This is a genomic window from Aurantibacter crassamenti, from assembly GCF_016811105.1.
GTDB classification, from domain to species: Bacteria; Bacteroidota; Bacteroidia; order Flavobacteriales; family Flavobacteriaceae; genus Aurantibacter_A; species Aurantibacter_A crassamenti.
This window is the reverse complement of sequence record NZ_JAFBGM010000001.1, coordinates 1,549,797-1,607,467: the sequence shown is the minus strand read 5'-3', so window position 1 is coordinate 1,607,467 and position 57,671 is coordinate 1,549,797. Positions and strand designations below refer to the sequence as shown.

General features: G+C 35.9%; 39 protein-coding genes (2 of these 39 cut by a window edge). 35 read left to right on the top strand and 4 right to left on the bottom strand.

Annotation, left to right across the window (positions count from 1 at the left end):
• On the bottom strand, nucleotides 1–187 hold the 5' portion of the coding sequence (rhaM, locus tag JQC67_RS06555) for an L-rhamnose mutarotase (RefSeq protein ID WP_203252028.1). The gene continues 128 nt to the left of window position 1, outside the view; 187 of the gene's 315 nt are visible here — the first part of the coding sequence; its start codon is at nucleotides 185–187; the stop codon falls past the left edge of the window.
• 280 nt (nucleotides 188–467) lie between these two features.
• On the opposite strand from rhaM, the gene JQC67_RS06550 reads away from it, so the two are divergent.
• The 7 genes from JQC67_RS06550 (at nucleotide 468) to JQC67_RS06520 (ending at nucleotide 13,108) form a co-directional block, all read left to right on the top strand.
• On the top strand, nucleotides 468–3,215 hold the full coding sequence (locus tag JQC67_RS06550) for a glycosyl hydrolase (protein ID WP_203252027.1): 2,748 nt from the start codon (nucleotides 468–470) through the stop codon (nucleotides 3,213–3,215).
• A gap of 1 nt (nucleotide 3,216) precedes the next feature.
• Nucleotides 3,217–5,013: a prolyl oligopeptidase family serine peptidase gene (locus JQC67_RS06545; RefSeq protein WP_238934508.1), complete on the top strand. Its 1,797-nt coding sequence runs from the start codon at nucleotides 3,217–3,219 to the stop codon at nucleotides 5,011–5,013.
• 136 nt (nucleotides 5,014–5,149) lie between these two features.
• Nucleotides 5,150–6,586, top strand: coding sequence for a glycoside hydrolase family 28 protein (locus tag JQC67_RS06540; protein WP_203252026.1), 1,437 nt, complete (start codon nucleotides 5,150–5,152; stop codon nucleotides 6,584–6,586).
• A gap of 72 nt (nucleotides 6,587–6,658) precedes the next feature.
• The gene (locus tag JQC67_RS06535; RefSeq protein ID WP_203252025.1) at nucleotides 6,659–7,591 is read left to right on the top strand and encodes a sugar phosphate isomerase/epimerase family protein; all 933 of its coding nucleotides are present in this window, start codon (nucleotides 6,659–6,661) and stop codon (nucleotides 7,589–7,591) included.
• A gap of 175 nt (nucleotides 7,592–7,766) precedes the next feature.
• Nucleotides 7,767–9,923, top strand: a complete 2,157-nt coding sequence (locus JQC67_RS06530; protein WP_203252024.1) for an outer membrane protein assembly factor BamB family protein — start codon at nucleotides 7,767–7,769, stop codon at nucleotides 9,921–9,923.
• A 180-nt stretch (nucleotides 9,924–10,103) separates the two neighbouring features.
• Nucleotides 10,104–12,491: a TonB-dependent receptor domain-containing protein gene (locus JQC67_RS06525; RefSeq protein WP_203252023.1), complete on the top strand. Its 2,388-nt coding sequence runs from the start codon at nucleotides 10,104–10,106 to the stop codon at nucleotides 12,489–12,491.
• A gap of 56 nt (nucleotides 12,492–12,547) precedes the next feature.
• Nucleotides 12,548–13,108: a YceI family protein gene (locus JQC67_RS06520; protein ID WP_203252022.1), complete on the top strand. Its 561-nt coding sequence runs from the start codon at nucleotides 12,548–12,550 to the stop codon at nucleotides 13,106–13,108.
• A gap of 1,219 nt (nucleotides 13,109–14,327) precedes the next feature.
• On the opposite strand, the gene JQC67_RS06515 is transcribed toward JQC67_RS06520, so the two are convergent.
• Entirely contained in the window at nucleotides 14,328–15,047 is a 720-nt protein-coding gene (locus JQC67_RS06515; RefSeq protein WP_203252021.1) for a ribonuclease activity regulator RraA, read from the bottom strand.
• Between the two features lie 11 nt (nucleotides 15,048–15,058).
• Nucleotides 15,059–16,024 carry a sugar phosphate isomerase/epimerase family protein gene (locus JQC67_RS06510; RefSeq protein ID WP_203252020.1) on the bottom strand — a complete coding sequence of 322 codons (966 nt, stop codon included), beginning with the start codon at nucleotides 16,022–16,024 and terminating at the stop codon, nucleotides 15,059–15,061.
• A 197-nt stretch (nucleotides 16,025–16,221) separates the two neighbouring features.
• On the opposite strand from JQC67_RS06510, the gene JQC67_RS06505 reads away from it, so the two are divergent.
• From JQC67_RS06505 to JQC67_RS06410, 20 genes are all read left to right on the top strand, one after another.
• On the top strand, nucleotides 16,222–18,543 hold the full coding sequence (locus JQC67_RS06505) for a chondroitinase-B domain-containing protein (RefSeq protein ID WP_317198361.1): 2,322 nt from the start codon (nucleotides 16,222–16,224) through the stop codon (nucleotides 18,541–18,543).
• Between the two features lie 10 nt (nucleotides 18,544–18,553).
• Complete coding sequence (locus JQC67_RS06500; RefSeq protein ID WP_203252019.1) at nucleotides 18,554–19,609, top strand: polysaccharide lyase family 7 protein; 1,056 nt, start codon at nucleotides 18,554–18,556, stop codon at nucleotides 19,607–19,609.
• A 55-nt stretch (nucleotides 19,610–19,664) separates the two neighbouring features.
• Entirely contained in the window at nucleotides 19,665–20,882 is a 1,218-nt protein-coding gene (manD, locus tag JQC67_RS06495) for a D-mannonate dehydratase ManD (RefSeq protein WP_203252018.1), read from the top strand.
• 40 nt (nucleotides 20,883–20,922) lie between these two features.
• On the top strand, nucleotides 20,923–22,062 hold the full coding sequence (locus JQC67_RS06490) for a Gfo/Idh/MocA family protein (protein WP_203252017.1): 1,140 nt from the start codon (nucleotides 20,923–20,925) through the stop codon (nucleotides 22,060–22,062).
• A gap of 12 nt (nucleotides 22,063–22,074) precedes the next feature.
• A complete protein-coding gene (locus JQC67_RS06485) occupies nucleotides 22,075–23,829 on the top strand; it encodes a sodium:solute symporter family transporter (protein ID WP_203252016.1) in 1,755 nt (584 codons plus the stop codon).
• A 44-nt stretch (nucleotides 23,830–23,873) separates the two neighbouring features.
• Complete coding sequence (locus tag JQC67_RS06480) at nucleotides 23,874–24,668, top strand: hypothetical protein (RefSeq protein ID WP_203252015.1); 795 nt, start codon at nucleotides 23,874–23,876, stop codon at nucleotides 24,666–24,668.
• 140 nt (nucleotides 24,669–24,808) lie between these two features.
• The gene (locus JQC67_RS06475; protein ID WP_203252014.1) at nucleotides 24,809–27,142 is read left to right on the top strand and encodes a polysaccharide lyase 6 family protein; all 2,334 of its coding nucleotides are present in this window, start codon (nucleotides 24,809–24,811) and stop codon (nucleotides 27,140–27,142) included.
• A 52-nt stretch (nucleotides 27,143–27,194) separates the two neighbouring features.
• Entirely contained in the window at nucleotides 27,195–29,396 is a 2,202-nt protein-coding gene (locus JQC67_RS06470) for an alginate lyase family protein (protein ID WP_394369464.1), read from the top strand.
• A gap of 47 nt (nucleotides 29,397–29,443) precedes the next feature.
• Complete coding sequence (locus JQC67_RS06465) at nucleotides 29,444–29,818, top strand: cupin domain-containing protein (protein ID WP_203252012.1); 375 nt, start codon at nucleotides 29,444–29,446, stop codon at nucleotides 29,816–29,818.
• A gap of 56 nt (nucleotides 29,819–29,874) precedes the next feature.
• Nucleotides 29,875–30,642, top strand: coding sequence for an SDR family NAD(P)-dependent oxidoreductase (locus JQC67_RS06460; protein WP_203252011.1), 768 nt, complete (start codon nucleotides 29,875–29,877; stop codon nucleotides 30,640–30,642).
• A gap of 168 nt (nucleotides 30,643–30,810) precedes the next feature.
• On the top strand, nucleotides 30,811–31,563 hold the full coding sequence (locus JQC67_RS06455; RefSeq protein WP_238934506.1) for an SDR family NAD(P)-dependent oxidoreductase: 753 nt from the start codon (nucleotides 30,811–30,813) through the stop codon (nucleotides 31,561–31,563).
• A gap of 452 nt (nucleotides 31,564–32,015) precedes the next feature.
• The gene (locus JQC67_RS06450) at nucleotides 32,016–35,192 is read left to right on the top strand and encodes a SusC/RagA family TonB-linked outer membrane protein (RefSeq protein WP_203252010.1); all 3,177 of its coding nucleotides are present in this window, start codon (nucleotides 32,016–32,018) and stop codon (nucleotides 35,190–35,192) included.
• Nucleotides 35,193–35,203: 11 nt separating this feature from the next.
• The gene (locus JQC67_RS06445) at nucleotides 35,204–36,532 is read left to right on the top strand and encodes a RagB/SusD family nutrient uptake outer membrane protein (RefSeq protein ID WP_203252009.1); all 1,329 of its coding nucleotides are present in this window, start codon (nucleotides 35,204–35,206) and stop codon (nucleotides 36,530–36,532) included.
• 235 nt (nucleotides 36,533–36,767) lie between these two features.
• Complete coding sequence (locus JQC67_RS06440) at nucleotides 36,768–37,469, top strand: FadR/GntR family transcriptional regulator (protein ID WP_203252008.1); 702 nt, start codon at nucleotides 36,768–36,770, stop codon at nucleotides 37,467–37,469.
• Nucleotides 37,470–37,695: 226 nt separating this feature from the next.
• Nucleotides 37,696–38,997 (top strand): MFS transporter, encoded by a 1,302-nt coding sequence (locus tag JQC67_RS06435; protein WP_203252007.1) that lies wholly within the window; start codon nucleotides 37,696–37,698, stop codon nucleotides 38,995–38,997.
• A gap of 27 nt (nucleotides 38,998–39,024) precedes the next feature.
• Nucleotides 39,025–39,786, top strand: coding sequence for an SDR family NAD(P)-dependent oxidoreductase (locus tag JQC67_RS06430; protein WP_153755660.1), 762 nt, complete (start codon nucleotides 39,025–39,027; stop codon nucleotides 39,784–39,786).
• 21 nt (nucleotides 39,787–39,807) lie between these two features.
• Nucleotides 39,808–40,848, top strand: coding sequence for a sugar kinase (locus JQC67_RS06425; protein ID WP_203252006.1), 1,041 nt, complete (start codon nucleotides 39,808–39,810; stop codon nucleotides 40,846–40,848).
• Between the two features lie 17 nt (nucleotides 40,849–40,865).
• The gene (locus JQC67_RS06420) at nucleotides 40,866–42,089 is read left to right on the top strand and encodes a 6-phosphofructokinase (RefSeq protein ID WP_203252005.1); all 1,224 of its coding nucleotides are present in this window, start codon (nucleotides 40,866–40,868) and stop codon (nucleotides 42,087–42,089) included.
• Nucleotides 42,090–42,094: 5 nt separating this feature from the next.
• Nucleotides 42,095–42,763 (top strand): bifunctional 4-hydroxy-2-oxoglutarate aldolase/2-dehydro-3-deoxy-phosphogluconate aldolase, encoded by a 669-nt coding sequence (locus tag JQC67_RS06415; RefSeq protein ID WP_203252004.1) that lies wholly within the window; start codon nucleotides 42,095–42,097, stop codon nucleotides 42,761–42,763.
• A 5-nt stretch (nucleotides 42,764–42,768) separates the two neighbouring features.
• Nucleotides 42,769–44,043, top strand: a complete 1,275-nt coding sequence (locus tag JQC67_RS06410; RefSeq protein WP_203252003.1) for an Nramp family divalent metal transporter — start codon at nucleotides 42,769–42,771, stop codon at nucleotides 44,041–44,043.
• A gap of 48 nt (nucleotides 44,044–44,091) precedes the next feature.
• On the opposite strand, the gene JQC67_RS06405 is transcribed toward JQC67_RS06410, so the two are convergent.
• Entirely contained in the window at nucleotides 44,092–44,727 is a 636-nt protein-coding gene (locus JQC67_RS06405) for an RNA polymerase sigma factor (RefSeq protein ID WP_203252002.1), read from the bottom strand.
• Between the two features lie 358 nt (nucleotides 44,728–45,085).
• On the opposite strand from JQC67_RS06405, the gene JQC67_RS06400 reads away from it, so the two are divergent.
• From JQC67_RS06400 to JQC67_RS06365, 8 genes are all read left to right on the top strand, one after another.
• Nucleotides 45,086–46,525: a GntP family permease gene (locus JQC67_RS06400; protein ID WP_203252001.1), complete on the top strand. Its 1,440-nt coding sequence runs from the start codon at nucleotides 45,086–45,088 to the stop codon at nucleotides 46,523–46,525.
• Nucleotides 46,526–46,625: 100 nt separating this feature from the next.
• Nucleotides 46,626–47,909: an enolase C-terminal domain-like protein gene (locus JQC67_RS06395; protein WP_203252000.1), complete on the top strand. Its 1,284-nt coding sequence runs from the start codon at nucleotides 46,626–46,628 to the stop codon at nucleotides 47,907–47,909.
• A gap of 37 nt (nucleotides 47,910–47,946) precedes the next feature.
• Entirely contained in the window at nucleotides 47,947–49,143 is a 1,197-nt protein-coding gene (locus tag JQC67_RS06390; RefSeq protein WP_203251999.1) for a mannonate dehydratase, read from the top strand.
• A gap of 251 nt (nucleotides 49,144–49,394) precedes the next feature.
• The gene (locus JQC67_RS06385; RefSeq protein WP_203251998.1) at nucleotides 49,395–50,612 is read left to right on the top strand and encodes a FecR family protein; all 1,218 of its coding nucleotides are present in this window, start codon (nucleotides 49,395–49,397) and stop codon (nucleotides 50,610–50,612) included.
• A gap of 70 nt (nucleotides 50,613–50,682) precedes the next feature.
• Nucleotides 50,683–54,141 (top strand): SusC/RagA family TonB-linked outer membrane protein, encoded by a 3,459-nt coding sequence (locus JQC67_RS06380; protein ID WP_203251997.1) that lies wholly within the window; start codon nucleotides 50,683–50,685, stop codon nucleotides 54,139–54,141.
• A gap of 10 nt (nucleotides 54,142–54,151) precedes the next feature.
• On the top strand, nucleotides 54,152–55,696 hold the full coding sequence (locus JQC67_RS06375; RefSeq protein WP_203251996.1) for a SusD/RagB family nutrient-binding outer membrane lipoprotein: 1,545 nt from the start codon (nucleotides 54,152–54,154) through the stop codon (nucleotides 55,694–55,696).
• Between the two features lie 81 nt (nucleotides 55,697–55,777).
• Nucleotides 55,778–56,887 carry a bile acid:sodium symporter family protein gene (locus JQC67_RS06370; RefSeq protein ID WP_238934504.1) on the top strand — a complete coding sequence of 370 codons (1,110 nt, stop codon included), beginning with the start codon at nucleotides 55,778–55,780 and terminating at the stop codon, nucleotides 56,885–56,887.
• A gap of 29 nt (nucleotides 56,888–56,916) precedes the next feature.
• A protein-coding gene (locus JQC67_RS06365) for a mandelate racemase/muconate lactonizing enzyme family protein (RefSeq protein ID WP_203251995.1) crosses the window boundary here: on the top strand, nucleotides 56,917–57,671 show its 5' portion. 523 nt of this gene lie beyond the right edge of the window; 755 of the gene's 1,278 nt are visible here — the first part of the coding sequence; its start codon is at nucleotides 56,917–56,919; its stop codon lies off the right edge, out of view.

Here is a 57,671-nt window from a genome sequence, read left to right as displayed (position 1 = left end):
CAAAATTATCAGCTAATTTTTGAACAGCAAATAATATTGAAGTTTCTTGATCTAAAAAAATACTATAATCCGAAATCCCTGATGCAGAAAGCAACGCAGCCAATTCAGGCCAAATTTCATCATGTCGTTTTTTGTATTCTTCTTCGAAGCCAGGTTTCAACTTCATCTTAAAAGCATTAGTTTTCATATCCTATTTTAAAAGTATTATAGCCCATCCTCTTGAATTATTTATACCAATAGAATAAATAATTATCCGACGATAAAGTATTTGGTAAGATACCAAAATATCTAAAAACCATCTCTGTAATTACTACACTGAAAACCATAACAGTTCGGAACAGCTATTGAGCAACATTAATTTATATTTGATAGCATTCGAAAATATTTATTCAAGTCTAAAGTCGGCTTTATTTAAATCAATACAACTACTTGACAATAAGCCGTTTTTAAGTCTAAATTGAAATTATATGCTTTTTATAAAAACCAACATTCTTAAATTCATTCTACCTATAATCACATTCCTTATTGTTTTTCAATCTCAAGGTCAAAACTCATTTTTTAATGAAATTTCTGGCTCAAATACGGCAAAACCATGGACGCGTTGGTGGTGGATGGGTAATGCGGTAGATAAAGAAGGTATCAAACAAAATCTTATTGCAATTCAAAACGCGGGCTTAGGTGGTGTTGAAATTGCACCAATTTACGGGGTAAAAGGAGAAGAAGATAATTATTTGAAATTTCTATCGCCACAATGGCTTGAAATGCTAGATTACACCATAGCAACCGCGGATAGCCTAGGCTTACAGGTAGATATGACTTTAGGTACTGGATGGCCTTACGGCGGACCACAGGTTACCATTGAGAATGCCGCGACACGTATAATTGTTGATAGTATAGTAGTTAAAAAAGGGGCGCGTTTTTCCGAAAAAATAATTCCCTCAAATCCAAAAGATACGCTTAGCGCAAAATTAAATTATGTAATTGCCTATGGTAAAGATGGTAGCTATTTAGATTTAACTTCTAATCTTAAAGACAACAGCTTAAATTGGAAAGCTAAGAAAACGGATTATACCTTGTATAAAATTTTTACTGGAAAAACGGGACAGAAAGTTAAACGAGCTGCTCCTGGTGGACAAGGTTACACGGTAGACCATTATTCAAAAACTGCTCTAGAGCAATATTTGTCTTGTTTTGATAAAGCTCTATCAAAAAATGGTAACGGACTAAGAGCAATATTCAATGATAGTTACGAAGTGTATCACACTGATTTTACTCCTAATTTTTTTGAACATTTTTTAAAAAATAGAGGTTATAATTTAAAACCACATTTTCAGAAATTATTTTCTAAATCGGACACAGATTTATCAAACAGAATTAAAAGCGATTATAGAGAAACCATTTCTGATTTACTTTTAACAGAATTTGATGAACCGTGGACAGCTTGGGCAAACAAACGCGGTTTAAAATCTAGACTACAAGCGCACGGTTCACCAGGAAACCTTATAGATTATTACGCTGCTGCGGATATTCCAGAATGTGAAACCTTTGGATCTATGCCGTATGACATTGCGGGTTTTAGAAGAGAAAAAGAAGATATTAGAGAAGGTGATGCTGACCCGGTTATGCTAAAATTTTCTTCATCTGCTGCTCATATTTCGGGCAAACCTTTAGTTTCTTCAGAGACATTTACTTGGCTTCGTGATCATTTCAAAAGCGCATTATCGCAATGCAAACCAGAAGCAGAAGATTTACTTCTTAGTGGTGTTAATCATATTTTTCTACATGGATCAACATATTCTCCAGAGCGAGCAGCATGGCCTGGATGGAAATTTTATGCATCTGTAAACTTCAATAAAAACAATACAATTTGGAAAAATGCATCTGCCCTATTTTCATATCTTGAAAATTGCCAAAAATTGTTGCAAACTGGTGCACCAGACAATGATGTTTTATTGTATTGGCCAATTTATGATGAATGGGATAATTTGCACAATGGCAACCTTTTCTTTCAATTCAAAATTCATTCATTAGATGAATGGCTACATAACACCCCATTTTACAATCTTGCTACAAACCTTGCTAAAGAAGGTTACGGTACAGATTTTATTTCTGACCGATTTGTAACGCAACTTAGTTTCGAAAATTCTCTTTTAAAGACATCAGGCGGAAATTATAAAAGCCTTATTGTGCCAGATACAGATAATATGCCATTGGCAACCTTGACAAAATTAATTGAACTTAAAAAACAAGGGGCGAATATTATTTTTGAAGGATTACCAGAAACAGTTCCGGGTTATGGTGATTTACAAGAAAAAAACAAAGTTTTAGCAAATTTGATTTCGGAAAATAAATCGCTAGTAAAAGTCGAAAAATCTATTAACAACACTTTGGCTGCTGCCAACATATTCCCAGAAAGCATTGTAGATTCTGGCCTAAAATATATTCGAAGAACTATTGACGGTGAAAAATTATACTTTTTGGTTAATCATACTTCTAAAACTATTAACGGAAATTTTCCATTTCAATTTAATTCAGAAAATGTATTGTTATACGACCCATTATCCTTAAAAATTGGCAAGGCAAATTCGAATATTCAAAACAATACAACCATAGTACAACTTTCTATACCATCAGGAGGCTCTCTATTTCTAAAAACAGAAAAAACTTCAGACGCACCAAAATGGCAATATTTTGTAGAATCAGAAATAAAACATCCTATAAAAGGCGATTGGCAACTTCGTTTTCTTGAAGGTGGACCAGAATTGCCTGAACCTAAAACTTTAACAACTTTAGAATCCTGGACTTCATTTGGCAATAAAGAAGCAGCATTTTCTGGTACTGCGCAATATGAAACTACGTTTACAAATCCAGATGAAACTATTCAAAATTGGAAATTGAAATTAGGCGATGTAAGGGAAAGTGCTAAAGTGTGGGTAAATGAAAAATATATTGGCACTGTTTGGGCAAATCCTTTTGAAATTCAAATCGATAATTTAAAGAAGGGTCAAAACAACATACGTATTGAAGTGACCAACTTGCCAGCCAACCGTATTAGAGCAAAAGAAATGCGCGGTGAAGAGTGGAAAATATTTCATGAAATAAACATGGTGAATAAAGATTATGAAAAATTTGACGCCACGCTTTGGAAACCTACTCCTTCTGGTCTTTTGAATGATGTATCTTTAATTCCTTTAAAAACACAAAAAGAAAACTAGTATGAGAATTATGAAATTGACATGTACCACTTTATTGTTACTAATTTCATTTGTAGGACTTTCACAAAACTCGGTTATTTCTTTGTGGCCAAATGGTGCACCTGATGCTATAGAAAACAAGGAGTATATTGAATCATATACCCATGATGCATTAGGCGATATTCGTGGAATAGGCAAAGTTTCTAACCCAACCATTACTCCATTTTTAGCAAACGCTGAAATAGCAAATGGAACTGCGGTAATTATTTGTCCCGGTGGAGGCTATTCACATTTAGCAATTAAAAAAGAAGGTTACAAAGTAGCCCAATGGTTAAACAAATTAGGCATTTCAGCTTTTGTTTTAAAGTACAGAATGCCTACTAACCAAACAATGAAAGATAAATCTAAAGGCCCTTTACAAGACGCACAAGAAGCCATTCGATTAGTACGACGCAACGCAAAAAAATGGAATATAAATACCGATAAAATTGGAATTTTAGGATTTTCAGCTGGCGGTCATTTAGCTTCTACCCTATCAACCCATTATAATGACAAAGTATATACTCAGGAAGACAATCTTAGTGCACGGCCTGATTTTTCGGTTTTAATATATCCGGTAGTATCAATGAAAAATGGTACAACACATCAAGGTTCAAGGAAAAATTTAATTGGCGAAAATCCTTCCGCAGAATTGATTTCATGGTATTCCAATGCAAGTCAAATTACAACTGAAACACCACCTGCTTTTCTAGTTCATGCAACAGATGATAAAGCTGTACCCGTAGAAAATAGCATTGAGTATTACACTGCACTAAAACAAAATAATATTCCCGTAGAAATGCATATTTACGAAAATGGTGGTCATGGCTTTGGTCTTGGTAATTCCGGCACAAATACAGATTGGCCGAAGAGTCTTGAAAAATGGTTTTTAGAAAAAAATTATATTAAGAACGACACTGTTTATGCATTTTCTTATTTCAAAGGAAATGGCGAAGACGGTCTTCACTTGGCCTATAGTGAAGACGGATACAAATGGCAATCACTTAAAAATGACGCCTCTTTTTTAACACCTAAAGTAGGTAAAGACAACTTAATGCGAGACCCATGCATAATTAATGGTGGTGATGGAAATTTTCATATGGTATGGACGGTTAGTTGGACAGACAAAGGAATTGGCTATGCCACATCAAAAGATTTAATCAGTTGGTCTGAACAAAAATTTATACCTGTAATGGCACACGAGCCTGGCACTAAAAACACTTGGGCACCAGAAATTAATTATGATAAGACTAGTAATAGGTATATGATTTATTGGGCAAGTACTATTGAAGGTCGATTTCCTGAACCAAAAAGCGCAAAAGAAAATAAGTATAACCATCGAATGTATTATACTACCACTGCTGATTTCGAAAATTTCTCAGACACAAAATTATTATACGAACATGGCTTTAACGTAATTGATGCAACAATTAAAAAGGTAGACGACACTTATGTAATGTTCTTAAAAGATGAAACTGTTGAACCTACTCAAAAAAACATAAAGGTAGCTATGAGCAAAAATCTTGAAGGACCTTATAGCAAACCAAGTGAACCTATTACTGGTGATTATTGGGCAGAAGGTCCTTCAGCAATGAACATCAACGGAAACTGGATAGTATATTTTGACAAATACAAAAACCATAAATACGGAGCAGTAAGCTCTAGTGATTTAAAAACCTGGGAAGATATTTCTGATGAAATTAAATTTCCTGAAGGAACAAGACACGGCACTATTTTTAAGATTACAAGAAATCAGCTTAAAGCGCTAAAAAAGAATTAAACAACAAATTAATTTTTTTTAGTCTCCGTTTGAATTTGAAAAATTATACTGTTGAACCACAATAGAAATTGATTTAAAAACACAAAAACTATATATCATAAAAGTAAAATTGACCATCACATTAAGAGAAAATATCATGACAATTAAAAAATATTACAACCTAAAAACATTAGTATTGCTATTTTTATGTAGTTCGATGTTTTTTATAGGATGCAAAGAAAAAACTACTTCAGAAAAAAGTAATCCATGGGATAAAATGGACTCGATACTAGCAAGTGTCGTTCCACCAGCCTTTCCTGATAAAACATATAATATTCTAGATTTTGGAGCAATTGCTGACAGCACTACTTTAAACACAGAAGCTTTTGCAAAAGCAATTAAAAAATGTAATGAAGATGGCGGCGGAAAAGTAATTGTGCCAGCCGGAAAATTCTTAACTGGGCCAATACATTTAGAAGACAATGTAAACTTACATCTTCAAGCGAATTCAGAAATTCTATTCAGCACAAATTTAGACGACTTCCCTATTGTTCATACATCTTATGAAGGCACTGAATTAATGAACTTTTCACCACTAGTTTATGCCTATAAAAAGAAAAATGTTGCTATAACTGGCGACGGTATTTTAAATGGCCAAGGTAGTAACGAGAACTGGTGGCCTTGGTGTGGTAAAGATTCATATGGTTGGAAAGAAGGTGACCCTAAGCAACATACTTCCCTTGAAAAACTAAAAGCAGGCATGTCTGAAAAAGGGGTTCCAGTTGAAGAGCGAATTTTTGGCAAAGGCGAATTTTTAAGACCTACTTTTATTCAGCCTTTTGAATGTGAGAACGTTCTAATTAAAGGAGTAAAAATTATTAACGCCCCATTTTGGGTAATTCATCCTTTAAAATCTACTAACGTAACTGTAGACGGTGTAACAGTTGAAAGTCACGGCCCTAATAATGACGGTTGTGACCCTGAATACTCGAAAAATGTAGTTATTAAAAACTGCACTTTTAATACTGGTGACGATTGTATTGCTATTAAATCGGGAAGAAATGAAGATGGTAGACGCGTAGGTATTGTAAGTGAAAACATAGTAGTACAAAATTGCAAAATGATTGATGGCCATGGCGGAGTAGTTATGGGTAGTGAAATATCAGCTGGTGTACGAAATGTTTTTGTTGAAAATTGTGTTATGGATAGCCCTAATTTAGACCGTGCTATTCGAATTAAAACCAATACCAAAAGAGGGGGTTTTGTAAAAGATGTTTATGTCAGAAATATAAAAGTAGGTCAAGTGAAAGAAGCCGTGCTTAGAATCAATTTATTTTATGGTATCTATGGTACTCAAGAAGGTAGTTTTATGCCAGAAGTTGACAATATCAATTTAGAAAATATACAGGTTGAAAATGGTGGTCAATATGGAATTTTAGCAAAAGGTTATGCTGAAAAACCAATTCAAAATATCACTTTTAAAGATGTAACTATCAAAAAAGTAGATTCTACTTATGCCTTAGAAAACGTAAAAAACCTAAACTTTATAAACACAACAATTAATGGAGTGGTAATGAAATCTAAAATTGATTAATTTTTCAAATTTTGGAATTAATAAAAATGAAACAGATAAATTCGCAGAACAAAAACTTATAAGACACTACTAATGAAAGAATTAAAAATAAATTTATTACAAAAGCATTTAATCATCGCCTTTTTTCTTGTGGCATTTGTTTCCTGTAAAGACAAAGCAAAAAAAGAAGCTGTTACAGAAGATTCAACCGCCGTTACTGAGAAAGCTACTTCCAATTTCGGAGGCTTAGCGCTATATACAGTTAGAGATGACATGGGCACTGATGCTAAAACCACACTTCAAGCGGTTGCAGATGCAGGCTATAAAAATATTGAAGCTGCTGGTTATGCTGATGGTAAATTTTATGGTTTGGCTCCAGCTGAATTCAAATCATTATTAGACGATCTAGATTTAACTCCGGTGAGTAGTCATCAATCTTCAGTTACTCTTGAGAATGCTGACGCCATGATGGCAGATGTTAAAGCAGCAGGTTTTGAGTATTTTGTAGTTCCGATTCCGCCGATGGGAATGTATGCACACGACCGAGGAGGTAAGGGTAGAAGCTTAAATGGAACTATCGAAGATTTTGTAAAAGTATTAAACACTTTAGGTGAAAAGGCAAATGCTGCTGGATTAAAATTATTGTATCATAATCATGATTTCGAATTTAAAAAGAATGATGACGGTGTAGTTATCATTGACTATTTATTAGATAATTGTAATCCGGAATTTGTTGACTTTCAAATGGATTTATTTTGGGTTGTTACAGCAGATGCAGACCCCATTGCATATTTTGAAAAATACCCAGGTCGTTTTAAAATGTGGCATGTAAAAGATATGGATGACCAAGGTAGATTTGCCCCCGTTGGTAACGGCAACATCGACTTCGCTGAGATTCTTGCTAAAAAAGAATTATCAGGAATGGAATATTACATGGTTGAACAAGATAAAACTTTTGATGAAATGAAACCTTTGGAAGCTATTAAAATAAGCCATGAAGGTTTGAAAAAATATGGTTTTAGGTAAACCGAATGCATTTATAATTCTGGTAACAGAATAGTACAAATAAACCTTTCTTATTTAGGCATCTTTAAATTTTAAACTGATTTAAAATTTAAAGATGCCTAAATTGTTTATTATATTTAGTTTTCAAACTGAAAATCAGAACTTTTAAAAAGCTAACTTCGAGATACACCAGTTTATGATTGCTACTCCATTTTTGTCTCGAATAAGCAAATGGAATTTTATTATTATTACGCTTTTCATTTTCACCAATTGCACAACAGAGTCTTCTACTTTAAAAGAAGCTGGTAATGATTGGCCTGTTTATTTGGGCGGAAATAGTAGTGCACAATACTCCCCAATAAACCAAATCACAAGAGAAAATATTGACCAATTAAAGGTAGCTTGGGAATATTCAACAGGTGATGCTTCAGCTGAGGGTAAGTCGCAGATGCAATGCAACCCTATAATCGTTGATGGTATATTATATGGTAGTTCACCCAAACTAAAAATATTCGCAGTTAATGCTACCACAGGCAAACAACTATGGATGCATAACCCAAATACCGAAATAAATTTTGGTATGAATTTTAATCGCGGGGTAACGTATTATAAAGAAGGAAAAGAAGGCCGTATCTTTTTTACAGCTGGTTCTAATTTGTTCTGTTTAGATGCAAAAACTGGTCAACTTGTAAAGCGTTTTGGTACTAATGGCAAAACATCACTTAAAGCCGGTTTGGGCGAGGATGCAAAAGAACGTTTCGTAGTTTCCACTTCTCCAGGCACTATATATCAAGATAAAATCATCTTCGGCACTCGCGTTTCCGAAAATGCGGATGCTGCCCCAGGCAGCATACAAGCTTTTAATGTAAATACAGGTAAACTGGAATGGACATTCAATACAATTCCGCAACCCGGAGAAGTTGGTTACGACACTTGGCCCAAAGATGCTTATAAAAACGTTGGAGGAGCTAATGCTTGGTCTGGAATGAGCTTAGACGAAAAACGTGGAATTGTTTACGTTCCTACCGGATCTGCTTCATTCGATTTTTGGGGTGGCAACCGTTTAGGCGATAACCTTTTTGCGAATTGTATTCTGGCACTAGATGCCTCTACAGGAAAACGAATTTGGCATTTTCAAACCGTACATCATGATGTAATAGATCGAGATGTTCCTGCACCTCCGGCATTGATAACAATAGAACACGATGGGAAGAAAATAGATGCCGTTGCGCAGCACACCAAATCAGGCTTTATATTTTTACTCGATAGGGTGACTGGCGAACCTTTATTTCCGGTGGAAGAAAGAAAAGTACAGCCATCTGATTTGAAAGGAGAACTTACTTCATTAACACAACCATTTCCAATTAGTCCACCTCCATTTACGCGTCAACATTTCACAATGGCTGATGTCACAAATATATCTCAGGCATCACACGATTCGGTAGCCAAACGGTTGGCAACTTTGCGCACTGGCGAACCATTTATTCCACCTAGTGAACGAGGCACTGTTGTCTTTCCTGGTTTTGATGGCGGTGGAGGCTGGGGCGGTGCTGCTTTTGATCCTGAAACTGGACTTTTATTTATCAATGCAAAAGAAATTCCTTGCATTATTACCATGGAGGAAAAAGAAACTACCAAAACAGAGGAAGTTGACAATCCGGGTGCATTTGTTTATCAATCTAGATGTATTAATTGTCATGGCAAAAATATGGAGGGTGATGCTTCAGGCACGTATCCATCGCTAAAAGGAATCGAAGAAAGAGTTACAACAAATGACGCCTTAGAAATAATTAATAACGGTCGTGGTTTTATGCCTGGTTTCAAACACATATCAGAAGCAGAAAAAACAGCAGTTGTTAATTACATATTCGGACTTAAAAATACAGCAACAGATATACATGAATTCGGAAAAGAAGCCAACGAAAGAATTTCAAAATATAACCATACAGGGTACAATCGATTTTATGACCCAGAAGGTTATCCAGCAATTAAACCTCCATGGGGTACATTAACTGCTATTGATTTAAACAAGGGGACGCTGGAATGGCAAGTACCTTTAGGTGAGTACGAAGAACTTACCCAAAGAGGAATTCCAAAAACAGGAACTGCCAATTACGGAGGTCCCGTGGTAACTGCAGGCGGATTGATATTTATAGCATCAACTATTGACGAATATATTAGGGCCTTCGATAAAAATACTGGTGAAGAAATATGGAAATATAAATTGCCAGCAGCTGGCTATGCAACACCCAGCATATACAGTGTAGACGACAAACAGTATGTAGTTATTGCTTGTGGCGGTGGCAAAGGTGGCACAAAATCAAGTGATCAATACATAGCCTTTAGTCTATAAATTTGCAAGACTTAGTCTGGCAAACTATAACAACCCCGATTTCACTTCTATTCACTAAAAAATGAATTGTTTTTAATACTACGTCGTTTACAGTATTAATTCAGTCGGTAACAGAAAAGTGAAATTTCTCTTTTATTTTTTAGGCATCTTTGAATCATCAACCATAATTAGATTTAAAAGATGCCCAAAATATTTTATGTGCTCTTACTAGGAGCTCTATTTTTAAATTTCAATGCTCTAACTGCTCAAAATAACTCCACCACTATTATTGGTAAAGTTGTTGAAGATAATGGAATGCCAATTGAGTTTGCCACAGTTTTAATTGCCAATTCTTCAGACCAAAAGCCAATTGCAGGCACAACTACATTAGAAGATGGTGGTTTCAGCCTAGAAACTACCGCATCTAATTTCTATATTGAAGTAAGCTTTATAGGATTCACCAAAAAAACTATTGAGAACCCTACAATTGTAGATGGAAAAATAGATTTAGGCACCGTTACACTTTCAGAAGATTCACAACAATTAGATGAAGTTGTTGTTGAAGGTCAAGTTTCACAAACAGTTTTTAAGTTAGATAAACGTGTATTTAATGTAGGTGCTGATTTAAGCAGTACTGGAGCTAGTGCCTTAGAAGTTTTAAACAATGTTCCGTCAGTGAATGTTAGCATTGAAGGCGCAATTAGTTTGCGAGGAAGCCAAGGCGTTCAAATGCTCATTAACGGAAAGCCTTCAGTTATAGCGAATGAACAAGGTAATGCCCTTGGCACACTTACCGCCGATATGATTGACAGAATTGAAGTTATCACCAATCCGTCAGCAAAATATGATGCCGAAGGTACATCGGGCATTATCAATATTGTTCTTAAAAAAGATGAGAAAAAAGGACTAAACGGCTCGGTAACATTAAATACTGGCGTACCAAACAATCATAGTCTTGGCCTAAGTCTTAATCGTCGTACAGAAAAATTTAATTTATTCAGTCAAGTGGGTTTCGGTCGCAGAACTTTTCCTAGCGATAACGAAACGGAAAATCGTAATCTTCTTGATAATTCTTATGTAAGTAGCATTGGTCAAAGCGATAAAAATGAAACTTTTTTCAATCTAATTCTTGGTACAGACTATCATATTAATGACTTAAACGTTTTAACACTATCAGGCAACTTTGCATACGAATGGGAAAAAGAAAATTCTAATGCTGACTATAGTACATTTGACTCAAGCAATTCATTAACTGATAGCTTCCATCGAAATGAATTAACCACGGCCACGAACCCTAAATATTCTTACGAACTTCAGTATAAAAAGGACTTTGAAGGTAATGAAGACCAATCATTATTACTTAGTGCAACAGGAAATCTCTTCGCTAAAGACCAATCTTCTGATTATAATAACGTAACCTCTTTTGGTGATGACGAAGATGCGTTACAACAAACGCGTACTGATTTCAAGCAAGCAGAATATACATTTAAAGCGGATTACACCCATCCGTGGGCAGAAAAATACACAATTGAAACCGGAGCCCAATATCAGATAAACGATGTTGCTAATGATTTTGCGATTAGCGATTTTATAAATGGGAGTTTTGTTGAAAACGCAGACTTTACAAATGTTTTTGAATGGGTTCAAAAAGTATTAGGTGTATACAGTACGGCAGCTTATGAAGGTGATAAATGGGGAATAAAATTAGGTGTACGCTTTGAAGACACTGATGTGGGTACATTATTGCAAAACACCAATACTCGTAACGATCAACATTATAGCAATTTCTTTCCTAGCGGACACACTTCTTATAAAGTAAGTGATGATTTTTCTTTACAAGCAGGATATTCTAAACGCATATTTAGACCGCGACTTTGGGATTTAAATCCGTTTTTAAATATTCGAAATTTCAACAATAGACGTACCGGAAACCCTGATTTACTTCCTGAATTTACAGACAGTTATGAAATAACAAGCATTTTCAAAGTAGGCAAGACCTCAATGAATTTAGGTGTGTTTTATAGACATACTGAGGATGCTGTAGAAAGAGTAGTTGATATAATAGTTGAAAACGACACACAAATTAGTATTTCTAAGCCCATAAACGTTGGCACAGACAATACTACGGGTATTGAATTTAACGCTAAATATTTACCAAATAATTGGTTGTCATTCACAAATGATATTAACTATAACCAATTTGTGCGTGAAGGGAATTATGAAGGAACTGCATTTGATTTTACAGGAGACCAATGGTCTACCCGTTTAACCAGCAAAATAAAATTACCAGCAAATTTTGATATTGAGCTTACAGGCAACTATCAATCAGGATATAGAACCTTACAATCAGAAATTTCAGATAATATTTTCATGGATTTCGGCGCCAGAAAGAAAATTTTAAAAGGTAAAGCCATTTTAAACCTTAGCATTCGTGATGTATTTGCATCTAGAATTAGCGAAAGTATTACAACAACAAACAATACTTATTTACGTGATTTTAGCAAAAGAGGTCGATTTATCACCTTTGGTGTAAGCTTTGGATTTGGAAAAGGTGAGGCTATGGAATTTTCTGGTCAAAAACATTTTTAAGACCATGTGAACAAAAATAGAATAGAAACACAACAAACAATTAAACAATTATCGAAATGAAAAAAACAATTTTTACAGTACTATTTATAGCATGTGCGACCTTATCAGCCCAAAGCGAATGGAAAGCAGATACCTCACATTCTAAAGTAGGTTTTGCTATTACGCATCTAATGATTTCTGAGGTTGAAGGTCATTTTAGTGATTTCGAAATTACTGCTACTGCAGATGATGTATTTAGCGAGCCATCATTCAATGTAAGCATTAAAACCGCAAGTATTGACACCGACAATGAGCGCAGAGATAATCATTTACGTAATGCTGACTTTTTTGATGCCCCTGTAAATCCTACTATCACATTCAATTCTACAAGTTTTGAAAAAACAGGAGATAAAACATTCAAATTAAACGGAGAACTATCAATGCACGGCATTACAAAGCCTGTAACGCTAGAAGGTAAACTTAATGGCATTATCACTGACCAACGTAGTAAAAAGTTTAAAGCAGGCCTTAAATTAACCGGAACTGTCAATAGATTGGACTTTAAAGTTGGAGATGACACGGCTACATTGGGTAATGATGTGGAATTGACCATTCATCTTGAAATGGCACAACAGTAAACTTCTATGGGTCAAAACAATTACAACCTTAAGAAATATATTAAATATATAATTTGGTATGTGCTGTACATTGCAGTACTAATTTGGGCTGTAATCAACTAACCTATTTGCTCTAAATCAGAACAGAAACAAGATTGTAAATATCATTAGTGAAATTGAATTTCTTCATTTCATTAATGGTATTATTTTTGGATGTATTTAAAATTAAATACAAATCTACATTAAGAAAATAAGTTGAATTTTCAAATATTTTCACTCGATCTATAAGTCCTAGTTGACTCAAAATATACCTATAAGTATTTTATTTATCGTCTCTTTTTTCAGTTTTTAAATCTAGATTTGAAAAAACACTACATAGCTTTTGGTCAGCAAATCTATCTTACTATTAATTTTTATTAGGTAAAATTTGAATTCATTTTTAATAAAGAATTTCATTTTTTAAAGACTATTTATTGAACAAAACAAACGTATAATTCAATGTTTTTACAATAGAAAAAATTCAACTCTTTTTTGATAAAACAATGAACAATTTTGACGGAAAATTAAAAGATTAAAAACCAACCGTTCTGTTTTTTAAATAGAAAAAATATATAAATATTTGCTAGTTTTTAGCTCCTCAAATGCTTCCTAGTTAATTGTTATGATTAATCACATTTATCTGCCTAAATTTACATAAATGAAACCTCATAAATGGATTAATTTCAGTGTGCCATTTCAAAACTAAAACATACTATATGATTTTATATTGAAATCTAAATCATAATTATACCGAATGTTTAATGTTTTAAATAGATTATAATTTAAATATGAAATATTAATACTTGCAGATTTCAGCTGCAATTTTTATCCAAATAAATATTCAATAATTTTATAATTCGGAGACAAATTTTAACAAATTTAGAGCCAACAATTACACTAAATAAGTTTTGTCAACCAAATACCCGTAAAAGTCATGATTCAAAATATTTAGCAACTTATTAAAATCAATAAAAACACAATACTTATTGGTATTATTTATTGGATTTAAGGTCAAATAATTAGCTTTGGCTAGAATATTCTAAGCAAATTAAATACGCATAAGATTATCTTTATTACGTCCTTTTAAAAGCAAATATTTAAAAAAAATTATGCGAAATAATACAACATAAGAAACCACCAATATTCATTTAAACTATAGAGTGACTTTGTATTTATCGAATAAAAAATTCTTCGATTAAAATTAAATAACCCTACCTGTTTTCCATTTATCGAACTCCGCTTCTATTTTAGAATCAGTTAATGGGTACAGTCCAATAATTGTTCTTCCTTCAACAACGTTCTCCATTACAAATTCTTCAAACAAAGTCATCTGCAAACATTCATCAGCAACTTCATCTGCAATTTGACTTGGCACCACCATTACCCCATCATCATCTCCTACCAAAATATCCCCTGGAAAAACCGCAACGTCACCACAACCAATTGGCTCATTTAACGCTATTGCATGATGCAAGGTTAAATTAGTAGGCGCAGATGGTCTATTATGATATGATGGAATTGCCAAATCAGCTATTTCAGCAGAATCTCTAAAACCTCCATCAGTTACAATACCCGCAACACCTCTAACCATTAATCTTGTTACCAAAATAGATCCAGCGGAAGCAGCTCTTGCATCTTTTCTACTGTCGATGACCATTACCGCCCCCTCAGGGCAGTTCTCTACACCTACACGCTGCAAATTCTTCGGATCTCTAAAAACTGACAAAGGATTTAAATCTTCACGCGCTGGAATATAACGCAACGTGTACGCTTCACCAACCATTGTCGGCTTGCCAGGTTTCAATGTCTGAACACCTTGTATAAATTGCTTTTTTAATCCTTTCTTAAACAAGCAAGTAGCTATAGTTGCTGTACTTACTTTTCGCAGTTTATCTTTTGTCTGATTTAGATTATTACTCATTCTTCTATAGTTTATGCATTACGCCACGTATCTTTCAAATAAGCTAAATCACTTTTCATTTGCTTATAAACCTCTTCTTTAGCAATTGTTATTGTTTTATCGCCATGTTCAGCACCGCCCAAGTCATATTCTAAATGAAGTATAATTGGCACATTCACTTTGTACTTCTTTAAAAGCGCAAAATATCTTTTGAAATCAACCATGCCTTCACCAAGTGGCGTATTAATCGGTTTCCAAATACCATCAACTTCACCCCATTTAAAATCTTTAATTACAATCGATTTTATATAAGGCCGTATTAATCGAAGACCCAACTCCCAACTACTTCCACCTTCAACAACTGCATGCCGAATATCATATTGACTTCCGAAGAATTCGTTGTTTGTAGCTTCTAACATTGGAACTAAATCCCAAATAGGAGCCCCAACATGTTTACCTGCATGATTTTGATAGCAACCTATTAAATTTAACTTACTATTCAACGTCTCTAATTTTTTAAATTGAGCGCCGTACACTTGTTGACTCTCAATAATACTACGTTCTTCAGGATAATCTAACCAACCACTTCGGTAATGCGACAATCCTAATTTACTTGCAGTCTCTAAAACAGTTTTATGTTCAACATTATCTACATCGAGCACATTTGTAGTCATCAAGCTTGCTTTTAGGCCATGCTTTTTCATCGCCGCCACTGCTTTTGGCAAATCTTCAACAACTCGTTCAGGAAGCACATGACCTTTTGGTCGCACAGTTAAATCTAAACCGTCAAAACCGAGTTTACTGGCAACGGAAGACATTTCTTCATAATCAAGAAATTGTAAGTGTTTAGAAAACAAGTGCACTTCTAATTCATTGTTTGTATTTGATAATTCTGATTTAAAAGGATTCTCTACCCCTAGAATGGGCATTGCCATAAACCCTGTGGATGATAGTTTAACGAAATCTCTTCTTGATAATGAAGTTTTCTCATTTTTCATATATGTTTTTATTTATTGATTGAATTTATGTTAAATATTTGTCAGTCTTACAAATATACTTATTTTTGGTCAACCAAACTGGTTTACCAATTTAACAAACCAAACAAACTATCCAATTTTTAGTGAACGTAGCATGCAAATGTTTCAATGCTTTTTTCAAAATGGATTTTTCTTAAAACAGATCAAACAATCTCAAGGTGATTAAAACTAGTTTCTTATTATTAAGTACAGTCCTTCTTCTATATTCTTTTTCTAATAATCCAAAGAAAAAAAGTTTATACGTTAATGACATCACTGAACTACACGAAGCGATTGACAATTCAGGTCCTGGTGATGAAATTATTATGGCAAATGGTGAATGGAATGACATTCAAATCCGATTTGTAGGATATGGGAAAGAGAATCAACCTATCACATTAAGAGCGGAAACAGCTGGCAAGGTAATCATTGGTGGAAAATCTGATTTAAAACTTGGCGGAGAACACTTGGTAGTTAGCGGCCTCTATTTTTTAAATGGTTCATCCCCATCAGAGGCAGTTATTGAATTTGCAATTAATAAAGATACTGTTGCAAATCATTCTCAAGTCACCAATTCTGTAATCTTAGATTTTAACAAAGCACAAAGAAATCAGAAGGATTTCTGGGTCCTATTTAAAGGGCGATATAATGAGCTCGACCATTGTTACATTGAAGGAAAATCTAATATAGGACCTACGATACGCGTTGATTTAGCCGGAAATAAGAGTATAAAGAATTACCATAAAATTCATCATAACTATTTTGGACCAAGACCTCCTAAAGGTGGTCCTAGCGCTGAAACCATACAACTTGGCAATAGCTTTACCTCAATGACTCCCAGTTACACAGTAGTTGAAAATAATTTTTTTGATAGGTGTAATGGCGAAGTTGAAGTTATTTCAAGTAAGACAAATTTTAATGAATTTAGAAATAATATTTTTTATAAAAGCGAAGGTTCTTTGGTAACAAGGCATGGAAACTATTGCATTATAGATGGTAATTATTTTATTGGTGATACTGATTCTGAAAACATTGGAGGTGTACGATTAATTGGAACTGGTCATTGGGTTACAAATAATTATTTCTACAACCTAAAAGGAAAAACTTTTAAAAGTCCACTTGCAGTAATGAACGGAATTAATAAATCACCACTTAATAGATACATACAGGTAACAGATGTTGTAGTAGCGCATAACACTTGGATTAATTGCAAATCTCCTCTGCAATTTGGAGTTGGATCTAATGTAGACCAAAAAGATATTCTACCTGCTTCTGAAATTAGGTCAGAAAGACCTATTCGCACCATTGTAGCCAATAACCTTATTTACAATGATGAGGGAGATAAACAACCAATTATTGCTCATGATTCTTTAGATGGAATCGATTTTAAAAGTAATATTATAAATAATCAAGGAGTTGCATTTTCTGAGATTTCAGGTATAACGACTAAAGATTTTTCTCTTAAAGAAGTAGAAGAAAATGTGTTGATACCCGTAAAAGACCTCTCCGATACGGCGCTCTATAATGGTTTTGAGTTCGACTTAATTACGAACGACCTCTTTGGGAATTCTAGAGCGGATAAAAACGCGGTTGGAGCTATTTCAAGTACCCAAATTAAGAAACCGAATCTTGGGGATAAATCAAAATATGGTCCGGATTGGTTTCTTATTAAACCTTCAGAAAATAGTTCATACAAAACTCATTCAGCCAATTCAACAGCTCAATTAATTAAAGCGATTGAAAAGGCCAATAATGGAGATACTATACTATTAACTTCTAGCAAGTACAGATTAAAAACATCTTTAAAGATTAATAAGAACTTAACGATACAATCGGCCAACATCAATAAAAAGGCCTTAATTCTTTATACGGGCGAATCAAAAACTCCAGCATTTGAAATGAACCCTAAAGGTCAACTTACCCTAAAAGGCATTCTTCTAAAAGGTTCAAAAACACAGTATGCATTTGCAAGTTTAGAGCACAACATGTCTAGCCTTTATAACCTGTCTGTATTAGACTGTGAAATATCTGATTTCAACTATGTGCTGAAAGCTTACAAATACTCCTTTGCAGAGCACATTAAGTTCAAGTCTACCACGATTAAACAATGTAATAATGGCTTAGCGTTATCTGAAGAAACCGACGACAAAGGCGACTACAACGCAGAAAACATTTTAATTAATAATTGCAGGTTTGAAGCGGTCGACAAAAACGTAATAGATTATTACCGAGGAGGTTATGACGAATCTACTGTAGGTGGCAATCTAATTGTAACTAACAACACTTTCACAGAATGTGGAGCGAAAGAGGAAGACGGTATTTTACTAAATACTTACGGTATTATAAATGTAAAACTCTCAGGAAACAAGTTTCTTAACAATTCCGTGAAATATGTTGCGCGTCTCTGGGGAGCAAAAAATAACACGCATTCAAACAACCTAATACAAAATTCAGGGGAGCTTGTTGTAGAAGAAAACCTACCGCTCAAACTAATGTACTAATCAATTCTAAATGAAAAAGACACTAATTACGATAATTATATTTTTATCAATATTGGCGTGTAAAAACAAGCCAAAATCTATAACAGAAACTGCTGAATCAACTGATCAACTTAACAGCGAAAAAAAATACCCAAGTGATGTTATTCCTTATATGAATGAGTGGAAAATTCTTTTAGGTGACGGCACTCACTCAAACGATATAGTTATGTATGAGAAAGATGATTTTTTCTATGTTACAACTGAAAATGAAACGGATTGGGTAGTGTACAAGACTCCTAATTCTGGTGTTACTTCACGTACATCAAGCAATACACGAACTGAATTAGGTCAAAAAAAACATTGGATACCAGAAACAGGAGGCAAATTAACAGGCACATTAAAGGTGCAACATGTTTCTACTTCTGGCGATGCCAGAGTTGCAGCATCATACTCAGTGGTAGTAGGGCAAATTCATAGTGATGAAGGGCACGAAAACGAACCTATAAAAATCTTTTATAAAAAATTTCCTGGTCATACAAAAGGCTCTGTTTTTTGGAACTATGAGATAAATACTGAAGGAGATAATTCAAAGCGATGGGATTATTCAACAGCCGTTTGGGGAGATGACATGTCAGTTGTAGGAGCTACACCTACTTCATATCCGAAAGAACCTGAAAACGGTATTGCATTAGGAGAAGAATTTAGCTATGAAATAAACGTGTACAAAGGTATAATGTATCTTACTTTTTCAAGTGAAGGTCATGAAACTATAAAGTTTTCTAAGAACTTACTACAATCAGATTTCTCTTCAAAATCAGACATTCCACAACAAATATGGTCATTATATGCCTCAATAGGTCGTGACGGAGTTGAACGCAAAAATGCCTATGCCGGCGAAATCCAGTACTTCAAGCAAGGCGCTTACAATCAAACAAATGGAAAATCTCCAGAAGAAAATATTGTTTGGAGTACGGGATCAGAAACTTACAATGGTGATATAGCCAAACAATATGCCAATGGAAGTTATACAGAAGTTTGGTTTAAAGAAGCCACTGTTGGTGAAGGAACAGCTCCTATTACAGAATAAAGTTAATCCTCATAAACACATTTAAAATAAAATGTAAATCACAAGATATATATTCATGAAAATAACTGATATAAAAGTTTTTGTTTGTTGCCCAGGTCGCAATTTTGTTACCGTTAAGATTATAACAGAAAATGGCACTTATGGGCTAGGTGACGCCACTCTAAACGGAAGAGAGATGGCTGTTGTAACGTATTTAGAAGAACATATTGTTCCCTGTCTTATAGGAAAAGATGCTCATCAAATTGAGGATATTTGGCAATATTTATATAAAGGAGCCTATTGGCAAAATGGGGCTGTTAGCATTACCGCTATTGCTGCTATAGACATGGCACTTTGGGATATTAAAGGAAAACTTGCGAACATGCCAGTTTACCAACTTCTAGGTGGAAAAAGTAGAAAAGGAGTTACGGTTTACGGTCATGCCAATGGAGAAACCATAGAAGAAGTTCTGAAAAACTTGGGTACAATGATAAAAGAAGGGTACAAAGCGGTTCGTTTACAGTGTACCATTCCCAATACAAAGGGCACATACGGCACCATGGAGGGCAAAAAAAATTATTATGAATTACAGGGCAATAGGCCCTTACCTCCCGAACAACAATGGTCTACTAACCAATACATGAACTTTATTCCTGAACTCTTTAAACAAGCACGAGAGAAATTCGGATATGACATACATCTTTGTCATGATGTGCATAGCAGATTAACCCCTATTGAAGCATCACGCTTGTGCAAATTATTGGAGCCGTATAAGTTGCTTTTTATTGAGGACGCCGTGACTACAGAAAATGCAGAAGGGTATAAAATCATTAGGGAACATACGGAAACCCCTTTAGCTACTGGAGAAAAGTTCAATACCCTTTGGGATGCAAAAGAAATGATTCAAAACCAATGGATCGATTATGTGAGAACTGCTGTCACCCATGGCGGTGGCTTAACCCCTCTAAAAAAATTGGCAGACTTTGCTTCTTTATATCATGTACGTACGGCACCGCACGGAGCACCAGACCTTTCACCAGTCTGCTTAATGGCACATATGCATTTTAATCTTTGGGCACCCAACTTCGGCGTTCAAGAATTTATCGGTTTCGGCACTCCAGAGCTTAATGAAGTGTTCAACTACAAAATTGAATTAAAAGAAGGCTTGCTTTATATGGAAGACAAACCAGGTTGGGGCGTAGAATTCAACGAAGAAGCAGCTAAAAAATATCCATACAAAAGATCATACCTTCCAGTGAATCGCTTAGAAGATGGAACCCTTTGGAATTGGTAACAATCCAATAAAAGAAACAACAATTCACAAACGTAACAAAATGAATAAAAAATTAAAAGTATTGATATCAGGAACTGGTTTTGCAGGTCAGGGACATACAGATGCATTTCGAGCTGTTGGAGCGGAAGTAGTTGGAATTGTTGGTAGAACTGCTAGCATAGTCAATGAGGTAGCCAAAAAAATGGCAATCCCCTATTCTGGTACTGATTGGCAACAAGCATTGAAAGATTGCAAACCAGATATTGTTTCTATTGCAACTCCTGGGGGTGCTCATTATGAAACAATAACACAGGCTATTGAGTTCGGATGTCATGTATATAGCGATAAACCATTGACTAATAGCGGAGATTCAGCATTAGAATTATACGAATTAGCACAAAAGAAAAATGTAAAAACGGCATTTGCTTCTAGTTTCCGATATATGCCGTGCTTACTACACGCAAAGCAACTTGTTGCTGATGGTGCGATTGGAGAACCTGTAGAAGCTGAATTTATATCTCACTTCAATCTTGAGCGTGACATCCCCTTTGGATGGTCACATCGAAAAGAAGATGGCGGTGGTCGACTAAACAACAATTTCACCCATATGATGTCTATTGCAACCTCGGTAATCGGGGAAGATATCTTATCGATTATTGGAGAAGTGCGTGACGATTTAGGCAAAGCTCCTATTGTTGAAGGCGTACACAACTTTAAAACACGAAGAGACCATATTCCTAAAGACCTAAACGACCCTTCTCTTAAATGGGGTGAAAATAATGTGGAGTGGTCTTATACAGTAATGGCGCAACTAGAAAGTTCATTAGCAAGTAAACCAGTTTCTGTTCTATTTAAACACGGGGGGTTAAACCCTAGATTTAATGAAGATCATATTGTTTTCTACGGCACAAAAGGAGCTATTTATATTAAAGGACATTATGGAATGGGTCCGTTGTATGTATGGGATGAAAATAAAACATGGAAAGAACTTGCCACTCCTCAAGACATAGTCGATGCACAACCAAAAGTTGATGGTGATACAGAACGAAATTGGCAATATCTCGCTCGTGAATTTGTAAAAGATATCAATGGCCAATCTTTCGCACCCTATCAAACCTTCAAAGAAGGAAGTCTGTATCAGCAACTCATTGACTTAATTAGAAAAAACAATAATTGGACAGATGTTCGTCATCTACAATAAAAACGAAAAACTATGTTTTACGACTATATCGTAATTGCGATTTACTTTGTCCTAATTCTTGCAATTGGCGTGGTATTTTCACGAATGGCAAGTAAATCTACCAGTGATTACTTTCGCGGAGGAGGTAGAATGTTATGGTGGATGGTTGGATCAACAGCTTTTATGGCCCAATTTTCAGCCGTTACTTTTACAGGTGCTGCAGGTAAAGCATTCGCCGACGGATTTGCAATTGTAGCGGTCTATATCGGTAATACTTTTGCCTTCTTTGTCGGGTATGCTTTCTTCGTACATCGCTTTCGGCAAATGAGGGTGGATACCCCAACAGAGGGAATAAAAAGACGGTTTGGAGCTCAAAATGAAACCTTTTTTGCTTGGGCCTTGATTGCATTTTCTTTTCTAAATGCGGGTGTTTGGTTAAACGCTCTTGGTGTTTTCACGAGTGCTGTTTTTGACGCGGACATCTCATATACTATTATTGGAATTGGTTTTACCGTTCTTTTTGTATCGGTACTTTCGGGTGCTTGGGGTGTTGTGGCGTCTGATTTTGTGCAAACTTTGGTTGTGGCCGTTGTTTCAATTGCTTGTGCAATCGTTGCTTTGGTTATGGTAGATGGGCCGGTTAATATGATTAAAAATTTTCCAGGAGGATTTCTCATCGGTCCCAATATGAACTATCCTTTAATATTATTTGGAACCTTCATATTCTTTTTGCCAAAACAGATTATTACGATGATGAATCTACATGATTCCTTTCGATGGCTTAATGCAAAAGATTCCTTCAACGCACGTAAAGCTGCTTTGTTGGCCATGACATTAATGGGTGTAGGAAGTATTATTTGGTTTATCCCTCCATGGGCAGCAGCTACGCTATACCCAGATGCCGCAGCCGACTATGCGCAATTAGGCAATAAGGCAGGTGATGCGGTATATTTGGTTTTTGCTAAAAATGCTATGCCTATTGGAACTGTTGGATTATTAATGGCAGGTCTTTTCGCAGCCTCGATGTCTTCTATGGATTCCGCATTGAATAAAAACGCAGGAATCTTCATTCGAAGTATCTATCAACCTTTTCTTGCTAAAAGAAATAAAATTAAAGAAGATGCAAAATTATTACGTCTCAGTCAGGTAGTAAGCTTTATTAGTGGTTTAGGGGTTATAACCGCCGCGCTATTTTTTGCGTCACTTAAAAAGTTAAGTTTATTTGAGTTGATGATGTCGGTTTCAACCATGGTACAAGTACCTATGATGGTGCCTTTAGTAGTTGGAATTGTCGTAAAAAAGACTCCGAAATGGGCTCCTTGGGCCACAATCGCGGTAGGCTTTTTTGTTTCCTGGTTGGTGATGAATGTTTTTACCGCAGAAGTCTGTGCAGGATTGTTCGGTATCGAATCACTTACCTCAAGGGAAATTATCGATATGAATATCATTCTAACGGTTGCAGGCCATGTATTTATCACAGCTGGTTTTTTCTGGGCAACATCACTGTTTTATAATGAAGCAAAAGATGATAACAAACTAGAAACCGACCGCTTTTTCGAGGATTTACAAAGACCCGTTATTGCAGATGGTTTACAAGACGAAGTGGATCGTCAACAGCGACGCAAATTGGGTAACATGGTCATGGTTATGAGTACTGGCATTTTGCTCATGGGGCTCATTCCTAACCCTTTGTGGGGAAGAATAATGTTTGCCGTTTGTGCTCTAATTATATCCAGTATTGGCTATTTGCTAAAGCGAAGTGCAAAAAGTAAAGTTTCGTCTATCTAACTCTTGCCATCATTATGTGTAAAAACTTGTTATAATTGTTTCTCATGCTATTTGTGCTAGGTTCTTGCAAGGAAGTTAAAGTACAACTCACACATGGTACAGATGAATCGGCAGGAGGAGGCCCAGCCTACATTATCAATACACCATCAGCCATATATTATTTGGAAAAAGAGGGAGGCGGCCTTTCAAGTATGATTGATGTTGATGGTGTGGATTGGATTGGATTTCACAACGAAAAAGGTTCAGGGCATAAAGGGGAATACCGAGGTTTTCCGAATGCAATTCATAAACAAGATGGCAGTTATTTCCACGCGATGAATGCAGGAACAGATCCGTCCAGTTCAGTAGTAGAAATAGAAACTAAAGAACATGTTCGAATTACGTTTACTTCGGAAAATGGTGAATGGCAAGGACAATGGGACTTCTACCCTGCCCGCTGCGATTTCACAATGACCAAAATTAGTGCAGGTTATAACTATTGGGTGCAATATGAAGGTGTGCCTAACGGAGAAATGGATAGTACTGATTATTGGTACGCCTCAATTGACACTAAAAAGCACCCAATAGAAGAACCCTTTGTTGGCGATTTACCTGCACCTGAATGGATGGCTTTCGGAGATCAGAATTCCTCGCGTGTGTTGTACATGTTGCATCATGAGGATGATGAATTACCAGACAATTATGTTAGCCGACCCGATATGACCGTACTAGGATTTGGTCGGCAAAACGGTGAAAAAACTACGAAACATTTAAATATGGTTCAAACCTTCTCTATTGGGTTTATAGAATCATCGGATTATTCGATTATAAACCGGGCTATCAAACAAGGACTTGATTAAGTATTTCAAACTACACAACCAATAATAGTTATACATAAACATTACATGTTGTTTTAATTTGACCGATTTTATGTTAATTATTTGTGAGTCTTACAAAAATAAGTATATTTGGTAAACCAAACTGGTTAACCAATTTTAATATGCGACATATATTCAGCTTTTTTTCTTTGATTTTCCTTTTTACTACTATCTCTTGTACATCAGAACAGGAAAAAAATTTAGTGAAAAATGTTACAGAATTTGAAAAGATGCTCAAAACGGCGCAACCAGGTGATAGCATTGTACTTGCAAATGGAATTTGGTTAGATTCAGAACTTTTATTTGAAGCAGAAGGCACTGCTGAAAAGCCTATTACGCTGACAGTTGAAGAAAAAGGAAAAGTAACATTAGAAGGGAATTCTAATTTAAGAATTGCAGGTGACCACTTAATCGTCAGCGGTTTAGTATTTAAGAACGGTTATACTCCTACAAACGCTGTTATCTCTTTTAGAAAAAACAGAGAAGAAATGGCTAATAATAGCCGATTAACAGAATGTGTCATTGACAATTTCAACAACCCCGAACGTCAAGTACAAGACTATTGGGTTACTATTTATGGCAAAAATAACCGCATTGACCACAATCATATTTCTGGAAAAAAGAACTTAGGAGTCACCATGATCGTTGGCTTAGATACCAAAGATAGTAGAGCTAATAATCATCAGATTGATCATAATTATTTTGGACCACGCCCTACGTATGGAAACAATGGTGGTGAAACATTGAGAATTGGCACTAGTCATCATGCCTTAGAAAACTCCAATACCCTAGTAGAATCTAATTATTTTGACAGAACTAATGGTGAGCACGAAATTATTTCAAACAAATCATGTCAAAACATCTTCAAATACAACACTTTTTTTGAGTGTACAGGAACTTTAACCATGCGTCATGGCAACGAAACTTTAGTTGACGGCAATGTCTTTATTGGTAACGGAAAACCTAGCACAGGTGGTGTTCGTGTAATAAATGAAACGCAAACAGTCGTAAACAACTATCATTATGGTTTAACTGGGTACCGATTTAGAGGTGCCTTTGTAATGATGAATGGTGTGCCAAATTCGCCACCTAATCGCTATGTACCTGTTATAGATTCAAAAGTAAATAACAATACGTTTGTCAATTGCAATAATATTCTTTTTGGCGCAGGCAGTGATGCTGAAAGAAGTCAAGCGCCTAGAACTTCTGAATTTTCAGAGAATATTATATATAACGATAATAAGAAAGACATCTTTACTATTGATGATGACATTAGCGGAATTACTTTCAATGACAATATTTTAGGTAAAAACTCAGAAACTAGTATTACCAGTGGTTTTATTAATGCAGATATTAAACTAGAAAAAAACGAGCAAGGTTTCCTAATTCCCACTTCAAATAAGATAAAAACGCAGATTGCTATAAGTCCAAAAGTTGCCACAAAAGAAAATACTGGTACCACATGGTATTCCAAAGCAGACAATTCTATTGCATTGAACTCAGGCAACAATATAAAGGTAGAAGCTGGTATTAATACATTATATGAAATTGTAAAAAAATCAGAACCAGGAGACATTATAGAATTGGAAGAAGGTGGTACTTACCTATTAACCAAAGCTGTTAAAATAAACCATCCACTAACATTTAAAACTTCAGGAAAAATAAAAGCAACCATTTTGTTTGAAAGAATGATGGCTTTCGAAATACAAAACGGAGGAAGTTTGTTTTTAGAGAACATCACATTTGATGGTGCAAAATCACCAGATTATGCTGGTAATTCAGTTATAAGCACAAGCAAAAACTCAATGACTGAAAATTATAAATTGTTTATTGATAAATGTGAGTTCAAAGATTTAATAGTAAACCATTCTTTTGATGTACTAAGAGTTTCTAAAGGAACATTTGCAGACACTATTAGCATTCAAAATTCAACCTTTAAAAATATCACGGGTAGTATAGCTGCATTGGATAAAGAAACAGATGACATTGGCGCTTATAACGTTGAATATTTTTTAATGAAAAACAATTCAATTACTGAGTTACAAGGTGCAGCACTAAGATTATATAGAGGTGGTAAAGACGAAAGTACATTTGGTCCTTTCTTAGAGATAGATCATAACGTATTTGACAAAGTAGGTCATGGTAAAAAAAATAAATACAAATCAGCTATATCATTGTATGGTGTACAAGAAACTGATATCAAAAACAACATTTTCAAAGATAGCAAGGCCATTGACATGTATCTGGTCGTCGGCGAGCCCATTGTTAAAGTCCAAAATAATGCTTTAAACAATTCAGAAAAGCTCATTGTTTCTGGCGACCAGAAATACTTCGTGTCAAACCAATGGAATTTAACTCCAAAATTCTCAGATGAATCAAGGTACACATTAAGTGCAGATTCTCCACTAAAAGGAAAAGCCACTGATGGTTCAGATCTAGGAATAATTACACAATAAAATCATGACACAGTTTCCTAAAAATATTCAATATTTAGTATTTACGATTTTCATGACAGTTTTTACCAATCATGTAAATTCGCAAGAGCACCCTAATCTAATTCTAACTAAATCTGGTGTAGAAAAAATTCGCGCTGAATTAGGCAAAGTTCCATTGTTCGACACTTCTTTAGCGAAGATAAAAGATGAGGTTGATATTGAAATCGCTTTGGGAATTGACACGCCAATACCAAAAGATTATTCTGGAGGATACACACATGAACGTCATAAACGCAACTTTTTAATTGCGCAAAAAGCAGGGGTGCTTTTTCAAATTCTTGAAGACGACACCTATGCCAAATACATTCGCGATATGCTTTTTCAGTATGAAGCTATGTATAAAAATTTACCAGTTCATCCGCAACCTCGTTCTTATGCAAGAGGTAAAATATTCTGGCAATGCTTAAACGATTCAAATTGGTTGGTTTATATGAGTCAAGCGTACGATTGCATCTACGATTGGTTATCAATAAAAGAGCGCAAGCAATTAGAAAAAAAGCTATTTCGACCCTTTGCTGATTTTATATCCGTAGAAAATCCACAGTTTTATAATCGAGTACACAATCATAGTACATGGGGCAATGCTGCTGTTGGTATGATAGGCTTGGTGATGAATGATGATGAACTGATACAAAGAGCATTGTACGGCATCAAAGATGCAAAATTAGATTTCACGGCCAAAGATGATGATGGTGGATTTCTTTATACAGAAGGCAAAGCAGGTTTTTTAGCTAACCTTGACGAACCTTTTTCCCCAGAAGGCTACTATACTGAAGGGCCTTACTATCAGAGATATGCGATGTATCCCTTTTTGATTTTTGCTGAAGGTCTACATAACGTACGGCCAGAACTTAAGATATTTGAGCATAAGAACAGTGTTTTGCTTAAATCAGTAAATACGCTACTAACCTTATCGGATGCTGACGGAGAATTTTTTCCATTGAATGATGGCCAAAAAGGAATGTCGTACTATTCAAGAGAATTAGTTACCGCGGTTGATATTGCATATCATTTTGGAGGTCATAATCCGCAATTGTTAAGCATTGCAGAAAAACACGGCCGTGTACTTTTAGATGATTCAGGACTAGCTGTAGCGATGGGAATTAGAGATGGTAAATCTAAGCCTTTCAAAAAAACTTCAATTAACCTTGCTGATGGCTCCGATGGCAAACAAGGCGGCGTTGGTATTTTGCGCTATGGCGATGAAGAAATGACCTTAGTTTTCAAATATGCCGCACAAGGTTTAAGTCACGGGCATTACGACAAACTTTCCTATTCACTCTACGAAAAAGGCAATGAAGTATTACAAGATTATGGCTTAGCACGTTTTGTAAACATTGAACAAAAAGGAGGAGGTAATTATTTAAAGGAAAACACAACTTGGGCTAAACAAACCATAGCACACAATACGCTAATACAAAATGAACAATCTCATTTTGAAGGTAAATACGAAATTGGCAGCAAACATCATTCAGATTTATATCTCTTTAATGCCGCCAATAATGATGTTCAGGTAGTAAGTGCCAAAGAAAATAATGCATATCCTGGCACAGAAATGCATCGAACGATGGCCATAATTAAAAATGAAAAATTCGAAAAACCTTTTCTTTTGGATATAATGAAAGTTACTTCTGACAAAGAAAACCAATACGATTTTCCATTCTATTTTATGGGGCAGGTAATGAAGTCCAATTTTGAATATGATTCGCCGAATTTAGACATTCTTGGTAAAGACAACGGTTATCAACATTTATACTTAGAAGGAAAAGGAAAACCTTCTTCAGAAAGCAGCACATTATCCTGGTTAAATAATGGTAATTTCTATACGTTGACTACAGCAACCAACACTTCTGATGAATTACTTTTTACACGTTTAGGGGCAAATGATCCTGAATTTAACCTAAGAAGAGATGCAGGTTTTATGATTCGAAGAAAAAATAGTCAGAATACAACGTTTGTGTCAGTTATTGAATCCCACGGAAATTATAGTCCAGTCTCAGAATTCGCAGTGAATTCGAATAGCAACATCTCAAGTGTAGAACTAATTCATGAAGATAAAAACTACACAGCTATTTCGATTAAAGATGTGAAAGGAAATGAGCAATTGTTTCTGCTATCTAATACAGATGCATCGGCATCAAAAAAGCATACACTTTCTATAAATAACAAAGAGTATTCATGGACAGGTGCTTTTCATTATAGCACTATCAATTAATGACAAATTAGTCGGCATAAAATAAATAGTAACGAAATATAAAAATTATGAAACGATTTAGTGAAAAATACATCACCGCAAAAGAATTGGAATGGGAAGAACTTGGCGGAGGAGTTTCAAGAAAATTCTTAGGTTACGATAACCAAATTATGATGGTAAAAGTAAAATTTGAGGAGGGTGCATTGGGATCTCCACATCAACATTTTCATACACAAACTACCTACTGTGTTTCAGGAAAATTCGAATTTGTTATTGATGGTGAAAAGAAAATTGTAGAAGCAGGAGATGGCGTCTATATTGAACCTAATTTATTGCACAGTGCGGTTTGCTTAGAAGCTGGTATGTTGATTGACACATTTAGCCCAGTACGAGAAGATTTCTTAAGTGGAGATGGAGTGTCTTATTTTGGTGACAAAAAATAGATAATATTACTTTTTAAGAACTTACGTAGCAATCAAAATTTTCAAGACAGAATCAAATGAAAAATAAAAAATTAGTAGGAAAAAATGTACTCATTACAGCTGGAGCCCAAGGAATTGGCGAATCAATAACCAGACACTTTATTGATAGCGGTGCAAATGTTGCAATCCATTATTTTTCCAGTGCTCAAACCGCGAATCAATTAACAGAATATGCAACCAGTAAAGGACAAAAGGCAATTGCTATAAGCGGTGATTTAACTAAAGAAGCCGACGCAAATGCATTGGTTGAAAAAACAGTTAATGCACTAGGTAGTCTTGAAATACTAATTAATAATGCAGGTTCTCTTGTTGCCCGTAAAATGCTGAGCGAAATGGACACCGAGTTCTGGAACAAGGTAATGGACATAAACCTTACGTCGATGATGTTTGTTTCGCGAGCTGCTTCTCAGTATCTAGCCAAAAATAAGAATAGCAGTATTGTTAATTTGGCATCACTTGCAGGTCGTAAAGGTGGACACCCTGGGTCACTAGTATATTCTACTAGCAAAGGAGCTATTTTAACATTCACACGTGCGCTCTCTACAGAATTAGGGCCGCAAGGAACAAGGGTCAACGCTGTTGCTCCGGGTCTTATTCTTGGCACTTCATTTCACAATACACATACAACAAAAGAATCAGCGGATGCAACAACGGCCGGTATTCCAATACAACGAGCAGGCAACGCAGCTGATGTAGCCAGAGCGGTTTTATATCTGGCGTCTGAATACGACGGCTTTATTACAGGTGCTACGTTAGACATCAATGGTGGCGTTTACAATATGTAGTTTCAAGACTAACCATATACGCTACTTCTTTTCCAAAGGAAGATTTATTCAGGTAAAAAAAATTGTTTTAAAAATTCTATTTCTAAAGCGATATGTGCACAAAAAAGAGGTAGCAGTTTCATAACTAATTAGGCTAAAAATAGAATTAATTCTTTAAAAAATGGAATTATGAATTTAAAAGGAAAAATTGCCATCGTTACAGGTGGAACCAGAGATATTGGAAGAGCAATCAGCATAAAATTAGCTAAAGAAGGTGTAAAGGTGGTAGCTAATTATTTCAATAACGAAGCCAATGCTAAGGAAACCCTAAATGAAATTGAAGCGGCTGGTGGTACGGCCATTATTGTAAAAGGTGATATGACTAAAAAATCAGATGTAGATAATCTTATTAAAGAAACTACTGCTGCATTTGGAAATTCAATTGATATTTTGGTTAATAATGCAGGAGGCCTAGTTGCAAGAAAAACAATTGCAGAAATGGACGAAACATTCTTTAATAAGGTAATGTTTTTAAACCTCAACTCCACATTTTTGGTATCACAAGCAACTTTACCCTTTATGGGATCTGGCGCGTCTATTATAAACATTGCTTCTCAAGCAGGTAGAGACGGCGGTGGTGGCGGTTCATTGGCCTATGCTACATCAAAGGGAGCAATTATAACCTTCACTAGAGGTCTGGCAAAAGAAGTTGGGCCAAAAAACATTAGAGTGAACTCGTTATGCCCTGGTATGATTGCTACTAAATTTCATGATGATTTTACTACAGATGAAGTTCGTAAAAAAGTAGAAGGCATGACACCACTTCGCAGACAAGGCTCTGCAGCCGAAATCGCAAATACCGTTGCGTGCTTAGCTTCATCAGATACTTCTTTTGTAACAGGCGCTAATATAGATATCAATGGCGGCCTAGCTTTTTCATAACTACAAAAGCGACCATTTTGCTAATCTAGCAACATCTCACCCCCTATAATTACTAAGTTCGCAAAAAACTTAATCATAAAGTTTGAAATTAATTTTTAATTAACAAACAATTAATATATATTTGGTAAACCAATTTGGTTAACCAGTATGGTAAACCAAATATATATTGAATTAACAGTCTAACTCAAATAAAAAAAATCGCCAATGAAATTTTAAAAATGAGCACAAAAAAAAGGACGGGTGCACGCCCATCCTTTCAATAGAAATTATTACTTCATTCTGAAGGGAAGTAATACTCACATGATACCATAGATATCATATTCTGGAAAATTACAACAAACATTTTAATTTTTAGAATACAATTCTATGGTTTAGCACATTTAACATGCATACAGCGTGTTAAATATTAAAAAAAAAATTGACTAACTATATTAACTAAAAATTTAAAATTTATGAAGACTACGTTACTAAAAAGGCTGTTATTGTTTGGAGCATTTCTTTGTTTCTCTACTATATCAGCTCAAACGGTATCAGGTACGGTCACTGATTCAAGCGGCCCATTACCTGGAGCAAGTGTTGTGATAAAAGGAACTACAAATGGTACACAAGTCGATTTCGATGGAAATTATTCTTTAGATAATGTGGATAATTCAGCTACTTTGGTAATTAGCTATATTGGCTTTGCTACACAGGAAGTTGCAGTTAATGGGCAAGGAACAATAAATGTTACTCTCACAGAAGACGCAAGTCAACTTGAAGAAGTTGTAGTAGTTGGTTATGGTACGCAAAAGAGAGCAAACATTACTGGTGCTGTCGCTAAAGTAGGGGGTGATGAAGTTGCGGCTATACAGGCAGCACGTGTAGATGATGCATTAGCAGGTAAGTTGCCAGGTGTTTTGATTCAAAACCAAAGTGGTGAACCAGGTGCTGATCCAAAGATTCAAATTAGGGCAGCTTCATCGCTTTCTGGTGATTCAAGCCCATTGATTGTTGTGGATGGCTATCCCATTTCAGGAAGCTTGGCAACAGTAAACCCGAACGACATTCAAAGTTTAGAGGTTTTAAAAGATGCCGCCTCCGCTGCCATTTATGGTTCTAGGGGAGCAAATGGTGTTATTTTGGTTACCACCAAACAGGGTAGAGCGGGTAAAGCTAAATTTAGTTATAATGCCTACACAAGCTTCTCACGGAAATATGTAGGAGATATTGAAATGCTTAAGACCCCAGGAGAGTGGGCCGATGAATTAGAAACAAGTGCCTATGATCTTTCTGAAATTGATCCTCTTCTATTGAATTATAGACAAAATGCCCTCAGAAATGCCCCTGATGTGGTAAGCATGGAAGAATGGCTTTTCAAGAATGGTTCTACACAAAGTCATGACTTCAGCGTTAGCGGGGGTAGTGAAGATTTAAGAGCCTTTGCCTCTGTTGGGTATATGAAAACCGACGGTATAGTAATAGGACAGGGTTTTGAAAGAATGAATGCCCGTTTGAATGTTGATGCTAATTTAGGAGAAAAAATTCAGGCCGGAGTAAGTTTTAATGGATTCTATGGTAAGCAAGATATTGTGCCTCACGAAATGAGAGATCTCTTAAGATCATATAGCATTCATCCTATTTATCATACCCAAGCGTCAATTGATTTCGTCCAACAATTGGATGGTCAAAGACAGGCATTATTTGATTCAGGGTTTACAGGCAACAATTTTGGCAACACATTTGATAATGGTTATAGGGGGACGGGTAATATTACCTCAAGTATCTATGATTTACAACCAGGTGAAATTGCGCATGAATGGCATTATGGTAGAGAGCAAAATGGTATTGGTGGATCAGGGGATGCAGGTCCAGCGGCAAAATATGACAATGCCCGAAGATATCAAACAAACTATTTTGGTAACGCCAGCACTTTTCTACAATACGAACTTTTCGATGGGCTAAAGATTAAAACCGTTTTGGGTGGAGATTTTAGAGATACTGAGACTTATTTTTATCAAGGAACTTTGGCTGATGCTCGCGAACGTTCCAATCAATCTGATTTGGATATCTCGAATATCAGAAGATCTTCCGTATTAAGTGAAACTACGTTGAGCTACACTAAAGTAATCGGCAAACATGACATAGCTGCAGTTGGTGGATATGAATTACAAAATAACTATATCAAGGGAATTAGTTCAGTTGGAACCAATGTACCAATTGGTCTACCGCAGAATTATGGTCTATTTAATCCTGCAGACGTGATTTCAACGGAGATAGATGAAACTAGGTCAAGAAGAAGTGTTTTCGGAAGACTTCAATATGCGTTTGATGATCGATATTTATTAACTGCGTCAATCAGAAGAGATGGTGATTCCCGTTTTGGGGCTAACCAGCGTTTTGCAACATTCCCCGCGCTTTCAGTAGGTTGGAATATACATAATGAATCTTTTTTAAAGGGTAATGAAACTTTGAGCCAATTTAAACTGCGTTTTAGTACAGGGTCTTTAGGTACTACTTCATTCTTAGGTTCGTATGACGCATTGAGTTTATTGAGCGCTGCGCCAACTTCTACCGGAACCGGATTTCTTATTCCTAACAATGTAGCTAACCCTGATTTAACCTGGCAAACGAATACAGAAACCAATTATGGTACTGACTTAGGATTTTTTAATAATCGACTAAGACTGGGTGTAGATTATTACACCTCCGATATTGAAGACATGTTGATTAATCAAAGCGTCTCAGAAGTATTCGGTGTACCCTCTGTTGTGCTTAATCGTGGTAATATAACAAGTTCTGGTTTGGAGTTGGAACTAAATGCAAGTATCATACAAAAGGAGGATTTTTCTTGGAGTATTGGCGCCAACTTATCTACTGTCAATCAAGAAATCACCAGTCTGGGTGATTTGGATGAACTACCTTCTGTAGTTTATGGTGGACCAAGTGGTAGAGGCCCTCAGTTTAGAAATTATGTCGGTGGAGAACTGGGTGAAATGTGGGGGTATGCAGTGACCGGAGAGGTTGAAACCATACATATTGCAGATCCATCGAGAAATATCGGTTACGGTAGCTCAGAATGGTATGTTGTAGACCAAAACGGTGATGGTGAGATTGACGAGGACAATGATTACGTCAAGTTAGGGTCCGCTACTCCAGATTTTTATTGGGGATTCTCTAGTAATTTAAACTATAAGGCTTTTGATTTGGCAATTCAGTTCCAAGGATCTCAGGGAGCGGAGGTTTACAATATCGATCCGATTTACTGGAAATCACAATTTGGTGGTAGACTACGCGATAGTTTTGATGCTAATGGTGATGGTATTGCTGATGCTAGTGGCAAGCATTATCAACAGACCAGAAATGCACATGGTTCAGGTATCCAAGATGCATCGTATTTAGCCTTGCGAAACCTAACTTTAGGGTATACGCTTGATTCGGAATTGACTAGCAAAATAGGTTTAAGTTCATTGAGAATATATGCTGCGGGCACCAATCTGTTGTATTTATTCGGTGATAATTACACTTCATTTAACCCTGAAGGGGTAGAAATCGAGAATGGAGGTTATCTCGGCCCAACAACTTATGGGTATCAAGAAGGTGCTAGCCCAATTGTAAGAAGCTTTACTCTTGGTTTAAATGTTAATTTCTAAATAATAAAAAAATGAAAAATATATATTTAATATTGGGATTATTGCTGATTATTACGGCATGTGATAATGATTTAGACCAATTGCCACCCAAACAATTAGAGTCAAGTTCTTTGACCGACTATGCCGGTGTTTTGAATGCGGCGTACCATTATCAGACGGCCACTCCAACTCCATTGGCGATAATGGGTGACTTTAGAGCTGATAATATGTTGATGGATGAAGAACCCTATCCTGCATTTGACAGATTCAATGCAGATCTAGCAGGTGGCGATTTAGTAGAGCAATTTTTTCGACCGTTCTATATCAATTTGTATAAGGCAATTTTAAGTGCGAATAATGTTATTGATAATTCGACGGATGGTACTCAAGTAGCTGAAGCTAGATTTGTTAGAGGATTGTCTTACTTCAAGTTAGTAAAGGTTTTTGGTGATGTTACTGTGAATTTATCTCCTGCACCTGATGTATCCGATCCGTCTATTTTAACAAGACAACCAGCGGCTAGTGTTTATAATGACATAATCATTCCAGACTTACAAGCTGCAATATCAGGTTTAGATAATTCTGAACTCGGTAGTGGACGTGCGACTCAAATCGCAGCTCGAGGTTTGCTTGGAAGAGTGTATATGTACCAAGGTAGTTTTGGACCTGCAGCAACGGAACTTGCAGCTGTTATAAGTGCCGCTTCTGGTCTAGGAATTAGTTTAGAAACTGACTTTGCCAACGTTGTGGTCGATGGAAATTCAGAGGTTATTTATGCTACACCAATATCATCTACCGTTCCTGATTTATATACTGTAGGTACAGAGTTTTCAGGATGGTTTAGTGGAGGTGACACAAAATCTCTTGCTCCACTAGATGCTGACTTAGTTGCTGCCTTTGATGCTGTTACTAATGACACACTTATCGGAGGGGATTTAAGAAGAGCACTAACTATTGATGAAGCAACTAGTACTGGCCCGAAATTTACTGGAGGTCTTGAACAGGACTTTATAGAAATGAGATTATCTGATGTTATTCTATTGTATGCTGAAGCATTGAATGAAAATGGTTCTGCAGCTGCTGAAGTACTTGGTTTACTAGACCCTATACGAACTAGGGCTGGTTTGGCAACTTTAGATCCTGCTACTCTTAATACACCATCTCTTGTAGGCCAGGCTATTCAAGACGAAAGAAGACTAGAGTTGGCCTTTGAAGGTCATAGATGGTTTGATTTGGTTAGAACAGGCACTGTCGATGCTGAAATGGGAGAAACAATTAATAGTAATTATTATTTGTTTCCAATTCCAAACTCGGAAATTCTTGCAAGCGGTGGAGTGATTACTCAAAATGCTGGCTACTAATAACTAGTTATGGTCATAAAAAGCAAACATATAAAAATTACGAGTTAATTAGTTGAGTTGGTTTTTATTGAATTTACTGGCCCTGAGGTTAATGGGTCAGTAAATTCTTCAAATCTTGAAAGAAGTTAGAATGATTTATTTTTTTAAGCTTTAATTAATTTTTTTGCTTGATTTAAATACCTAATTTTAACAAACCAATCTGGTTAACCAATTTTAATAAATGTTTAAATAGTCTATGAAATTAGAAATCCTCACAAAAAGCGAACATAGAACAACCCAAAATGAAATAATATCAAAAATTCGAGAATTGATGATATTTAAAAATCTCGAACCAGGTGATAAATTACCCTCAGAACGGATGTTATCAGAAAAATTTGGGATAAGTCGAAGTAATGTTCGTGAGGCCATTCAAAAACTTGAGTTTTATGGTATTTTAATATCTAAACCTCAAAGTGGAACATTCATGGCTGACATAGGTCAAGTAGCTATGAATGGTATGATTGAAGACATACTAGGCTTAGGTGATCCAGATTTCAAATCTTTGGTTGAAATGAGAATTTTGCTTGAACTCAAAACTGTACGTTTGGCAGCTCAAAGAAGAACTGAAGAAGATTTAATAAAAATAGAAGAAGCATTAGAGGCTTATTCTCAAAAGGTAATAAATGGAGAAGATGCCGTTCAAGAAGATTTACTCTTCCATTTAGCAATCGCTAAAGCTAGTGGAAATAGTACCATGAATACGTTTATGCTAATTATTACACCAGAGATTATCACAAATTTTGAGCAACACCATGTTTGTGACAAAGACCAATCTTTTAAAGGAATTCAAGAGCATAAAGATATTTTTGAAGCGATTAAAGAGCAAGATACGCAGAAGGCTAAACAAATGATGAAAATACATTTTAACGCATTATATCAATACTGTTACAATATATAATTTATAAAAAATCAAGAAGATAAGATTGCACGCTTTTATTTTCTTGAAATTATTGAAGGGAAAATAATACTTAACACAAACTATATAATTACGCTTATCATAGTTTTCACTACGATATTCCCAGAAAGTTATTAGCTAGATTTAAGTATAAATGTAAGCATCAGGCTCTAATGCCTGCTGGTCTACTATTGTTATAATAGAAGATAAATAACCAAAAACACGAAATATGAAATTCAAAGGATTAAGATGGTGGGTCATAGCCTTAATTGCATTGGCTACTGTAATCAATTACATTGATCGTCAGGCTCTACCAGTACTTTGGCCTGATATTGCCGAAGATTTATATCCAGATAAAACATCAGACGAACGTAAAGGAATCTATGCTTTTATATCTACGTTATTCATATTTTCTTATGCATTTGGTCAAGCCATTTTTGGAAAAATATTCGACAAACTTGGAACAAGAATTGGATTCACACTTTCAATTGGATTTTGGTCAATTGCAACAGCATTACATGCTTTTGCCAGAGGAATAGTTACATTAAGTATTTTCCGTTCGTTATTAGGTGTATCTGAAGCAGGAAACTGGCCGGGAGCGGCAAAAGCTAATGCAGAGTGGTTTCCAACCAAAGAACGAGCATTTGCCCAAGGTCTCTTCAACTCTGGTGCGGCAATTGGTGGGATTGTTGCCTTTCCTACTATTGGATTGCTGTCGGTCTATTTTAGCTGGAATTGGATTTTTATTTTAGTAGGTGTAACAGGCTTATTATGGCTTATTCCATGGTGGATTCTAGTGAAATCTCCACCAAAAAAGCATCCATGGATAACAGATGAAGAACGAGAATACATTTTAACCGGACAACAAAATCAAGATGAAGATCAGGATGGAGAATTTGATGAAGGTTATAACCCTGAAACTGGAAAAATGCTTAAGCATAAAGAAAGTTGGGGAGTAATTATAGCATCTGCTGCACTTGACCCTATTTGGTGGTTGTTTATTTTCTGGATACCCATTTATCTAAATGAAGTATACGGTATGGATGTTAAATCAATCGGTTTCTATGCATGGGTACCTTATGTAGGAGCAATGATTGGCGCATGGTTTGGTGGCCTTTTAGCTCAAAACCGTATCAAAGCAGGTTGGTCAGTGAACAAAACAAGAAAGTTTGTAATCACTCTTGGGTGTCTAATTATGTTACCATTCTTATTACTGATGGCAAACCCAGGAGGGCCAGTAACAGCAGTAATATATATGGCAGTTATATTGTTTGGATTCCAAACAGCTATTGGCAATGTACAAACCCTACCAAGTGATTTGTTTGGAGGTAAAACAGTCGGTACGTTATCAGGATTTGCAGGTATGGCAGCCAAATTAGGTGCATTCGGATTAACAGCGTTGGTTCCGTGGCTTACTTCAGGTGGTAATTACACACCAGCATTTATTATAGGTGCTGCGTTAGCAATAATTACAATGCTGAGCGTGTGGGTACTAATACCGAAAATTGAAGCACTTAAAAGTGAAAATTAATAAAAACAGGTTTAAAATAAATATAATATGAGTAATAAAGGAAAAGTAGCAGTAGTAACCGGAGCTACCGGTGGAATTGGATTTGCAGTAGCAAAAAGGTTAGGACAAGATGGTTATACTGTAGTTTTAAACGGTATTGAAGACGAGAAAGGAGCTGAGAGAGTTAAAGAACTTGAAGCTGAAGGAATCACAGCTGAATATTTTGGATTTGACGTTACCAGCGATGATGCGGTAACCTCTAACATTAAAGCAATTGGTGATAAATATGGTAAAATAGATGTCTTAGTAAACAATGCTGGAGGACTTGGTGGAAGATCAAGATTTGAAGAAATGACAACTGATTTTTACAGATTTGTAATGGCATTGAATCTTGACTCTGTATTTTTTGCTTCAAGAGCTGCCATACCATACCTCAAAAAAGGAGAGCACCCATCTATTATTAACTATACATCAAATGCAGGTTGGACGGCTGGTGGCCCAGGTGCTGGTATCTACGGAACATCTAAAGCTGGCGTTCACGCAATAACTAGAGCTTTAGCTAAAGATTTGGCTGAATACGGAATTAGAGCTAATGCTGTTTCTCCTGGTACAATTGACACACCTTTTCATGCGCAAATTAAAGCAACGAAACCTGAAGTATTTGCTTCTTGGGCAAACAATATTATGCTAGGTAGATTAGGCCAACCAGAAGATGTAGCTGGTGTAATTTCTTTCTTAGCTAGTAAAGATGCTTCTTTTATAACAGCAGAAACTATCCAAATTGGTGGTGGTCAAGCTTTAGGAATTTAAAATATACTAATACGATTTAATATGAAAAAAGTAGTAACATTCGGTGAAATAATGCTCCGTTTAGCCCCAGAAGGCTTCTTACGTTTTTCTCAAGCTTCATCTTTTGATGTCGTTTATGGAGGTGGTGAATCTAATGTAGCTGTATCGTTAGCTAACTATGGTGTGCCTGTAGATTTTGTAACTCGGTTGCCAAAAAATGATATTGGAGAATGTGCACTTATGGAAATGCGCAAAAGAGGTGTTGGCACTGACAAAATTGTCTACGGTGGTGATCGACTTGGCATCTATTTTCTTGAAACAGGAGCTGTTTCTCGAGGATCTAAAGTAGTTTATGATCGTGCACATTCAGCAATAGCTGAAATTGAATCAGGCATGATTGATTGGGATGCTGTTTTTGAAGGTGTTGAATGGTTTCATTGGACAGGTATTACGCCCGCAATATCGCAAGGTGCTGCTGATGTTTGTTTAGAAGCTGTAAAAGCTGCTGACAAAAAAGGGATTACCATCTCTACAGACCTAAACTACAGAGCAAAATTATGGAACTACGGTGGTGATCGAGAGAAAATCATGACAGAACTGACTTCATACTGTGATGTAATATTGGGTAATGAAGAAGATGCTGAAAAACATTTTGGTATTCACCCTGAAGGATTAGATGTTCACAAAGATGGACATGATGTTAAGGCTGAAGCATTTTTATCAGTCTGTAAACAAATGATGAAAAAATTTCCGAAGGCTAAAAAAGTCATTACAACATTAAGAGGATCAATCTCAGCATCGCACAATACTTGGGCTGGTGTTTTATGGGATGGATCGAAAATGTATGAAACACGTCAATATCAAATAACACATATTGTTGATCGTGTAGGTGGTGGAGATTCGTTCATGGGTGGTCTTATTTATGGCCTTTTGCAATACCCTGATGACGACCAAAACGCATTAGATTTTGCAGTGGCAGCTTCATGCCTCAAACACACTATTAAGGGTGATGCCAATTTAGTAACGGTACCTGAAGTAGAAAAATTAATGAGTGGTGACGCATCGGGTAGAGTGGCACGATAACTTTTAAAAATACTTAAATGGCTTCTACTAAATCTATATTAATTATATGCGGTGGAGGCCCTGCGCCCGGCATAAATGCTGTCATTAGTACCGTGGCTAAAATATTTCTAAAAGATGGTTACAGAGTACTTGGTTTACATGAAGGTTTTAAAGGAATCTTTTCACTGGAACCACAAATAAAAGAGTTCGATTTTGCACATGCAGATCGCATTTTTAGTAGAGGTGGATCTACCCTTATAATGAGTAGATTCAAACCAAGTGATGAGAAAATAAATACTAATCTTTTTTCTCAAAATAATGTAAAACTGTTGGTTAGTATAGGTGGTGATGACACCGCCTCTACTGCCAACAAAATTACAGGTTACCTTGCCAAAGAGAATATTTCTATTGCTAATATTCATGTACCAAAAACAATAGATAATGACCTTCCGTTGCCTGATAGAAATCCAACTTTTGGTTTTCATTCAGCAAAAGACGAAGGTGTACGAATTGGCAACACTACTTATGAAGACGCGAGAACGAGCCAAAACTGGTTTGTTATGTCAACAATGGGTCGGTCGGCTGGGCACTTAGCTTTTGGCATAGCTGCAAGTTGTCATTTTCCGATGATGATTATTCCTGAAATGTTTGATAAAACTGAAATTACATTTGACAAAGTTGTTCGAATGATTATTTCGTCAATGGTTAAACGAAAAATTGAAAACATCAATTATGGGGTAGCTCTAATTAGTGAAGGAGTATTTCATATAATGCCGGATGCTGAACTTAAAAATTGTGGAATTAATTTCACATATGATGACCATGGTCATCCTGAACTTGGCAATGTGAGTAAATCACACATATTTAACATGTTGGTTCAAGTTAAATTAAAAGAATTGGGGATCAATATTAAAAGTAGACCTGTAGAATTAGGATATGAATTACGCTGCTGCAGACCTATTGGTTTTGACTTAACCTTATGCACACTATTAGGTCTTGGAGTTAAAAAAATGTTTGACGATGGGGTAAGCGGATGTATTGTAATGGCTAATTCTAAAGGCGAGGTAAGACCACTTTACTTAAAAGATTTACAAGACAAAGATGGCAAAATAGCCCCACGATTAGTAGATATTAATTCTGAGTTTGCACAATTGTGTTTTCAGAATTTACATTATTTATCAGAAGAAGACTATGATAAAGCAAAGGAGTATTTAAACAATCCAGAAGAATATTATTTTAATAAAATATTGCAAGAAGTATAATAGAAATGGCAAAATATACACGAATAGAAGTAGCAAATGTGATGAAAGAAACTGGCATGGTTCCATTATTTTATCATGAAGATATTGAATTAGGTAAAAAAGTTCTCAGAGCTTGTTATGATGGCGGAGCTAGATTAATGGAATTCACAGCCCGTGGTGATTTCGCTTATGAAGTTTTCTTAACACTTAACAAATTCGCTTTAAAAGAATTACCAGGTATGATAATGGGAGTAGGTTCTATTACTGACGCTGGTGCGGCATCAATGTTCATGCAAATGGGCGCTAATTTTATAGTAACACCATCTTTAAGAGAAGATATTGCAATTGTTTGTAATCGCAGAAAAGTACTTTGGTCTCCTGGTTGTGGCTCATTAACTGAAATAAATAAAGCTGAAGAATTAGGATGTGAAATTGTAAAACTATTTCCTGGTTCTACTTATGGCCCTGGATTTGTAAAAGCTATAAAGGGACCACAACCTTGGACTAGCGTTATGCCAACTGGTGGTGTTAGTACCGAAACCTCCAACTTAAAAGGATGGTTTGATGCTGGCGTCACATGCGTAGGCCTAGGATCGCAACTGATAAGTAAAGAAATCTTAGCTAATCAAGATTTCACTGCTTTAGAAAATACTGTAAAAGAAACTTTGGCGAAGATTAAAGAATTAAAAAACTAATCATAATGGAAGAGTCTAACACTAAAGGTTCAATTATAAAAAAGTTGTTAGCTATTGTTCTTGCATTTGGCCCAGGAATTTTCGCAATAGGTTATACCATTGGAACCGGTAGTGTAACCTCTATGATTGTCGCCGGAAGCACATACGGAATGCAATTGCTTTGGGTGCTATTATTGAGTTGTATTTTTTCAGGACTCTTAATGTACGCTTATGGCAACTATGCCCTAATCTCAGGTGAAACGGCATTATACAGTTTTAAAAAGCACATCAAAGGCGGAAAAATTCTCGCTATTCTAATCATCATAGGTATTTCATTCGGGCAATGGAATTCTCTGATGGGTATATTGGGTATTTCAGCAAATATTATCTACGAAATTTTTCTAATTTACTTTCCGCAACTTGAGGGTCTCAGGTACGAAACAGTTTTGATCGTAGCCATTGTAGTAATTGCCATAATGTATGCATTATTGCTAATTGGAAAATATACTTTCTTTGAAAAAATACTGGTCATATTCGTTACAATTATGGGCCTCTCTTTCATAATATCATTGTTTATGGTCTATCCCTTGCCAATAGAAGTTGTACAAGGTTTGGTTCCATCTGTTCCTAAAGTTGAAGGTGGTCAAATGATGGTAGCTGCATTTGTAGGTACTACTATGGCGGCAGCTACATTTTTATCAAGACCACTTTTTGTAAAAGGAAAAGGATGGACTATCAAACACTTAAAACAGCAAAAAAAAGATGCAATTATAGCAGCAAGTCTTGTTTTTATAATTAGTGCTTCGGTAATGGCAGTAGCCAGCGGTGCATTATTCCATCAAGGGCAACCTGTTACTAAAGTTTTAGACATGGTAAACACCCTAGAACCAGTTGCGGGTAAATTTGCATTAACACTTTTCTTTTTCGGAACTTTAAGTGCCGGCCTATCTTCTATTTTTCCTTGCCTTTTAATTGCCCCAATTTTAGTGGCAGATTATCAATCAGGAGAATTAGACACTAGCTCAACGCAGTTTAGAATAATAACATTTTTCGCATGTTTGTTCGCCTTAATTGTCCCCATTTTTGGTGCAAACCCTATCGAGATGCAAATTGTTTCGCAAGTATTCAATGTGTTTATTCTTCCTGTTGTTATCATCGGTATACTTTTACTTATTAACAACAAAAAAATAATGAAAGACTACAAAACCAGTTTTTGGGTAAACTGTGGGTTGACAATAGCATTGCTTTTTGCCTGTATCATTTCTTATAATGGAGTGATTGCTTTGCTTAATTATTTTTAGACAACTTTGAATTAACCAGGTATTTTGAAAGTTGTGCAATTAATTATTCTAATTCTTATCTGACAAATGGTTTCGAAGTACAGTTATTGATCTAGCCATGAGTTTATACGCACCTTTCTTACTAAGTGACATGACTTTCGCAATTTCTGAATAACTAAGTTGAACATAATATTTGAGATGAACAGCCTCTCTTTGTCTATCTGTTAGACTCTTCATGGCTTGATTTAACTTTTGATGTTGCCAATCAAATCGTTGTTTCTCTATAATATTCCATTCTACAGATTGACTTAAACCCAAATTGAAAAATGAGGATAATGTCGAAACTGAAGACAGCTTGCGTTTCTTCACAATCTCTGAAATTATCTTTCTTCTAATCGATTTAAATAGATAAGATTTAATAGACTTAACAGGAGCCAATTTGTGTTTGGTATTCCAAATTTCTACAAAAAGATCTTGAACACAATCTTTAATTAGTTCTTTATCATTGACCAATTTGAGCCCATAATTATATAAAATTCTAGCATTATTTTCATAAATCTTAGCATAAGCTACTTCACTTCCAGCTTGAAATTCTTGCCATAACAATCTATCCTGTTCTTTTGGACTCAGGTTTTCAGACGCAACATAAACCAGGGGATTATCATCCGCTAAATAAATATCTGCATATATAATATCTAAGCTCAAAACCTTGATCCTTATTATGAAAAATGATTAAAGTACCCGAAAACTTAATAATATGTTAATATAATACAAATAAAAATAAGAAATCAAACATTTTACCTATCATATTTTATAAATTTCACAATTGCTATTTTGTCCTTTTTATGTATTGATGGTCACAATACTAAATGCATGGCTTATTTATATTGAGGTTTCAATCATATAGACAACATTTTACAATTAGATTTTATTCATCCTAGTATTGGGAGCGTCGATGGATAGTAATTAAAAAAATATTGTTTTTGATGGGGTAAAAATTAAGTTTCTACCTCTTAGTACTTAAAGCAACCAAACTCTAATAAAATAATTTCACCACTACAACATGGAAAGTTTTTTAACAGACCCCCTGTTCATACTCTTAATAGGAATAATAATAGTTGTTGGTGGAATAATTGGCCTAAGATTACATGCTTTTTTAGCCCTCTTAATAGCTGCATTTGTTGTCGCGATAATGACACCTGCTTCAGCTGTTGAAATCTTCTCATTAAGCAAAGGATCTTCTGCTGAGGCAGCATTACAAATGTCTAATTGGCATGTAGGAAAAAGAATTGCAACCGCATTTGGAGAAACCTGTGGTAAAATAGGAATACTAATTGCCATGGCAGCTATAATTGGAAAGTGTATGCTTGAAAGTGGCGCTGCCGAAAAAATAATAAGATCACTTATTAAATGGACAGGTGTAAAAAATGCACCACTTTCATTTTTGGGTGGTAGTTTTTTTCTAGGAATTCCTGTTTTTTTTGATACCGTATTTTACTTAATGATTCCATTAGCTAAAGCAATGGCGAATAAAATGGGAAAGAATTATTTATTGCTGGTACTTGCAATTACTGCCGGCGCAGCAATGGCCAATTCATTAGTTCCCCCTACCCCCGGCCCACTTTTTTTAATAAGTGAAATGAATATCCCAATTGGCATGATGATGCTCGGCGGCACTTTGGTGGGTCTTTTTACAATTTCGACAGGGTATATGTACGCAGTGTGGGCGAATCGTAAATGGCCTGTTCCATTGCGCGATTCACCTGATGCTCCTTTAAAAGACATTAAAGCTTTATCGTTACAAGAAGATTCTCATTTGCCATCACTATGGCTTTCAACGCTACCGGTCTTAATCCCATTAATTTTCATTACAACCAAAGCACTAATGGATACGTTTATGGAAATAGGTAACTCAGATAATCTGCTTGTAACATTAATTAATTTCTTTGGAGAAAAAAACACTGCGCTAATCTGCGGTGGATTATCAGCTTTAGTAATATTAGTTCGTCAGAAAAAAAATGACACCTCTGCAATGACTAAAGCAGTACAAACTGCATTGATGAGTGGTGGGGTAATAATTTTGATTACTGCAGCCGGTGGCGCTTTCGGTGGAATGCTGCAACAGACTGGTATTAGCGCACGCATTGGCGAATTGACTCAAGGTTATCAAATGGCAATAATACCACTTGCTTTTTTTATTGCAGTGGTTGTGCGTACTGCTCAAGGTTCAGCTACAGTAGCAATGATTACAGCCTCGGGCATTCTAGCAGGTATGTCTGCAACTATGGATTTAGGCTATCACCAATTATATGTTGGACTAGCTATTGCATGCGGATCTAAAATATTTCCATGGATGAATGACAGTGGATTTTGGATTGTTTGTAAAATGAGCAACCTAACTGAAAAAGAAGTATTAAAAACCTTCTCACCTATGTTAACTATTATGGGCGTTACTGGGTTGATTGTGATTTTAATCGCAGCGCAAATATGGCCATTAGTTTAAGCATGAGCGGTTTTTAATGGTTACCGTCAGAAATAGCAACATAAACCACATTTAAAAAACAAGTAAAGTGATTTCCTTTAAATAAAAAGCAACTTTTGAAATGAAAATAACCAATATCCAAAACACACAAATTGCAGTTGGTGACCCACCTTTATTGAACGCCGCTGGCTTACATGCTCCTTATGCCTTAAGAATTATTGTAGAAGTAATAACAGACGCTGGTATTATAGGTCTTAGTGAGATTCCTGGCAGTGAAAAAATATATAATTCATTAGAGAAACTTAAAACTCATCTTATTGGTCAAGATGTTTTTGAACTCAATGCTATAAAAAAATTGATTCAAGAAAAATTTGGAAAGCATGAAGACCAAAGAGGTGTAGCACCATGGGATCAACGCCTACTCGTGCATCTTTTTAGCGCAATGGAAGTTGCTTGTTTAGATTGTATCGGAAAAAAATTAAACAGACCTGTTGTCGATTTATTGGGAGGACGCTCAAGAGATAAAGTACCATTTGCTGCCTATTTATTCTACAAATACGAAGGAGCTGGTGGGGAATTAGGTTTTGGTATGGAAAAAAATACTTCTGGATGGCTTAAGGCAAGGCAAGAAGAAGCTGTTACTCCAGAACAAATTGTTTCACAAGCAAAAGCTATGTGTGAAGCATTTGGGTTTCAATCAATAAAACTAAAAGGCGGAGCATTTCCTCCAGATTTAGAATGTGACAGCATGTTAGCGCTTTATGAAGCTTTCGGCCATGAAGTTCCCTTACGACTAGATCCAAATGCTATTTGGTCTTTAGAAACTGGAATTAAGTATGGAAAAAAAATGGAAGGCATTTTAGAATATTATGAAGACCCTGTACGCGGTCAAGAAAATATGGCCTTATTGAGTAAAGAAGTTGACATTCCTTTAGCAACTAATATGTGTACAACATCATTTAATGACATTCCCTCAAGTATACAATTAGGCTCTGAGCATATCATTTTATCTGATCATCATTTTTGGGGAGGTTTGCGTGCATCAATGGAACTCAATAAAATATGCCAGACTTTTGGAAGAGGATTTTCAATGCATTCAAATAGTCATCTTGGCATTTCTATGGCAGCAATGGTGCATTTGGGAGCAGCTGTTCCACATTTAGATTATGCACTAGACACACATTACCCTTGGCAAGTTGATGAAGTCATAAAAGGTGGAAAAATAAAAATAGAAGATGGTTTGGCTAAAATACCTGACGGACCAGGTCTTGGTGTTGAACTAGACCGAGAACAATTACAAAAACTACATGAAAACTTTTTAGCCTGTGGCTTAAAAGAACGAAATGATGAAATTGAAATGAAAAAGGTAATTCCTGATTGGCAATTTGAACTGCAGCGATGGTAATTGGTCTTTAGAAAAATTGTAATTAAAATTTAATATTATGGATAAACATGTCGCATCATCTACAAACAAACAGGGCATAAATCGCCGAAAAGTTCTTTCCACTTTATTGAAAGGTGGATTAGGCGCAACTGCTATAGGCACAACAGGATTACTATCAACATCATGTGCACAAACTGAAAAAAAAGCAGAAAAGAATGAAACTGTAGCAGCAGTAACCAAAAAGCCAATTTTATATAATGTTGGGTGCCAACATGGAGGAACTGGCAAACAAAATCTCGAATTTCTAGCTCGTTATGGTGTTTTTAATATGGATGGTGGCTCTCCAAAATTCATAGAAGGTGTTGGCTGGGATCTTGACGATTCTATGAGAAAACGTGATGCTTGTGAAAAATATGGCATTAAACTAGATGCGTACCACCTTCCATTATCATCAGCCGGAATTGAGAACATTAGCACTCCTAATATTATGTTGGGCAAAAGCCCGGCACGTGATCGTGAAATTGAATTGATTCAACAAATGATTACCGTTGCAAGTAAAACAGGTGTAAAAGTTTTGAACTATAATACAATCATTCATGTTATTCTTAGAACAGGAGACACCCTAGATACTTCGCGTGGCAACACCTATTACCGTAGCTGGAATTTAGAAGAAGCTCTGGCAAAAAATGAAGGACTTACCATTGCGGGCAAAGTTGATATTGATGAAATATACGAACGAATAACATACTTTTTAGACCGTGTAATTCCCGTTGCTGAAGAATACAATGTAAAGTTGGCCAACCACATTGCCGATCCACCTGCTCCAGTAGGATATCGCGGAATCACTCGTTGGAACAGTCCTGATGTATTTGAAGGCATTAAACGTTTTGCACAATTATATGATAGTCCTGCCCATGGGTTTAACTTATGTTTAGGCTCAACTGCAGAAGGTCTCCAAGATCCGAGAACTGAGATTTTACCAATTATAAAATGGGTTGGTGAGCGTAAACAAATATTCAATATCCATTTAAGAAATATAAAAGGAAAATATAACAATTTTCAAGAAGTGTATCCCGATAACGGCGATATGGATTTTGGTGAAATTTTGGTTGCATTACGCGACGTGGGTTATGATGCCATGGTCATGCCCGACCATATACCACACCATGAAGATCCAGCAGCTTATTTACAGGGGCATGCTTATGCCTTTGGGTACATCAAGGCATTAATGCATGCCATTGATATGAATTATTGAAAAGACTTTATTTCATATTTAAAGTTGTTCTTAAAAAACAGCGTTGCTTGTTACAATGCTGTTTTTTTTTAAATAAATACATCATTCTTTTTACATCGTTACCAAACCCCTAAAATACATATTGTATCAAGTTTTGTAAGATTTAATAAAACTGTTTTGTTAAAAAAATTATTCCATGGGGTAAAAACAAATATTTCTTCTCTTACTATTAACAAAGCATTTTTCTTTATTACAAAAAGCATTGTATAAGCATGAAGTACACTCATTATTCAGAAGACGATTTTATTGTAGATGCCTATTTTCAAAAATGGGTTTTAAGACCAGATAATGAGACACAAAACTTTTGGGACAACTGGATATCAAAGCATCCAGAAAAAAAAGAAATTATTGAAAGTGCCGCACAATTTATAAGGCTGCTTGCTGATGATGATTCGAATGAATTACCTGATGAAGATTTCGATGTTATGTGGCAAAACATAATTAAAAAAAGAAATGGTGAATCAAGCAAACATTCTCAATTCAAAATAGCGCCTGGTTACATAAAGAATATAGTAAAAATTGCGGCAGTATTTATAGGAATTGTTGTGATTGCTTTAAGCGTATACCGGTATACAAACTTTAATACACATGAAGAAACATCTACAATAACCAATAGCGAAATAATACTAAAACTAGAAGATGGATCCATACAGGTTATAAATGAAACTTCATCAGAAGTAATTAAGAATGCACAAGGAGATAAAGTTGTTGCCCACAACAAAAACACCCTTACATATGAAGAAAGCAACTTAACAAAAAGAGAAACAACAGCGTTTAACGAACTTATTATTCCCTACGGAAAAAGGTTTGAACTTAAACTTTCAGATGGTTCAAAAGTAATATTGAACTCGGGTTCAAAATTGCGTTATCCGGTAGCATTTATTAAAGGAGAACCAAGAAATGTTTACCTAGATGGTGAGGCATATTTTTCTGTTGCAAAAAACAAAGAACAGCCCTTTACGGTAATTACCGACCAGATGAATACCCGAGTTTATGGCACAAAGTTTAATGTATCAAGCTACAAGAATGAGAACAATACCTCAACAGTTTTAATTGAAGGAAGCGTAGGTGTATACAATACAAATCAAGAACATGAAAATGAGCTAAAAAACATGAAAATTGAACCAGGCCAACGAGCTACAATCGAAAACAATGCAATTGAAATTGACCAAGTCAATGTAGATAAACATATAGCATGGGCACAAGGTCAGTTATTATTCATTAACGATGAATTTGAAGTTATTACTAAAGAGTTAGAAAGACATTTTAATATTAAAATAGATAATCAAGTACCACAATTACATAACAAACGATTTACTGGAACCTTTACCAAAGAGTCCATAAATCAAATTTTAAAGGTATTTCAAGAACATACCTCATTTGATTTTAGGATAAATGGAAACACAATTACTCTCAATGAAAAACTATAACCAAAACATTTTTCTATGGATAAAAAAAGTCAGTAACAGAAGTTAAATGAATACTTAAAATAACAACAAAATGAGAAACATATTAACCAACACAGCTGTTGTTAACCACAACACACTCTCAAGACTTAATCTAAAAGCAAAGCTTTTAGCTCTAATATTAATGGTCTCGTTTTTTCAATTAGAAGCAAAAACTGGAGAGATTCAGAAAACCAAAATTGACTTAGACAAAACAGAAGCCACTATTCTTGAGGTAATAGAAACAATAGAATCAAAGACTGAATTTAAATTTTTCTACAGCAAGGATGAGTTAAACCTAGACCGCAAAGTGAATATTCATGCCAAAAAACAAGGAATAGAAAAGATATTAAAAAAACTATTTACTGATGGCAAAACCAAATTTAAGGTTGTAGATAATCATATTGTTTTAACCCGAAACGAAACAATTGATTTAGAAAAAAAAGCATCGACTCTTGAAATTGATATTCAAGATCGCGATATAAGCGGAACAATAACAGATTCGAACGGTGCACCACTGCCAGGCGCCAGTATTCTTGTAAAAGGTACTAACACCGGTACCACATCTGACTTTGATGGTAATTATACCATAAATGTAGCTGGTGACAGTGCCATTCTGGTTTTCAGTTATATCGGGTTTACTGCCAAAGAAATTGCTGTTAATGGGCAATCAACCGTTAATGTTTCACTAGAAGAAAGTGCTCAAGCTCTAGGTGAAGTTGTTGTCACCGCTCTTGGTATTGAAAGAGATAGAAAAACACTAGGTTATGCTACAGCTAAAGTAGATTCAGATGAATTTGCCGTAAACCGTACTCCTAATTTTATGGATGCCCTTCAAGGCAAAGTTGCAGGGGTAAACATTTCTGGTTTAGGCTCTGGCCCCCAAGGAAGTAGTAAAATAAGAATACGGGGAATTTCATCTTTCGGAAATAACAATTCACCATTGATTGTTGTGAATGGGGTGCCAATTAACAACACTTCTTTTGGTGTTCAGGGTGATGCTGCCGAAGTGGGTAGCAATAGACGATCTGATAGTGGTGATGGCTTAAGTAGTATCAACCCAGATGATGTAGAAACAATGACCATATTAAAAGGCGCAGCAGCATCTGCCCTCTATGGCTCCAGGGCAAAAGATGGGGTAATAATGATAACAACTAAAAGCGGATCGAAAGATGGTGGAGTTGAAGTCACTTACAATGCAAATTACACAAATGGATCTCCTTTAGATTTCACAGATTACCAATACGAATATGGACAAGGTGAAGGTGGTGTTCGACCAAACTCCCCTTTTCCAAATACAGGTGTTTGGAGCTTTGGAGAACCCGTAGGTGGCACCCAAGTCCTCTTTGATGGATTAGTAGTACCCTACACTCCTACTCCAAATAAAATTAGAGATTACTATAGAAATAGCTCTACCTTAATGAATACTATAAGTGTTGCCTCCGGTGGTGAAAATGGTGGAATTAGTTTTTCCGCAGCAAATATGGATGCAACATCGATTCTACCTGGATCAGATTTTGCACGAAGAACTATTAACATGGGATTCTCGCAAACGCTAAATAAGTTTACAATTTCTGGAAATGTAAACTACTCTAATGAGGTACGTACCAACCCGCCAAACATTGCTGAGCAAGATTTTAGCCCAGTGGTTATTTACACACTTGCCTCAACCATGCCGCTTGATTTATTGCGTGAAAATTGCTGTGATGAAAACGGTGATGAAATACCTTATTCAAGATTTACAAATAGAACGAACCCGTATTTCGCTTTAAAAAGATTTGAAAATAATACGCGAGATAGAGTTTTTGGAAATATTACAACTAAATATGAATTTGCCGATTGGTTGTTTGCGCAAGCACGTATTGGTCAAGATTATTACATGCGTGATGTAGACTATAATTTACCAACCGGAAGTCAAAGACAATCTGATCCTCCACCTGGTTTTGTTAATGGTCAATATATTCAAGATCAGCGACGATTTAGAGAAGTCAATGTAGACTTTTTAATTAGCGCTAACAAGCAGTTTGGCGAGTTTGGAACCATGTTGAACTTCGGTGGAAATAAAATGTACCGCCGATCAGATGTGAATACCATTTTAGGTCAAAATTTTTATACCCGAGACTTATATACAATTGGAAACGCAAGTACAGTATCACCAGAATATACTCGACGTGAAGAAGAAATAAATTCATTATACGGTGCAGCTGAACTTTCGTACGGAGGTTTTTTATATGTAAACGCTACGGCTAGAAATGACTGGTTTTCTACTTTAAGTCCTGAAAATAGAAGTATTCTCTATCCATCCATAACGGGTAGTTTTGTTTTTAGTCAGGCATTAAAGATGCCCAGTTGGTTGTCTTTTGGCAAAATACGTGTTGCATATGCTGAAGTTGGTAGTGATACTGATGTGGGACCATATGCTGATAATTTGCCTTACAGAATCAATCCGTTGCAACTTTTAAGTCAACCTGTTGGTGGCATTAATACAAATACAATTCCAAATCCAAATTTAAAACCGATGCGCGTTGCTGAAAGAGAAATAGGTTTGGAAATGACTTTATTCAACAACTTAAGATTTGAAGCGTCTTATTATAACAAGTTGTCTTCTGATCAAATTCTTCAAGCACAAACTTCTGACGCCTCAGGTTACACAACCCGACTTATAAATGTTGGCGAAAGTAGAAATGAAGGAGTTGAATTATTTTTAGGAGTTAGTCCAATTCAAACAGATGACTTTTCTTGGAACACCTCAGCGAACGTATCGTATAACACCTCAGAAGTTTTGAGCTTAGGAGAAAATGTTGATGATAACTTTATTACAGTTGGAACTGCAGAATTTCATGGTGAATTAAGACAAGTAGTAGGCAAGCCAATGGCTCAACTTTATGGCTGGGGATGGCTACGTGATGATCAAGGGAATCAAATCTTTGACGAAAACAATGGATTTCCATTACGATCGGAAGAACAAATTGAATTTGGTTCAGCTTTACCCAAATGGGTCGGCGGTTTTACAAATAGCTTTAAATATAAAAACCTGACTGCATCCTTTTTGATAGATTTCAAACTTGGTCATAAGATGATTTCAGGAACACATATTAACGCTTATAGACACGGACTTGACAAAGCCACTTTAGTTGGTAGAGATGTCGGGTATGTTGTGGGTGATGGTGTAAATCTAGACGGAAGCGTTAATACTGCTCAAGCTGACATTCAAGGTTATTATCAAACTATTCGCTCTCATAGAGGATCCGAAGCATCTTTATTCAACGCTGGCTCATGGCAACTACGACAAGTTTCCATTGGGTATGATTTCACCAAGCATTTAGAAAGTGTCAAATTTATCAAGAGCCTCAAATTTGATATTGTATCGAATAATGTAGCGGTTCTGAAAAAATGGGTACCACATATCCATCCAGACCAAAATGGCATCATCGGCGATATGTTTACAGGTCTTGAAGCTACAGGCCTACCGATTACAAGGGATATCGGTTTTAATATGAACATTAAATTTTAAACCAAGAATTATGAAAAATATAATAAAATATATAACTGGAGCATTTTTGGTACTAACCTTTCTTGGCTCATGTGATGACGGTTTTGACGAACTCAACACCGACAAGGTACGTTTGATATCTATCGACCCTACCTATCAATTGAATACGGCTATCATAGAAGGAGCACCAACATATTACAATAGCCTTACCTATCAAACAACGATTGTACGGCAAATGATTACGCCTTTTGCTGGCGTTGGTACAGGTGCGAATCTCAATCAAGATAACCGAGCAGCAACCACTGAACTTTGGAATAGTGGTTATCGAACTACTCTTAAGAATCTAACAGATGGTATTGCCACTTTAGCTGAAGAACCTGAAAAAATAAATCTAATGTCCATGCTTCGTATATGGCGTGCTCATGAATTTATGATTTTAACTGACACTTATGGTGATGTGCCATATTTTGAGGCAGGCCAAGGATTTTTAGAACAGATTCCATTTCCGAAATATACACCGCAAGAACAAATTTATGACGATATACTAAAGGAACTTGACGAGGCTTCTACAGCATTAAACCCATCACAAGATGCTGTTAATCAAGAAGTAATGTATGCGGGCGCCGGAATTGGTGATAATATTTCTGCATGGAAAAGGTTAGGTAATTCTCTATTGTTACGAGCTGCAATGCGATTGGTTAAAGTTAATCCTGCCAAGGCTCAAGAATATGCCGCAAAAGCTATTTCGGCGGGAATTATGAACTCAAATGAGGATAACGCTTTGGTTCGTCATGACGCTAGTTTTAGAAACAACATTGGAACAAACCTAAATGGTGGTCAAGCTCCGTTTTATTATTTGGATAAAGAATTTGTTGACTTTTTACAGAATAATGATGATCCAAGACTTGCTGCCATCGCAGTACGATATGTGGGATCAGATTCTGAAGGCGGCCAAATACCTGAAAATGCGAATCGAGATCCATCAATTCAAATTGGAATGCCACAGGGTTTTGATAATACTACCATTGCTAGCCAAGTTGCCGCAGATGGTGTTGCTAGTCTTTTTGATTACAGCCAACTAGACAGAACTAGACTCGGAGCCCCTGAAGCACCCAATTTCTTTGTAACCTATTCAGCAACATTGTTGTTGCATGCAGAAGCTATCGTTCGCGGATGGGCAACCGGAGATGCAAATGCCGTATATCAAAGTGCGATTCGGGCAAACATGGAACAGTTTGCTGATTGGCCTGGAAATACGGCCATAGCCGAAGATGATATAACAACTTACTTAGCTGCGCATACATTGACACCCGGTTCAGAATTAGAAGAAATTAACAATCAATATTGGATTTCAACTTTTCTAAATGGTTCTGAAAGTTGGGCTAACTTTAGAAGAAGTGGCTTTCCTAATGTCTTGCCAAATCCATATCCAGGAGGTGAACTTAACACCGAAGCCTTTATTCGCAGGCTTACTTATCCCGATGGAGAGAAAACTGTTAACTCAGCAAACCTACAGGAGGCTATCAGCAGACAAGGACCTGACAACCTAGAATCTAGAGTATGGTGGGATCAATAAAACCATTTTAATTAAAAATCAAAACAATGGGTCATTTAGGTATAGAACTAAATGGCCCTTGTTTACTAAATAAATTAAAAATTGAAAAAACTAAGTATCTACTCCATTTCACTTGGCGCTGCAGCTATTTTATTTTTAATCATTCTTTGGAAAATAAGCATTGGTGACATTGCTAGTGCTGGCATCTTTTTTCTTGCCTTTTTCGCCACTTTAGCACTCGGGTTTAGTGGGTATAAATCTTTCAATGGGTTAGTCTTTACAACTATGATATTTGCAGGTGTTGCAGCGGCGTTGTATTACCCCTATTTATTTTTGGAAATTAATGGCTATAAATTGACTGGCTTAATAATTCCTTTGATTCAAATAATTATGTTTGGTATGGGAACCTCAATGAGTGTCAAAGATTTTGCGGCAGTATTTAAAACACCTAAAGGCGTATTTATTGGCGTTTCTGCCCAATTATTAATAATGCCTTTAGTCGGTTTTGCTTTAGCGAAAACCAGTGATTTTCCACCTGAAATAGCTGCCGGCATTGTTTTAATTGGATGCTCTCCTAGCGGAGTAGCCTCAAATGTCATGGCTTATTTAGCCAATGCCAACGTAGCTCTTTCAATTACAATAACCTCTATAGCCACACTATTAGCACCTTTTATTACCCCGGTGTTAATGAAATTGTTAGCAGGAGAATTTATTGAAATCAATGTTTTAACCATGATGTGGAGTATTGTCAAAATGATTATCCTCCCTATTGGTGCCGGATTATTATTCAATAAACTTAGAAAGGACAGTGCCAAATGGCTCGATAAAGCAATGCCTATAGTTTCAATGTTAGCAATAGGTATAATTATCACCATAATAACTGCAGCAGGAAGAGACAATCTAATAAAAATTGGAGGTATTCTAATGGTGCTAGTATTGATTCATAATCTGTTTGGCTATACCCTCGGATATTGGTACGCTCGCCTTTTCAACATGAACAAGCAAGATGCCCGAACTATTGCGATAGAAGTAGGAATGCAAAACGGTGGTCTAGCATCTGGCATTGCCAATTCACTAGGCAAGATAACTACCATGGGACTTGCACCAGCCGTATTTGGACCATTGATGAATATTACAGGATCCATTTTAGCATCATACTGGCACGGAAAACCTGTGAACACAGATTTAAAAAAAACACAAACAAATAACTAATAAAGAACAATTATTTAAATATGTAATTCATGAAAAATTCAAGAAGAGATTTTTTAACAAAAGCTGGCGCTACTGCTGCTCTATCAGCTATGCCATTAATTAATTATGGCAGCGAGTATGTAAATGCTATTGACACAACATCAAAATTATCTGCCCCGAAAGATTTAAAAATAACAGATGTAAAATGTGGATATATTCGTGGAGGTCATAGTCTTTTTGTAAAAATTTATTCAAATCAAGATATTGTAGGTCATGGTGAAGGTGTAGATGCAACCCCTGGAACCTATCATTTAGTAAAAATATTTGGTGATCGCTTAAAAGGAAAAAGTCCACTTAATGTTAACCGCCTTTTTGAAGATTTACGACGCAGAGGTTTTTTCGAAGGCGCGCAAGCAGGAATGTATATTGCGGTTTTAACTGCTATTGAAACTGCTCTATGGGATTTGGCTGGCAAAGCACTAGGTCTTCCAGTATACCAATTATTAGGAGGAAAATTTAGAGATAAAATTAGGGTATACATGGATACCGCATTATATCAAAATCGACTTCCTACTCCTGCAGATTTTGCTGCTTCGGCAAAAGAAGCTGTAGATATGGGATTCACTGCTGTTAAATTTGATTTAGACCAAGCCAATGATCCAAACAAATATGACCACTATAACTGGACAGCCAGCCCTGCTGAAGTGCAACGAATGTATGATCAAATGGCGGCTGCTCGAGAAGCAGTTGGCCCTAACATTGACCTCTGTGCTGATATGCATGGTAAATATGATACTACTTCTGG

Coding starts and splice junctions, on each gene's coding strand:
- JQC67_RS06410 (WP_203252003.1), top strand. CDS start 42,769: ATGGAAGAGTCTAACACTAAAGGTTCAATTATAAAAAAGTTGTTAGCT.
- JQC67_RS06490 (WP_203252017.1), top strand. CDS start 20,923: ATGAATAAAAAATTAAAAGTATTGATATCAGGAACTGGTTTTGCAGGT.
- JQC67_RS06435 (WP_203252007.1), top strand. CDS start 37,696: ATGAAATTCAAAGGATTAAGATGGTGGGTCATAGCCTTAATTGCATTG.
- JQC67_RS06385 (WP_203251998.1), top strand. CDS start 49,395: ATGAAGTACACTCATTATTCAGAAGACGATTTTATTGTAGATGCCTAT.
- JQC67_RS06395 (WP_203252000.1), top strand. CDS start 46,626: ATGAAAATAACCAATATCCAAAACACACAAATTGCAGTTGGTGACCCA.
- JQC67_RS06500 (WP_203252019.1), top strand. CDS start 18,554: ATGAAAAAGACACTAATTACGATAATTATATTTTTATCAATATTGGCG.
- JQC67_RS06545 (WP_238934508.1), top strand. CDS start 3,217: ATGAGAATTATGAAATTGACATGTACCACTTTATTGTTACTAATTTCA.
- JQC67_RS06510 (WP_203252020.1), bottom strand. CDS start 16,024: ATGAAAAATGAGAAAACTTCATTATCAAGAAGAGATTTCGTTAAACTA.
- JQC67_RS06375 (WP_203251996.1), top strand. CDS start 54,152: ATGAAAAATATAATAAAATATATAACTGGAGCATTTTTGGTACTAACC.
- JQC67_RS06470 (WP_394369464.1), top strand. CDS start 27,195: ATGACAGTTTTTACCAATCATGTAAATTCGCAAGAGCACCCTAATCTA.
- JQC67_RS06455 (WP_238934506.1), top strand. CDS start 30,811: ATGAATTTAAAAGGAAAAATTGCCATCGTTACAGGTGGAACCAGAGAT.
- JQC67_RS06530 (WP_203252024.1), top strand. CDS start 7,767: ATGATTGCTACTCCATTTTTGTCTCGAATAAGCAAATGGAATTTTATT.
- JQC67_RS06540 (WP_203252026.1), top strand. CDS start 5,150: ATGACAATTAAAAAATATTACAACCTAAAAACATTAGTATTGCTATTT.
- JQC67_RS06415 (WP_203252004.1), top strand. CDS start 42,095: ATGGCAAAATATACACGAATAGAAGTAGCAAATGTGATGAAAGAAACT.
- JQC67_RS06430 (WP_153755660.1), top strand. CDS start 39,025: ATGAGTAATAAAGGAAAAGTAGCAGTAGTAACCGGAGCTACCGGTGGA.
- JQC67_RS06440 (WP_203252008.1), top strand. CDS start 36,768: ATGAAATTAGAAATCCTCACAAAAAGCGAACATAGAACAACCCAAAAT.
- JQC67_RS06475 (WP_203252014.1), top strand. CDS start 24,809: ATGCGACATATATTCAGCTTTTTTTCTTTGATTTTCCTTTTTACTACT.
- JQC67_RS06445 (WP_203252009.1), top strand. CDS start 35,204: ATGAAAAATATATATTTAATATTGGGATTATTGCTGATTATTACGGCA.
- JQC67_RS06525 (WP_203252023.1), top strand. CDS start 10,104: ATGCCCAAAATATTTTATGTGCTCTTACTAGGAGCTCTATTTTTAAAT.
- JQC67_RS06380 (WP_203251997.1), top strand. CDS start 50,683: ATGAGAAACATATTAACCAACACAGCTGTTGTTAACCACAACACACTC.
- JQC67_RS06520 (WP_203252022.1), top strand. CDS start 12,548: ATGAAAAAAACAATTTTTACAGTACTATTTATAGCATGTGCGACCTTA.
- JQC67_RS06485 (WP_203252016.1), top strand. CDS start 22,075: ATGTTTTACGACTATATCGTAATTGCGATTTACTTTGTCCTAATTCTT.
- JQC67_RS06550 (WP_203252027.1), top strand. CDS start 468: ATGCTTTTTATAAAAACCAACATTCTTAAATTCATTCTACCTATAATC.
- JQC67_RS06450 (WP_203252010.1), top strand. CDS start 32,016: ATGAAGACTACGTTACTAAAAAGGCTGTTATTGTTTGGAGCATTTCTT.
- JQC67_RS06420 (WP_203252005.1), top strand. CDS start 40,866: ATGGCTTCTACTAAATCTATATTAATTATATGCGGTGGAGGCCCTGCG.
- JQC67_RS06460 (WP_203252011.1), top strand. CDS start 29,875: ATGAAAAATAAAAAATTAGTAGGAAAAAATGTACTCATTACAGCTGGA.
- JQC67_RS06480 (WP_203252015.1), top strand. CDS start 23,874: ATGCTATTTGTGCTAGGTTCTTGCAAGGAAGTTAAAGTACAACTCACA.
- JQC67_RS06390 (WP_203251999.1), top strand. CDS start 47,947: ATGGATAAACATGTCGCATCATCTACAAACAAACAGGGCATAAATCGC.
- JQC67_RS06425 (WP_203252006.1), top strand. CDS start 39,808: ATGAAAAAAGTAGTAACATTCGGTGAAATAATGCTCCGTTTAGCCCCA.
- JQC67_RS06400 (WP_203252001.1), top strand. CDS start 45,086: ATGGAAAGTTTTTTAACAGACCCCCTGTTCATACTCTTAATAGGAATA.
- JQC67_RS06465 (WP_203252012.1), top strand. CDS start 29,444: ATGAAACGATTTAGTGAAAAATACATCACCGCAAAAGAATTGGAATGG.
- manD (WP_203252018.1), top strand. CDS start 19,665: ATGAAAATAACTGATATAAAAGTTTTTGTTTGTTGCCCAGGTCGCAAT.
- JQC67_RS06535 (WP_203252025.1), top strand. CDS start 6,659: ATGAAAGAATTAAAAATAAATTTATTACAAAAGCATTTAATCATCGCC.
- JQC67_RS06515 (WP_203252021.1), bottom strand. CDS start 15,047: ATGAGTAATAATCTAAATCAGACAAAAGATAAACTGCGAAAAGTAAGT.